The sequence below is a fragment of the Pseudomonas sp. MF6751 genome (genome assembly GCF_016613265.1).
Taxonomy (GTDB): domain Bacteria; phylum Pseudomonadota; class Gammaproteobacteria; order Pseudomonadales; family Pseudomonadaceae; genus Aquipseudomonas; species Aquipseudomonas fluorescens_BV.
The window spans coordinates 1-57515 of record NZ_JAENSV010000017.1 but is presented as its reverse complement, the minus strand read 5'-3'; the positions used below and the strand labels follow the sequence as shown (position 1 = coordinate 57515).

The window sequence follows — 57515 nt, the reverse complement described above, 5'->3', positions numbered from 1 at the left end:
TGGAGCCGGAGGTGATGCTGTTCGATGAACCCACGTCGGCGCTGGACCCAGAGTTGGTGGGCGAAGTTTTGAAGGTGATCCAGGGCCTGGCCGAGGAAGGCCGTACCATGATTATGGTGACCCACGAGATGAGCTTTGCGCGCAAGGTTTCAAGCCAGGTGCTGTTCCTGCATCAGGGTCTGGTGGAGGAGCAGGGCTTGCCGGAGGATGTGCTGGGCAATCCGAAAAGCGAACGCCTGCAACAGTTTCTGAGTGGCAATTTGAAGTAAACCTTTATGACGCCTGGAGGGTCTGTGCAATAGAGCCTTCAGAGCGTCAGTTGCCGAATGGCAAAAACCCACGACTTCGCCAAGCAATGGTTTGCCACCCAAGGCTGGAAGCCATTCGCCTTTCAGAAAGAGGTATGGGCCGCGGTCAAGGCCGGCCAATCAGGGTTACTGCATGCCAGCACCGGGGCGGGTAAAACCTATGCCCTGTGGTTTGCCGCCCTCAATCGTTTCGCCATTACCCGCCCGCCCGTCACAGGCAAACGCAAACCGCCTGCCGAGCCGCTGACCGTCCTGTGGATCACGCCGATGCGCGCCCTGGCCGCCGACTCCGCACGTGCCCTGCAAGCCCCGTTGGAGGCCCTTCAGATTCCCTGGAGTGTAGGTCTGCGCACCGGTGACACCAGCAGCAGTGAACGCGCACGCCAGACCCGTCGCCAACCCACCGCTCTGGTCACCACTCCGGAAAGCCTGACCCTGATGCTGGCCCGTGCCGACAGTGAAACCAGCCTGGCGCACCTGCGCATGGTCATCGTGGATGAATGGCACGAATTGATCGGCAACAAGCGCGGCGTGCAATTGCAACTGGCACTGGCTCGCTTGCGGCGCTGGCATCCTGAGTTGATGGTGTGGGGTATTTCCGCGACGCTGGGTAATCAGGCCCACGCTTTGGAGGTACTGGTCCCACAGGGTGGCGGCATCAATGTACAGGGGCAAACGGACAAGGCACTGAAGGTCGACACCTTGCTGCCGCCCGTCACCGAGCGCTTTCCCTGGGCCGGGCATATCGGCTTGAAGATGTTGCCGCAAGTGGTCGCCGAGGTAGAGGCCAGCAGCAGTTGCCTGGTATTTACCAACACCCGCGCGCAATCCGAGATCTGGTACCAGGCGATTCTGGGCGCTCGTCCGGACTGGGCCGGCTTGATTGCCCTGCACCACGGTTCGTTATCGAGAGAGACCCGGGACTGGGTGGAGCGAGCGTTGAAAGATGGACAGCTCAAGGCAGTGGTGTGCACCTCCAGCCTGGACCTGGGCGTGGACTTCCTGCCGGTGGAACGGGTGCTGCAAATCGGCTCCGCCAAGGGTGTGGCGCGGTTGATGCAACGCGCCGGGCGTTCCGGCCACGCGCCAGGGCGGCCCTCACGGGTAACGCTGGTGCCAACCCACAGCCTGGAGCTGGTGGAAGCCGCAGCCGCCCAGGATGCGATCGCCCAACGGCGCATCGAAGCGCGGGAATCACCTTACAAGCCGCTGGATGTGCTGGTACAACACCTGGTCAGCATGGCCTTGGGCGGCGGGTTTACTCCGGCGGCACTGTTGGACGAAGTGCGCGGCGCCTGGGCCTATCGCGACCTCACCGAAGCGGATTGGGCCTGGGCCCTCGGATTTGTGCGCCATGGTGGCCTGTCACTCACCGCTTATCCGGATTACCGCCGGGTGGAGCCCGATGAGCACGGCATCTGGCGTGTTCCGGATGCCCGCCTGGCACGCCGCCATCGCATGAGCGTGGGCACCATCGTCAGTGATGCCAGTATCCAGCTCAAGTTCTGGAGCAAAGGCGGCGGCGGCAAGAACCTGGGCAGTGTCGAGGAAGGCTTTATTGCAAGGCTTAAGCCGGGGGATGGGTTTCTGTTCGCCGGGCGCTTGCTGGAACTGGTGCGTGTGGAAAACATGACCGCCTATGTGCGCCGCAGCAACGCGAAAAAAGCCGCCGTGCCACGCTGGAATGGCGGGCGCATGCCCCTTTCCAACGAACTGGCCCAGGCGGTGGTCGAGCGTTTTGATGCCGCCGCGCATGGGCACTTCGACGGGCCTGAGATGCAGGCGGTGCAACCGTTGCTGCACACCCAATTGCGCTGGTCCGGGCTGCCGACCCGCGAGCATTTGCTGGCTGAAACCCTGCGGTCGCGGGAGGGCTGGCACTTGTTTCTGTATCCGTTCGCTGGCCGCCAGGTACACCTGGGCTTGGCCAGTTTGCTGGCGTGGCGGGTCAGCCAGCAGCAGCCGCTAACCTTTTCGATTGCGGTGAATGATTATGGCCTGGAGCTGTTGAGCGCCACGGAGGTGCAGTGGCCCCAGTTGTTGAACACTAGAGTGCTGAGCCCCCAAGGCCTGCTGGCGGACGTGGTCGCCAGCCTCAATGCCGGTGAACTGGCCCTGCGCCGCTTTCGCGAGATTGCGCGAATCGCCGGGCTGGTATTTGCCGGGTATCCCGGCGCGCCAAAAAGCACGCGACAAGTGCAGGCTTCCAGTGGTTTGTTCTTTGAAGTGTTCAAGCAATATGACCCACAAAATCTGCTGCTGGCCCAGGCTGGGGAAGAAGTTCTGCGGGACGAGCTGGATATTCGCCGGCTGGAACAGACGCTGAATCATCTGTCGACATTGAAGCTGGACCTGCACAGGATCCAGCGGCCCACGCCCCTGGCCTTTCCGCTGCTGGTAGAACGGATGCGCGAAAGCATGAGCTCGGAAAAACTCTCGGAGCGCATCGCGCGGATGGTCAAGGACCTGGAAAAAATCGCCGACAAAGGGCAAGGCTGATGCATTACCCACTGACGGTTGAAGGCGAAGAACTCTGGCTATTGCCGGACAAGGCCGTGTATTGGCCTGCACGCCGATGCCTGCTGATTGCCGATGCGCATTTTGGCAAGGCTTCGGCCTATCGCAGCCTGGGACAACCGGTGCCACAGGGCACGACTACGGCCAACCTGGAACGCCTGGACAGGCTCGTATCGGCCCTACCGTGCGCGCAGTTGATCTTTCTCGGTGATTTCCTCCACGGTCCCGGCTCTCACGCCAGCGGCACCCTGAACGCAATCAGGGCCTGGCGTGTGCGCAATCGCACATTGACCTTGACCTTGATTCGCGGCAATCACGACAAAAGCGCCGGCGACCCACCGTTGGATCTGGGCATCGAGGTGATCCCCGGGCCCCTGCTGATGGGCCCTTTCGCCTTGCAACATGAACCAGACGCCCACGCCAGCCATCATGTACTGGCGGGGCATGTGCATCCGGTGTACCACCTGCGCGGCAAAGGGCGCCAGCGGCTACGCCTGCCGTGCTTCCAGATCGGCACTCAGGTTAGCCTGCTGCCGGCCTTCGGCGCGTTCACAGGGGGTTATGCCGTGGAGCAGGCGCAGGACCAGCGAATCTTTGTGATTGGCGATCACCAGGTCTGGCCGATTCAATGAATCGAGACAAGCCTGCTCAGGTATCAGGCAACGGGCGCGGGTGGCGGCTCGTCCGGTAAGGTCGGCTCACCCGGCTCGGTAGGCTGCGGGTAATCAGGTTCGGGTTGACCAGGGATGCCCCCCGCGTGCGCGGGGTTGGCCATCAAGGACCAGGCCAGAACACCAATCTGGTTGGGTTCAAGCCGGGCGAGTTCTGCGCTGATTCGCGGGTCGATCTTCATAAGGTACTCCTCAAGTATGGCCCGACGCGTTTCACACGCGCCGAAGCAGTACACCTAGATAGAGTCACTTTCTGCAGACAAATTCCCTTTACCCGTAGGCGCTTTCGATCAAGCGCGTGGGAGAGTGACGCCACGCTGGCCCTGATACTTGCCCGCGCGGTCTTTGTAGGACACTTCACAGGCCTCATCGGACTGCAGGAACAGCATCTGTGCCACGCCCTCGTTGGCGTAGATCTTTGCCGGCAAGGTGGTGGTGTTGGAGAATTCCAGAGTGACGTGGCCTTCCCACTCAGGCTCAAGCGGCGTGACATTGACGATAATGCCGCAGCGGGCATAGGTGCTTTTACCCAGGCAAATGGTCAACACGTCACGAGGAATACGGAAGAATTCCACGGTGCGCGCCAGGGCGAAAGAGTTGGGCGGGATGATGCACACGTCGCTCTTGACGTCGACGAAGCTCTTTTCGTCGAAGTTTTTCGGATCGACGATCGCCGAATTGATGTTGGTGAACACTTTGAATTCATCGGCGCAACGCACGTCGTAGCCATAGCTGGAAACGCCGTACGAAATCACGCGCTCGTCGCCTTCGCCACGAATCTGGCGTTCGACGAACGGCTCGATCATGCCGTGTTCCTGCGCCATGCGGCGAATCCACTTGTCCGATTTGATGCTCATGGCGGTGTCCTGAATAGCGAGGCGAAAAAAATCTGTGGGCCATCTTACCGGGGCCGGCGTTGGGGTTCAAAGGCCGCACCGGTTTTCTTGATCAATGCACTGCCAGCTATAAGCCGCAGCCAGCGTGGCCGGGCCCCGGACGGCAGGCGCCAATGACTGTAAATACCACCGCCAGTCACGAAATTAGAGAAACCTTCGGAAATACCATTGGCACGTTCCGGAAAAAGGGTTAAGGTGGCGCCACTGTGCTGCTTGTGTCACTGAGAATCTCTACACGATATGTTGAATTTCGATCCAACCATCTCCAAGAATTTTTCCTGCTCTTTGCACTCAGTCTCGGCCAGGGCTTTTCCTGAGTCGCAGTTAACTTTGTCCAAGGAGATACACCATGTCTAATCGCCAAACTGGTACCGTTAAGTGGTTCAACGATGAAAAAGGCTTCGGCTTCATCACTCCACAATCCGGTGACGACCTGTTCGTTCACTTCAAAGCTATCCAATCCGACGGCTTCAAAAGCCTGAAAGAAGGCCAACAGGTTTCTTTCATCGCTACCCGCGGTCAGAAAGGCATGCAAGCTGAAGAAGTTCAAGTTATCTAACTTGTACTGACTTAGTCGAAAAAACCCCGCCCTTAAAAGCGGGGTTTTTTTATGCCTGGATTTTGGTGCGCTACACCGATGTAATGACGGACAAAAATGTGGGAGCGCAGCTGTATGTGGGAGCTGGCTTGCCTGCGATGCTATCGACTCGGTGCACTAGCTATACCGAGTTGATGCTATCGCAGGCAAGCCAGCTCCCACACAAGCCGGCTCCCACATTTTTGTCTTGTGTCGTTTATTGGAACAACGATTCACTCGACAAGCCATTCTTCTCCAGGATCTCGCGCAAGCGCTTGAGGCCCTCCACCTGGATCTGCCGCACCCGCTCACGGGTCAGGCCAATCTCCAGGCCTACATCCTCCAGGGTGCTGCTCTCATGGCCGCGCAGGCCGAAGCGGCGAATCACCACTTCACGCTGCTTGTCCGTGAGCTCTGACAGCCACTGGTCAATACTTTGGGAAAGATCATCGTCTTGCAGCAGCTCGCAAGGGTCTGTCGGACGATCATCGGTCAGGGTGTCCAGCAGGGTCTTATCCGAATCCGGCCCCAGCGAGACATCGACCGAAGAGACACGCTCGTTAAGGCCCAGCATGCGCTTGACCTCCCCTACCGGTTTTTCCAGGAGGTTGGCGATCTCTTCAGGCGAAGGTTCATGATCGAGTTTTTGCGTCAGCTCACGCGCCGCCCGCAGGTAGACGTTGAGCTCCTTGACCACATGGATCGGCAACCGGATCGTGCGGGTTTGATTCATGATCGCCCGTTCGATGGTCTGGCGAATCCACCAGGTGGCATAGGTGGAGAAACGGAAGCCCCGCTCAGGGTCGAACTTCTCCACAGCCCGGATCAAGCCCAGGTTGCCCTCCTCGATCAGGTCCAACAGGGAAAGCCCACGATTGACGTAGCGTCGGGCGATCTTCACCACCAGGCGCAGGTTGCTTTCAATCATGCGCTTACGCCCAGCCGGATCGCCCTTCTGCGACAGACGCGCAAAATGGACTTCTTCTTCGGGGGTCAACAGAGGGGAAAAGCCGATTTCATTGAGGTACAGCTGGGTCGCATCGAGCGCCCGCGTGTAATCAACGTACTTGTGCTGCTTCAACGCGGCAGCATTTTTGGATTTGGTGCGAACTGAAGGTGGTGATACCCCTTCATTATCTGACATCGTTTCCAAATCGATGCCGGTCTCCATAAGGAGAACCTCATCGTCGATGTCAAACTCCGGCACTTCTTTACTGAGAGCCATTGTTATAGTCCTTTGGTGAGTTCGACCTCAAGCTCAAGCGACGCCTCTATCCTTGGCAACGCTGGAGCCTGTTCCTTCTACGTGAGGGAACAGGCTGTGCGACACATCAACGACGGGGCAGGAATTGCAGCGGATCTACAGGCTTCCCTTGGCGGCGAATCTCAAAGTGCAGTTTCACCCGGTCTGTGCCCGTTGACCCCATTTCGGCAATCGTCTGTCCGACCTTGACCTGCTGCCCCTCCCGAACCAACAACCTGCGGTTATGACCGTAGGCACTGACGTAGGTATCGCTGTGTTTGATGATGACCAGCTCGCCGTAGCCCCGCAAACCACTCCCGGCGTACACCACTGTCCCATCAGACGCAGCTAAAACAGGCTGTCCCAAATCCCCGGCGATATCAATGCCTTTATTCAAACTACCGTTTGAAGAGAATTTTCCAATCAACACGCCGTTTGAAGGCCATCCCCATCCGGTCGGCGCAGGCCCGGCAGGTGGCAACGGCGCGGGTGCCGGCTTGCTCGCAACCGTAGGCGCGGCGCTGCCTGCAGGCCGGGTAATGATGGTGGTCTTGCTCGACGACGATGGCGAAGATCCCGACTTTGTCACAACTGCCGTAGGTGCAGAACCTGAGCGACCGTCGAAACGAATGGTCTGCCCGGGATGGATCGTATACGGCACAGGAATGTTGTTACGGGCGGCTAGCGCCTTGTAGTCCCAGCCATAACGGAAGGCAATCGAGAACAGTGTGTCGCCTTTGCGCACCACGTATTGGCCCGTGGTGACCGTAGGTCTCTGGGGGGTTGCGTTGGTACGGTCAACGACCCGCGCACCGCCGGATGGCGTGCTCGAGCAGGCTGCCAATAAGGAACTCAAGACAAGGCCAAGCACCAGTCGCTGAAAGCTTGTTTTACTCATTCGCTGCGCAGGACCTGTGAGACTCACCCGCCGCTCCCTTTGTGGTGGCTGAACGTTAACGCCTGTATCAGGCTTGAAATATGACGCAAGTATAACTGGGCATTGGCTTTTTACTGGCACCTGACTGAAAGGAAAAATTCATCATGTTTAATCGTGGCTGCCAGGCATGTTGATTCAATGGACCCCGCCGTAAGACACATCCGCGCTTACAGAATTCACTGCCCGCGAATAAATGATCAGGCCAGCGGGCCGTTGAGCAAGGGTACGAACCGCACGGCACCGAGTACATGCCGGGAAAAACCTTCGTCCTCACGGATAATAAGCATCAACTGTTGCACTTCGCCGGACCCCACCGGGATGACCAGCCGCCCGCCAGGCGCCAATTGATCCAGCAAGGCTTGCGGCACATCGGTGGCCACTGCGGTGACGATGATACCGTTGTAGGGCGCCAGCGCCGGCCAGCCCTCCCAACCATCGCCCCAGCGGAATACCACGTTGCGCAGGTTCAGCTCCACCAGACGCTCTTTGGCCCGGTCCTGTAGCACCTTGATGCGTTCGACCGAAAACACCCGCTCTACCAGTTGCGACAGCACGGCCGTCTGGTAGCCGGAGCCGGTACCAATCTCCAGCACCTTGTCCAACGGCCCCGCCGCCAGCAATAGCTCGCTCATACGCGCAACCATATAGGGCTGTGAGATGGTCTGGTTGTGGCCGATGGGCAACGCTGTGTCTTCATAGGCGCGATGCGCCAGCGCCTCATCAACAAACAGGTGCCGCGGCGTGCGCCGGATCACTTCCAGCACCTGCGCGTTGGACAAGCCTTCTTCATACAGACGCTGGATCAACCGCTCCCGGGTGCGCTGGGAGGTCATCCCGATGCCACGGCGCAACAGGTCGTCTTGTTCACGAGCCATCAACGCAGTCCCTCCAGCCAGCCATCAAGGCCACTGAAGGCATCACTGAAGGTGCGATCAAACAGCAGAGGGGTAACGGAGACATAGCCTTGCATCACCGCATGAAAGTCCGTGCCTTCGCCGCCATCTTCGGCGTCGCCGGCGGCGGCGATCCAATACCCTTCCTTGCCGCGAGGGTCGACCACCTTCAAGGGCGCCGCCGCACGGGCGCGATGACCCAGGCGCGTGAGTTGGATACCGCGAATATGGTCGAGGGGCAAGTTGGGGATATTGACGTTGAGCACCGTACGCGGCGGCAGGTCCAGGGAAGCATGGGCCTCCACCAACTTGCGCGCGTAGTAGGCCGCCGTCGCCAGGTTATCCAGTTGCCGCGAAGCAAAGGAAAAGGCGAAGCCGGTGCGGCCCAGGAAGCGCCCTTCAAGGGCGGCCGCCACGGTGCCGGAATACAGCACGTCATCACCCAGGTTGGCGCCCAGGTTGATCCCCGAGACCACCAGGTCTGGCTGGTGCTCCAGCAGACTGTTGATCGCCAGGTGCACGCAGTCGGTGGGGGTGCCGTTAACGCTGATAAAGCCATTGGCCAGGACCCGCGGATGCAGCGGACGGTCGAGCGTCAGCGAACTGCTGGCGCCGCTCTTGTCCTGGTCGGGGGCAACCACCACGCACTCGGCGTAATCCTGCAGCGCAGCATGAAGCGCGGCAAGACCGGGTGCGGTGGCACCGTCATCGTTTGATATCAGAATACGCATGGGCTGTCCGTCTGCCCCACCGGCACTAGATCAACAAGCTCGCGCACCAAGACAGTGGCGAAGCATCCGGCCGGCAGGACGAATTCCAATTGCAGAATGTCAGGCCCGGGATAATGCCACGTCAACCCGCCAATGGGCAGTCGCAGAATGCGACGTTCCTGGCTCATTCCCGCCTTCACCAACCAATCACGTAGGTCTGCTTCGCCAGCGGCGACAGATTGTTCCAGCTCGTACGTAAGACCTTTCGCCGGCGAGTCGCCTTCGCCCCACTGCGGGCCGGTGGGATGCAGGTCCAGGATCGCCAGGCGCGGGTCACTGCATTCAGCTTCCCCGGCCGGAAAAAAACTGCGACTGTCGGTAAACGCCAGCAGATCGCCAACTTGGGCACGCTGCCATGAACCGTCGGCGACGCGAGCCGCCAACACTTGGTTGAACAGGTAACTGCGAGCCGTGGACAGCAAGCGCGAGCGCACGTTGCGCTGCTCGGGCAGGGCCTTGCGGGCAGCCCACTCGCGAGCATCCACCACATTGCCGCCGTTGTGGCCAAAACGCTGGCTGCCGAAATAATTGGGGATGCCGTGCCGGGCAATCAACTGCAGACGTGCGTCGATGGCAGCGGTATCGCCGGCCAGTTGGGTCAGGCGCAAGGTGAAACCATTGGCCGAATGGGCCCCACGCTGCAACTTGCGCTTGTGACGGGCGGTTTTAAGGATCTTGAGGGTGTCGTTTTCTGCGCCGCTCATGTCCGGGTCGGCCTTGCCGGGCAATTGCACGCTGAACCACTGGCGGGTCAGGGCCTGACGATCCTTGAGCCCGGCATAGCTGACGGTGCGCAATGGCACCCCAGCAGCCTTGGCGATACGCCGTGCGGCTTCCTCAGTGTTCAAGCCGCGCTTTTCCACCCACAGCCACAGGTGCTCGCCATCGCCGGTCAGCGGGATGTCCAGCACCTCATCAACCTGGAAGTCTTCGGCCGTGGCCTTCAGTACCGCGCTGCCCAGGGCCTCGCCATAGGCCCGCGGGCCCAGCAGTTGCAGATCGTTCATGCGCGCAGCAACAAGGCGACGGAGTGCACCGCAATGCCCTCTTCACGACCGGTAAACCCGAGCTTTTCGGTGGTGGTGGCTTTCACGTTGACTTGATCCAATTCAATTTGCAGGTCTTCGGCGATCGCTGTGCGCATCGCTTCAATATGGGGGGCCATTTTCGGCGCCTGGGCGACGATGGTGTTATCGACGTTGCCGACCTTCCAGCCCTTGGCATGGATCAGGCCGACCACATGGCGCAGCAACACACGGCTGTCCGCGCCCTTGAAGGTGGGGTCGGTGTCCGGAAAATGCTTGCCGATATCGCCTAATGCAGCCGCGCCGAGCAAGGCATCGCTCAAGGCGTGCAGGACCACGTCGCCGTCGGAATGAGCCAGCAACCCATGGTGGTGTGCAATGCGCACGCCGCCCAGGGTGATGAAATCGCCTTCAGCGAAACGGTGCACATCGTAGCCGTGGCCAATACGCATAAAAAAACGCCCCGATTTAATTCAGGGCGTGATTCTACCTACTTTTGCCTCAGATTAACCGAGCAAAGCACGCCCATGATGGCGCAAATGGTCTTCGATGAAGCTGGCGATGAAAAAGTAGCTGTGGTCGTAGCCAGGCTGCAGGCGCAGTTCCAGCGGATGGTTGGCTGCCTTGGCCGCCTGCAGCAGGGCTTCGGGCTTTAGCTGAACGGCGAGAAAATCGTCGCGATCGCCCTGGTCCACCAACAGCGGCAGCTTTTCCGAGGCTTCGCTGATCAGCACGCAGGCATCCCATTCACGCCACTTAGAGCGCTCTTCACCCAAATAACGGGAAAAGGCTTTCTGACCCCATGGGCAGTCCATCGGGTTGTTGATCGGCGAAAACGCCGACACCGACAGGTAACGTCCTGGGTTGCGCAGCGCGCAGACCAGCGCACCGTGACCGCCCATGGAGTGGCCGCTGATGCCGCGTTTATCCGACGCAGGGAAATGCGCCTCCACCAGTGCCGGCAATTCGTGCACCACGTAGTCATGCATCCGATAGTGCTTGGCCCAGGGTTCCTGGGTGGCATTGAGATAGAAACCGGCGCCGAGGCCAAAATCCCAGGCGTTGTCCGGATCATCCGGCACACCGGGGCCACGGGGGCTGGTGTCCGGTGCAACGATGATCAAGCCCAACTCGGCGGCCATGCGCTGGGCGCCGGCTTTTTGCATGAAGTTCTCATCGGTGCAGGTCAGACCGGACAGCCAATACAGCACCGGTAATTTACCGCCCTGCTCTGCTTGCGGCGGCAGATAGACCGCGAAGGTCATGTCGCAACCGAGCACATCCGAATGATGCTTGTAGCGTTTATGCCAGCCGCCGAAGCTCTTCTGGCATGACAGGTTTTCCAGACTCATGGCCGACCTCAGAAGTGAATGACGGTACGAATGCTCTTGCCTTCATGCATCAGGTCAAACGCTTTGTTGATATCTTCCAGACCCATGGTGTGGGTGATGAAGGTATCCAGCGGGATTTCACCGGTCTGGGCCATTTCCACGTAGCTTGGCAATTCGGTACGACCGCGCACACCACCAAACGCCGACCCACGCCAGACGCGCCCGGTGACCAGTTGGAATGGGCGAGTGGCAATTTCCTGGCCAGCACCGGCCACACCGATGATCACCGATTCGCCCCAGCCTTTGTGGCAGCACTCAAGGGCCGCACGCATCAGTTGTACGTTGCCGATGCACTCGAAGGAGAAATCCACGCCGCCGTCAGTCAGGTCGACAATCACGTCCTGGATCGGGCGGTCGTAGTCCTTCGGGTTGATGCAATCGGTAGCGCCCAGTTGCTTGGCGATTTCGAACTTGGCCGGGTTGATATCGATGGCGATGATGCGCCCGGCCTTGGCCTTGACTGCACCGATAATCGCCGACAGACCAATGCCGCCCAGACCGAAGACGGCCACGGTGTCGCCCGGTTTGACCTTGGCAGTGTTGATCACCGCACCGATACCGGTAGTGACACCGCAACCGAGCAGGCAGACTTTTTCCAACGGCGCTTCTTTAGGAATCTTGGCCACGGAGATTTCCGGCAGCACGGTGTACTCGGAGAACGTCGAGGTGCCCATGTAGTGGAAAATCGGCTGGCCCTTGTAGGAGAAACGCGTGGTGCCATCCGGCATCAAGCCCTTGCCCTGCGTGGCGCGAATGGCCTGGCACAGGTTGGTCTTGCCACTCAGGCAGAATTTGCACTTGCCGCATTCCGGGGTGTACAGCGGGATCACGTGATCGCCCACAGCCACCGAAGTCACACCCTCGCCAATGGCTTCCACTACGGCACCGCCTTCATGGCCGAGGATCGACGGGAAGATGCCTTCCGGGTCGGCGCCCGACAAGGTGTAGGCGTCGGTGTGGCACACGCCGGACGCAACTACCCGCAGCAGCACCTCGCCAGCCTTGGGCATGGCGACATCCACTTCAACAATCTCAAGGGGCTTCTTGGCTTCGAAGGCTACGGCGGCACGGGACTTGATCATCCGGGTTTCTCCATCGGGTTAAAAACTGAGGCAGTGAGTGTAAAACATCGCCCATTGATGAATAATCCGAACCAAAGCAAAACATTATTGCCGTACAGGGACAATCAGCATGCTGGAGAACCGCTGGGAAGGCATTGACGAGTTTGTCGCGGTGGCCGAATGCAGCCAGTTCACGGCGGCGGCCGAACGGTTGGGCGTATCGTCCTCCCACGTCAGCCGGCAAGTGGCACGCCTGGAAGAACGCCTGCAAACACGGTTGCTGTACCGCAGTACGCGCAAGGTGACCTTGACCGAAGCCGGCCAGACCTTCCTGCAGCACTGCCAGCGCCTGCAGGACGGTCGCGAGGAAGCGTTGCGGGCGGTGGGCGACCTGACCAGCGAACCCAAGGGCATGTTGCGCATGACCTGCGCCGTGGCCTATGGCGAACGTTTTATCGTGCCGCTGGTGACGCGGTTCATGGCGCACTATCCGCAACTGCGCGTGGACATCGAGTTGACCAACCGCTCGCTGGACCTGGTCCATGAAGGCCTCGACCTGGCCATCCGCCTGGGACGCCTGCAAGACTCGCGCATGGTCGCCAGCCGCCTGGCGCCTCGGCGCATGTACCTGTGCGCCTCACCCTCCTACCTCGAACGGTACGGTCGGCCACACAGTTTGTCGGAGTTGAGCCGGCATAACTGTCTGATTGGCAGCTCGGATATCTGGCAAATGGCTCAGGATGGGCGGGAATTTTCCCAGCGTGTGCAAGGCAATTGGCGCTGCAACAGTGGGCAAGCGGTGCTGGATGCGGCGCTGCAAGGCATGGGCTTGTGCCAGTTGCCGGATTACTACGTGCTGGAGCATCTGCACAGCGGGGCGTTGGTGTCGCTGCTGCAGGCTCATCAACCGCCGAATACCGCCGTGTGGGCGCTGTATCCGCAGCAGCGGCATTTGTCGCCGAAGGTGAGGAAGCTGGTGGATTTCTTGAAGGTGGGGTTGGCGCAGAGGCCGGAGTACAAGCATTGAATTGAGGTGGTCTGCACCGGCCTCATCGCGGGCAAGCCCGGCTCCCACAGTTGGACGTGTTGTTTGATGTGGCAGCGATCAAATGTGGGAGCTGGCTTGCCTGCGATGAACATAGGTATCTACACAACTTCGGTACGACGCTAAACCTGTGGCGAGGGAGCTTGCTCCCGCGACGGCCTGGCAGCCGACGCTGATCTAACTGACGCACCGCGATCCAACTGTGGGAGCTGGCTTGCCTGCGAAGACGGCTTGACAGTCAACACAGTCGGACCGTGTACATATCCATTCCTGCGGTAACGGCCACTTAGGGTTCCGCCCTGACGGCGGCTCACTTTGCAAAAGCGGCAAAGTAAGCAAAACGCTCTTGCCCCACCACTCGGCACCTCGCTTAGGCTCGGTGTGCCCGTAATCCGCCAGTGATTTGGGGGGTCGCCGCCACGCGCCATCCATGGCGCGGGGCGGCTAAACCGGCATCCCTGCCGGTTTACCCCCCAAATCCCTGTCGAATTCCGGCCAGCGTGGTTTAACGGGGCGCCTAAGATCAAAAGCAGATCAAGATCAAGAGCGTCTCGCTTCGCATCGTGGTTACCGTCGGCTGCTACAGCCTACAAAGTTGTATAGATACCTATGCTGCGATGAAGCAGACCCGGTCTGACAGGTTACCGCCGGTTAACCCAGCGCAATTTCAACCACTCCAAGTCTTCCGGCCGAGTCACCTTGATATTGTCCGAACGCCCTTCGATCAGGCGCGGTGCCTGCCCAGACCATTCCATGGCCGACGCTTCATCGGTGATCACCGCATCGGCCACCAGGCTGTCGGCCAAGGCGCGATGCAAGGCGCCCAGGCGGAACATCTGCGGCGTGTAAGCCTGCCAGATCAGGCGGCGATCAATGGTGTCCACCACACGGCCATGCTTGTCGACACGCTTGAGGGTGTCGCGTGCCGGTACCGCCAGCAGGCCGCCTACCGGATCGTCAGCCAGTTCCGCCAACAATTTGTCGAGGTCATCACGGCTCAGGTTAGGCCGCGCAGCGTCATGCACCAACACCCAGTCGTCATCACTTGCGCCCAGGGCGTTGAGTTGCAGCAGCGCATTGAGTACCGAGCCGGAACGTTCCGAGCCCCCGTCGGCACGCTGGATACGCGGGTCATTGGCGCATGCCAAGGTGGACCAATAAGGATCGTCAATTGCAAGACTGACCACCAGGCCCTTGAGGCATGGATGGTCGAGAAAACAGCCGAGGCTGTGTTCGAGAATAGTACGCCCGCCCAATTGCAGGTACTGCTTGGGACGGTCCGCAGCCATACGGGCACCGACGCCCGCGGCAGGAATCACGGCCCAGAAGGCCGGTAAATCGTGGCTCATTGGGCCAACTGGTAGAGGGTCTCGCCCTCCTTGACCATGCCCAACTCATGACGAGCCCGCTCTTCAACGGTCTCCGTGCCTTTTTTCAGCTCAAGCACTTCAGCGTCGAGGACACGGTTGCGCTCCAGCAGGCGTTCGTTTTCGGCACGCTGGTCGGCAATTTGCTGGGTCAACTCTTCCACCTGCGCAAAGCTGCCATTACCGACCCATAGGCGGTACTGCAGGCCAGCCAGCAACAAGAGCAAGACGAGGAACAACCAATTGGGACTGCGCATCGAAATCCGGGTATCCATTGAATAAAGACAGTCATGCAAACCTTTTGCAGCAACTGATAGCACAAAGCCTGGAAAACCCAGGCTTGCGCTTGTCAGTCAGCAGATTAGCGCCGAAATTCACATTTCCGTGAGATTTCCGACGCAATCCGCCGACTTTTTACCATTTACTGCTTAGCCGCGAAACTCGCCGCGACCGTTGTACTTGGCCTTACCTGCCAATTGCTCTTCGATGCGCAGCAATTGGTTGTACTTGGAGACGCGATCGGAACGGCACAGGGAACCGGTCTTGATCTGGCCCGCCGAAGTACCCACGGCCAGGTCGGCAATGGTGGAATCTTCGGTTTCGCCGGAGCGATGGGAGATCACGGCGGTGTAGCCCGCGGCCTTGGCCATCTGGATGGCTTCCAGGGTTTCGGTCAGGGTGCCGATCTGGTTGAACTTGATCAGGATCGAGTTGGCGATCTTCTTGTCGATGCCTTCTTTCAGGATCTTGGTGTTGGTCACGAACAGGTCGTCACCCACCAGCTGGATTTTTTCGCCGATCTTGTCGGTGAGGATTTTCCAGCCATCCCAGTCGGACTCGTCCAGGCCGTCTTCGATCGAGATGATCGGGTAGCGCTGGGTCAGGCCCTTGAGGTATTCAGCGAAGCCTTCGGAGTCGAACACCTGGCCTTCGCCGGACAGGTTGTACTTGCCGTCTTCATAGAATTCGCTGGCGGCGCAGTCCAGGGCCAGGGTCACGTCGGTGCCCAGCGTGTAGCCAGCGTTGGCCACTGCTTCGGAGATGACTTTCAGTGCATCTTCGTTGGAGGCCAGGTTCGGCGCGAAACCACCTTCGTCACCCACGGCAGTGCTCAGGCCACGGGCCTTCAGTACAGCCTTGAGGTGATGGAAAATCTCGGTGCCCATGCGCAGGCCTTCGGAGAAGGACTTGGCGCCCACTGGCTGCACCATGAATTCCTGGATGTCGACGTTGTTATCCGCGTGCTCGCCACCGTTGATGATGTTCATCATCGGCACCGGCATCGAGTAGACGCCCGGAGTGCCATTCAGGTTGGCAATGTGTGCGTACAACGGCAGGTCCTGATCCTGGGCTGCTGCCTTGGCGGCGGCCAGGGATACCGCGAGGATGGCGTTGGCGCCGAGGCTGCCTTTGTTTTCAGTGCCGTCGAGCTTGATCATCGCGTGGTCCAGGGCTTTCTGGTCCAGCGGGTCCTTGCCCAGCAACAGGTCACGAATCGGACCGTTGATGTTGGCTACAGCCTTGAGTACACCCTTGCCCAGGTAACGGCTCTTGTCGCCATCACGCAGTTCCAGCGCTTCGCGCGAACCGGTGGAGGCACCGGACGGCGCGCAGGCGCTGCCGATGATGCCGTTATCGAGAAGCACGTCGGCTTCGACGGTGGGGTTGCCACGGGAGTCGAGAACTTCACGACCTTTGATGTCGACGATTTTTGCCATTGTTGTAAACACTCCAAAGTTGACGAAAACGACGCAGCTGAAGGAAATCTTTTGACCGACCGCAAGGGTGGAACAACGGGGCAGGCTTGCAGACGACAAGGCTCAGGCCCGGGGGCCTGAGCGTAAAGCGTGGGAAATTCTACCGGAGAAATGCCAGTTACGCGGTCTCTACCGTCGGAAAACTCTTGACCAGCTCGTCCAACTGCTTGAGTTGGGCCAGGAATGGCTCCAGCTTGTCCAGGCGCAGGGCGCATGGGCCATCACATTTGGCGTTGTCCGGGTCCGGGTGAGCTTCAAGGAACAGGCCCGCCAGGGACTGGCTCATGCCCGCCTTGGCCAGGTCCGTCACCTGGGCACGTCGCCCGCCAGCGGAGTCCGAGCGACCACCGGGCATTTGCAGCGCGTGGGTCACGTCGAAGAACACTGGGTATTCGAACTGTTTCATGATGCCGAAACCGAGCATGTCCACCACGAGGTTGTTGTAGCCGAAGCTCGAACCCCGCTCGCAGAGGATCAACTGGTCGTTACCCGCTTCCACGCATTTGCTCAGGATGTGTTTCATCTCCTGAGGAGCGAGGAACTGGGCTTTCTTGATGTTGATCACCGCGCCGGTCTTGGCCATGGCGACCACGAGGTCGGTCTGGCGCGACAGGAAAGCCGGCAACTGGATGATGTCGCACACCTCGGCGACCACGGCAGCCTGCTCAGGCTCGTGGACGTCGGTGATGATCGGCACGCCGAAGGCTTGCTTGATGTCCTGGAAGATCCGCATGCCTTCTTCAAGGCCCGGGCCGCGATAGGAGGTCACGGACGAACGGTTGGCCTTGTCGAAGCTGGCCTTGAAGACGTAAGGAATACCCAGCTTCTGGGTGACCCGCACGTACTCTTCACACACCTGCATCGCCATGTCGCGGCTTTCCAGCACGTTCATGCCGCCGAACAGCACCATGGGCTTGTCGTTGGCAATCTCGATGTCGCCTACGCGAATGATCTTCTGGGCCATCAGGTTTACGCCTTCTTCTGATGTTGCGTCAGTGCTGCTTTGACGAAACCACTGAACAACGGGTGACCGTCACGCGGTGTCGAGGTGAACTCCGGGTGGAACTGGCAAGCCACGAACCAAGGATGATCCGGTGCCTCGACCACTTCAACCAGCTTGCCATCACCGGAGCGGCCGGAGATTTTCAGGCCAGCTTCTTTGATCTGCGGCAGCAGGTTGTTGTTCACTTCGTAACGGTGGCGGTGACGCTCGACGATCACGTCCTTGCCGTAGCAGTCGTGTACCAGCGAGCCGGCTTCCAGCAGGCAATCCTGTGCACCCAGGCGCATGGTGCCGCCCAGGTCGGAAGTTTCGGTGCGGGTTTCAACGGCGCCGGTGGCATCTTCCCACTCGGTGATCAGGCCCACGACCGGATGGCCGCTGGTGTGATCGAACTCGGTGGAGTTGGCGTCTTTCCAGCCCAGCACGTTACGGGCGAACTCGATAACAGCCACTTGCATGCCCAGGCAGATACCCAGGTACGGCACCTTGTTTTCACGGGCGTACTGCACGGCAGTGATCTTGCCTTCCACGCCACGCAGGCCGAAACCGCCGGGAACGAGGATAGCGTCAACACCTTCGAGCAGCGCGGTGCCTTGGTTCTCGATGTCTTCGGAGTCGATGTAGCGCAGGTTGACCTTGGTACGGTTGCTGATACCGGCGTGGCTCATCGCTTCGATCAGCGACTTGTACGCGTCCAGCAGTTCCATGTACTTGCCGACCATGGCGATGGTGACTTCATGCTCAGGGTTGAGCTTGGCGTCGACAACCGCTTCCCACTCGGACAGGTCGGCGCCGCCGCACTGCAGGCCGAAACGCTCGACCACAAAATCATCCAGCCCCTGGGAATGCAGGATGCCCGGGATCTTGTAGATGGTGTCGGCGTCTTCCAGGGCAATCACCGCACGTTCTTCAACGTTGGTGAACTGCGCGATCTTGCGGCGCGAGGAAATGTCGATCGGGTGATCGGAGCGGCATACCAGCACATCCGGCTGCAGGCCGATGGAACGCAGTTCCTTGACCGAATGCTGGGTAGGCTTGGTTTTGGTTTCGCCGGCAGTGGCGATGTACGGCACCAGTGTCAGGTGCATCAGCATCGCGCGCTTGGCGCCGACTTCGAAACGCAACTGGCGGATGGCTTCGAGGAACGGTTGGGACTCGATGTCACCCACGGTGCCACCGATCTCGACCATCGCCACGTCGGCATCGCCTGCACCCTTGATGATGCGGCGCTTGATTTCGTCGGTGATGTGCGGGATCACCTGGATGGTTGCACCCAGGTAGTCACCACGGCGCTCTTTGCGCAGCACGTGCTCGTAGACACGGCCGGTGGTGAAGTTGTTGTTCTGGGTCATGGTCGTGCGGATGAACCGCTCGTAGTGGCCCAGGTCCAGGTCGGTCTCGGCGCCGTCGTGGGTGACGAACACTTCACCGTGCTGGAACGGGCTCATGGTGCCCGGGTCAACGTTGATGTACGGGTCCAGCTTGAGCATGGTGACCTTAAGTCCCCGCGCCTCCAGGATGGCCGCCAATGAAGCGGAGGCAATGCCTTTCCCCAATGAAGAAACAACACCGCCCGTGACGAATATGTAGCGCGTCATGAAAAACCCTAGAAGTCTGCGTTAAAGCGGTCCGAGCCGCCGGGGAAAGCGAAGGAAGGCCGAAGCCCCCGATCACCTGCATTAATCACAGTGCACCTTTCAAAAAAACCGCCGCGTTGTGACAGACCAGCAATGAAGCACCGGTACGTTGATCGCTACACATTTTTTGGAATCGCCCAGCAAAGACTGCTTGGTAATCGGCAACGACTGCGATTCAGGCGAATCCACAGAAGTTGTATCAAGAAGGGAGCGTAGTCTACCGGAAAGGCGCTATCAGCTCAAACCTTGATCGCAGGTCTGTGGCAACCAATCCAATTGCACCTCACCCACCGACCTGGACCATGCCCCCGCAACGCTTGGCACAGCCAGCAATTGCTCGCCCCGATAAACCAGCGGCAATCTGCCACGGGCGAAGCCCGGCATGCCGCTTTCATTCAGCAGACGCTTGAGATCCCGCCGGCCTCGGCCTGCTACGTCGATGATTTCGCCACCCTGGCGATAACGCACCTCCAACGGGCCTTCGGGGGCCTTGCCGATAAACCTCAGTTGACCATTGCCCGTTAACTTTAGTGGATCTTGCGGATCGGGCCAGCTCACCGATGCGTCGGAAAACTCCGACCATGTTGAGGGTAACCACCAGATGCGTTCACCGCTACGCTGCATTTGGCCGTCGGCCAGGCGCCACAGAGGCTGAGCGTCGCTCTTGGCATCGCGCAGGGCATACCAACCGGCCCAGTGGTCGCTGTCGGGTAAACGGGTCAGTGGCGTGAGCCAATGCCGCAGGGCGTTACGCTGGCGGGCACCGGATAGCTCGCGCAATGGTTCAAGCGCCAGGGACAGCAGAGGCAACCAGGGGAACGCAGAAGGCTGATCGGCGCGCTGCAGATCTATCAGCGCCAATTCGTCGAGCAGCCCTTGAGCCTCAGCCATGTGTTCAGCCGTGCGAGCCAGGTGGGTGATCGCCTGGGGCCAGCGCTCCGTCACGGTAGGGAGTACACGATGACGCAGGTAATTGCGGGAAAACCGTGGATCAACGTTGGAGGGGTCTTCGATCCACTGCAACTGATGCTGATGGGCATAGGCTTCCAGGTCGCTGCGGGAAAATGCCAGTAAGGGCCGCACCAAGTACCCCTGCGCCAAGGGGCGATGCTCAGGCATAGCCGCCAGCCCTCGTACACCGGCGCCACGCAGCAGGCGAAACAGCAGGGTTTCGGCTTGATCGTCGCGATGCTGGCCAGTGAAAAGCACCTCCCCCACCCCTAGGACCTGCATGAACGCTTGGTAGCGCGCCTCGCGGGCCGCACGTTCAAGGCTCGCACCCTGACTGACCTGCACGCGCATGACGCGCAAAGGTACGCCCAGGCTGTCGCAGACCGATTGGCAATGAGAGGGCCAAGCATCGGCAGCAGCTTGCAGGCCATGGTGGACATGGACGGCGCTGACAGGAGGCAGATTTTCGATTTTGGCCAATGAGGCCAGGAGGTGCAGCAGAACGGTGGAGTCGAGACCGCCGGAGAATGCGATATGCCAGGCCGGCGCGTTGCGCCAGTCGGCCAGGGTGTGCAGGAGTGTGGCCGGCAGGGTTGGTTTCATCACACGTCACCGCCGCAAAGCTTGAATACGTTCGTCAGCATACACAAAGCAAATGTGGGAGCCGGGCTTGCCTGCGATGCAGGCACCTCGGGGTATCAGTGATACCAAGGTGATGCTATCGCCGGCAAGCCAGCTCCCACACAAGCCGGCTCCCGCAATGGGTACAGCGTCGGCTTAGAGGCCGTAGCTCATCAGGCGCTCATAACGACGAGCCAGCAGCGCTTCGTTATCCAGCTTCTTGAGCATCGCCAGTTGCGACCCCAACTCGGCACGGATGGTCGCAGCGGCGGCAGCCGGGTCACGGTGAGCGCCGCCCAGTGGCTCGGCGATGACCTTGTCCACGATACCCAGGCCTTTGAGGCGATCGGCGGTAATGCCCATGGCTTCGGCAGCGTCCGGCGCCTTTTCGGCGGTTTTCCACAGGATCGAGGCACAACCTTCCGGCGAGATCACCGCGTAGGTCGAGTACTGCAACATGTTCAGTTGGTCGCAGACACCAATGGCCAGGGCACCGCCGGAACCACCTTCACCGATCACAGTGGCGATGATCGGGGTTTTCAGGCGCGCCATGACGCGCAGGTTCCAGGCAATCGCTTCGCTCTGGTTGCGCTCTTCGGCGTCGATACCCGGGTAGGCACCCGGCGTGTCGATGAAGGTCAGGATCGGCATCTTGAAGCGCTCGGCCATTTCCATCAGGCGGCACGCCTTGCGATAGCCTTCCGGGCGCGGCATACCGAAGTTGCGGCGTACTTTCTCGCGCACTTCACGGCCTTTCTGGTGACCGATCACCATCACCGGCTGGTCGTCCAGGCGAGCGATGCCGCCCACGATGGCTGCGTCGTCCGAGAAGTGACGGTCGCCGTGCAACTCGTCGAACTCGGTGAAGATGTGTTCGATGTAGTCCAGGGTGTAGGGACGGCGCGGGTGGCGAGCCAGGCGCGCGATCTGCCAGCTGGTCAGCTTGCCGAAGATGTCTTCGGTGAGCGTGCTGCTCTTGTCTTGCAGGCGAGCGATTTCATCACCGATGTTCAGCGAATTGTCATTGCCGACCAGGCGCAGCTCTTCGATCTTGGCTTGCAGGTCAGCGATCGGCTGTTCGAAATCAAGAAAATTCGGGTTCATAAGCGTCCGTCTTGGGTCGACGGCCAAGGGGTGCCTGGCCAGCCGGTTGTCTATTCGCGCCCTACCTTAAGGGAGAGGCGCGTTTAGGTCGAGATTAAATGTTTAGTCGAGATCAGATCTATCTGACCGTCAACGGTATTGGAGGAAGACGTTGTCTCGCCCGAACTGGTCACGCAAAGCTTGAATCAAGCCATCAGCGGGATCAATTCGCCACGTCTCACCAAACTGCAACATGGCCTTGGCATCGCTGCCGGTGTACTCCATGGTCACCGGGCATGCACCACGATGGCGTTTTAGCAGGTCACCCAACCAGCGTAGCTGATCGCCCTTAAGCGCTTCGGTCTTGACCTTCAGGCGCAGGCTTTCGGCCAGGTTGGTGCGGGCGTCTTCCATGCTCATCACGCGCTTGATGCGCAGGCGCAGGCCACCGGAGAAGTCATCATTGCTGACCTCCCCTTCCACCACCACCATGGCGTCGGTCTGCAACAGCGACTGAGCGGAATGAAACGCGTCGGCAAACAATGACGCTTCGATGCGGCCCGAGCGGTCATCGAGGGTGATGAAGCCCATCTTGTCGCCCTTCTTATTTTTCATCACCCGCAGGGCGATGATCATACCGGCGACGGTCTGGGTATCCCGCGCCGGTTTGAGGTCGATGATGCGCTGGCGGGCAAAACGGCGGATTTCGCCTTCGTACTCGTCAATCGGGTGGCCGGTGAGGTACAGGCCCAAGGTGTCTTTTTCACCCTTGAGGCGTTCCTTCAGAGTCAGCTCCTTGGCCTTGCGGTGGTTGGCGTAGACATCCGCATCTGCTTCGACGAACAGCCCGCCAAACAGGTCGGCGTGGCCGCTGTCATGGGTACGGGCGGTCTGTTCGGCGGCCTTGATCGCCTCTTCCATGGCGGTCAGCAGCACCGCCCGGTTACGATCGATATTGGCCTGGTAAGCCTTCGGCTCATCATGAAAATACGGGCCAAGACGGTCGAGTGCGCCGCTGCGGATCAGACCATCGAGGGTACGCTTGTTGATGCGTTTGAGGTCAACGCGTGCGCAAAAGTCGAACAGGTCCTTGAACGGCCCGTCCTGACGCGCTTCGGTAATGGCCTCGACCGGGCCTTCGCCCACGCCTTTGATCGCGCCGAGGCCATAGATGATGCGGCCTTCGTCGTTCACCGTGAACTTGAACTCCGAAGCGTTCACGTCCGGCGCGTCGAGGCGCAGCTTCATGGTGCGCACTTCCTCGATCAAGGTCACGACCTTGTCGGTGTTGTGCATATCCGCCGAGAGTACCGCCGCCATGAACGGTGCCGGGTAGTGGGCTTTCAGCCAGGCGGTCTGGTACGACACCAGGCCATAGGCGGCGGAGTGGGATTTGTTGAAGCCATAACCGGCGAACTTTTCTACCAGGTCGAAGATGTTACCGGCCAGGTCGGCATCGATGTTGTTGGTGGCGCAACCTTCAATGAAACCGCCGCGCTGCTTGGCCATTTCCTCGGGCTTTTTCTTACCCATGGCGCGACGCAGCATGTCCGCACCGCCGAGGGTGTAACCGGCCATCACTTGAGCGATCTGCATCACCTGTTCCTGGTACAGGATGATGCCGTAGGTCGGCGCCAGTACGGGCTTGAGGCCTTCATACTGATAGTCGGAATGCGGGTAAGCCAGCTCGGCCCGGCCGTGTTTACGGTTGATGAAGTCATCCACCATGCCCGATTGCAGCGGGCCCGGACGGAACAGGGCCACCAGTGCGATCAAGTCTTCCAGGCAGTCGGGCTTGAGCTTTTTGATCAGCTCCTTCATACCCCGGGATTCAAGCTGGAACACTGCGGTGGTTTCGGCTTTTTGCAGCAGGCTATAGGTCGGTTTGTCGTCCAGCGGGATAAACGCGATATCCAGCGGTTCTTCGCCGACCTTCGCACGGTCGCGGTTGATAGTCTTGAGTGCCCAGTCGATGATCGTCAGGGTCCGCAGGCCGAGGAAGTCGAACTTCACCAGGCCGGCGGCCTCCACGTCGTCCTTGTCGAACTGGGTGACCAGGCCGTCGCCTTCTTCATCGCAATAGATCGGCGAAAAGTCGGTGAGCTTGGTCGGCGCAATAACCACACCACCGGCGTGTTTACCGACGTTACGCACCACGCCTTCGAGCTTGCGCGCCATGTCCCAGATTTCGGCGGCTTCTTCATCGACCTTGATGAAGTCGCGCAGGATTTCTTCCTGCTCGTAGGCTTTTTCCAGGGTCATGCCGACTTCGAACGGGATCATCTTCGACAGGCGATCCGCCAAACCGTAGGACTTACCCTGCACCCGCGCCACGTCGCGGATTACCGCTTTGGCGGCCATGGAACCGAAGGTGATGATCTGACTTACTGCGTTGCGGCCGTATTTCTCGGCCACGTATTCAATGACGCGGTCACGACCATCCATGCAGAAGTCGACGTCGAAGTCGGGCATGGATACCCGTTCCGGGTTCAGGAAACGTTCGAACAGCAGGTCATATTCCAGCGGGTCGAGGTCGGTAATCTTCTGTACGTAAGCCACCAGCGAGCCAGCACCTGACCCCCGGCCCGGACCTACCGGCACGCCGTTGTTTTTGGCCCACTGGATAAAGTCCATTACGATCAGGAAGTAACCGGGAAACCCCATCTGGATGATGATATCCAGCTCGAAATTCAACCGATCGACATACACCTGGCGCTTGGCTTCGTAGTCCTCGGTGGTGTCCTTGGGCAGCAGGACGCTGAGGCGTTCCTCCAGGCCATCGAACGACACTTTGCGAAAGTATTCGTCGATGGTCATGCCATCGGGAATCGGGAAGTTGGGCAAAAAGTGCTTGCCCAGCTTCACTTCAATATTGCAGCGCTTGGCGATCTCGACGGAGTTTTCCAGGGCCTCGGGCAAGTCGCTGAACAGCTCCGCCATTTCCTCGGCGCTTTTGAGGTACTGCTCTTCGCTGTAGTTCTTCGAGCGGCGCGGGTCGTCCAGGGCCCGGCCTTCGCCGATGCACACGCGGGTCTCGTGGGCTTCGAAATCTTCTTTCTTGATAAAGCGCACATCATTGGTCGCCACCAGCGGCGCACCCAGCTTATCGGCCAGGGCTACGGCAGCGTGCAGATGCTCTTCATCGTTGGGGCGGTTGGTGCGCTGGACTTCCAGGTAGAACCGGCCTGGGAACACCTGCATCCACTCACGCGCCAGCACTTCGGCTTCCTGAGGGTTGCCGCCCAGCAGCGCGATACCGATTTCGCCCTCTTTGGCCGCCGAGAGCATGATCAGGCCTTCGCTGGCTTCGGCCACCCACTCGCGCTCGATGATGATCGAGCCGTTGCGCTGACCATCGATAAAGCCACGGGAGATCAGTTCGGTGAGGTTGCGATAACCCACGCCGTTCATCGCCAGCAGGCTGATGCGGCTCAGGGGGTTATCCGGGTCTTTGTTGGACAGCCACAGATCGGCGCCGCAGATCGGCTTGATGCCGGCGCCCATGGCGTTCTTGTAGAACTTGACCAGGGAACACATGTTGTTCTGGTCGGTAACCGCAACCGCAGGCATGTTCATGCCCACCAGGGTTTTGACCAGCGGTTTGATCCGTACCAGGCCGTCGACCAGGGAGTACTCAGTGTGCAGGCGTAGATGAACGAATGAAGCCGGCATAATGATCCTGTCTTGATACATGAAAACAACAAGGCCCGGATTGTACCGGGCCTGGGTAAAAACATCAGCCTTGCTGCTATACCTCGATCAGATTTTCACGGGCCTCATAAGCCTGGCGCACCGGGGCAAACGAGCGGCGATGGATCGGGGTGGGGCCGAGCCGAGCCAGAGCTTCCAGATGAACGGGCGTCGGGTAGCCTTTATGGCCACCAATGCCGTAACCGGGATAGATCAATTCGAACGCGGCCATTTCACGGTCGCGGCTGACCTTGGCCAGGATCGAGGCGGCGGCAATGGCGGGAACCTTGCTATCGCCCTTGACCACCGCTTCGGACGGCATTGTCAGTTTGGGGCAGCGGTTACCGTCGATCATCGCCATTTTCGGGGTGATGTGCAGCCCTTCCACAGCGCGCTGCATCGCCAGCATGGTGGCGTGCAGGATATTCAGCTCGTCGATTTCTTCGACTTCAGCCCGGGCGATATGCCAGCTCAAGGCTTTCTCACAGATCTCGTCATAGAGCTTTTCGCGACGGGCTTCGGTGAGCTTCTTCGAATCGTTGAGCCCCAGGATCGGGCGGTTCGGATCAAGGATCACCGCCGCCGTGACCACTGCGCCACACAGCGGGCCGCGCCCGACTTCGTCAACACCCGCTACCAGTTCGTGGGCTTGGGCAACGAGGCTGAAATCCAGGCCCATTTGCATGGTCATAAGGCTTCCTGTTTATGGCCGATCAGGGTCAACACGGCGTCGGCCGCCTGGTTCGAGGCATCACGGCGTAACGTGCGGTGAATATCGTCGAAACCACGGGTCTGCTCTTCGCCGCCGTCAATCAAGGGTAGTAGGGTTTGCGCAAGCGCTTCGGGCGTTGCATCGTCCTGCAACAACTCCGGCACCAGCAGGCGCTGGGCCAGCAGGTTGGGCAAGGAAATGTAAGGGCTCTTGACCATGCGCTTGAGGATCCAGAAGGTCAGTGGCGCCAGGCGATAGGCCACGACCATCGGCCGCTTGTACAGCAAGGCCTCAAGCGTGGCAGTGCCCGAGGCGATCAACACCGCATCGCAGGCTGCCAGGGCCAGGTGGGACTGGCCATCGAGCAGGGTCAACGGCAGGTTGCGGCCTTCCAGCAGGGTTTCGATCTGTGCACGACGTTGTGGACTGGCGCAAGGCAGCACAAAGCGGATTCCCGGCTTTTGCGCCTGAAGACGTTCGGCAGCATCAAAAAACAACGCACCCAAGCGCCCCACCTCACCGCCACGACTGCCCGGCATCAACGCCACCAACGGGCCATCGGGCAAGCCCAGCTCGGCGCGCGCAGCCGCACGATCAGCCTGCAAGGGAATGGCGTCAGCCAGGGTGTGACCGACAAACCGCACCGGCACGCCCTTCTCCTCGTAGAACCGGGCTTCGAATGGAAGCAAGGTCAACATCAGGTCGCAGCCTTCGCGGATTTTCAATACACGCTTCTGGCGCCACGCCCACACGGATGGGCTGACGTAGTGCACGGTCTTGATCCCGGCCTGGCGCAACTTGAGTTCGATATTGAGCGTGAAGTCCGGCGCATCGATGCCGATAAAGACGTCAGGTTTTTCTTCGATCAGCGTCTTGATCAGCAGCTTGCGGCGAGCCAGCAGCTCACGCAGGCGCCCCAAGACTTCCACCAGCCCCATGACCGACAGGCGTTCCATCGGAAAGTAGGAGGTCAGGCCTTCGGCCTGCATCAACGGGCCACCGACCCCGATAAACTCCACTGCCGGATGCTGGGCCTTGAGCGCCCGCATCAAACCAGCACCCAGGATATCGCCGGAAGCTTCACCGGCCACGAGCGCAATACGCAGAGTGGCCATGATCAGCGGGTGATGCCGCGAGTCGAGGTCTGGATAGAATCACGGAATACAGCGACTTCCGGGAACTGCGTGGCAGGCTCGGCCAACTCGGCCAGGGCCTGCTCCACGGTCAACCCTTGGCGGTAAACCGTCTTGTAGGCACGGCGCAGGGCGTGGATGGCTTCTTCGCTGAAACCACGACGACGCATGCCTTCAAAATTCATGCTGCGGGCTTCGGCAGGATTGCCGAACACCGTCACGAATGCCGGGACATCCTTGCCGATGGCGGTGCCCATACCGGAAAAGCTGTGGGCGCCGATATGGCAGTATTGATGTACCAGGGTGAAGCCGGAAAGGATCGCCCAGTCATCAACGTGCACATGGCCTGCCAACGCAGTGTTGTTGACCAGGATGCAATGATTGCCGATCACGCTGTCATGGCCGATGTGCGCATAGGCCATGACCAGGTTGTGATCACCCAAGGTGGTTTCGGCGCGATCCTGCACGGTGCCACGGTGAATGGTGACGCCTTCACGGATAATATTGTGGTCACCGATTACCAGGCGTGTTTCTTCACCCTTGTACTTCATGTCCGGGGTGTCTTCGCCTACCGAGGAAAACTGGTAGATGCGATTGTGTTTGCCAATACGGGTCGGACCCTTGAGGATCACGTGCGGCCCGATGACAGTCCCCTCGCCGATTTCCACACCTGCGCCGACGATCGACCAAGGGCCGACCTCAACGTCGGCGGCCAGTACGGCCGACGGATCGATGATTGCGCGAGGGTCAATCAAACTCATAGTTTGCGTTCCGCACAGATGATCTCGGCAGAGCACACCGGCTTGCCATCTACCGAAGCCTGGCATTCGAACTTCCAGATCTGGCGTTTGCAACTGATGAACTTGGCTTCCAGGATCAACTGGTCACCCGGGGTGACCGGGTTGCGAAAACGCAGCTTGTCCGAACCCACGAAATAGTAAAGCGTGCCGTCAGCAGGCTTGAGGTCGAGCATTTTGAAACCAAGGATACCGGCAGCCTGGGCCATGGCTTCGATGATCAACACACCTGGCATGATTGGATGCGCAGGAAAGTGACCATTGAAGAATGGTTCGTTGATGCTGACATTCTTGTAGGCACGAATGCGCTTTTCCTCGACATTGAGGTCCACTACGCGGTCCACCAGCAGGAACGGGTAACGGTGAGGCAGGTATTCGCGAATCTCGTTGATGTCCATCATTTCGGGGGGAAGCCTGTAATAAAGATTGGGGGCGGGCGCACCAGGCGCACGCCCCGCTAGCAAATCAAGGAGGCCGTCTAGCGGCTGCGCACACTTGATATGGAAATGGTATCAGCCTTCTGATGAAGCATTACCGCCAGGGGTCACGTCCCCGACACGCTTTTCAAGCTGTTTGATACGTCGTGCCATGTCGTCGATCTTCCTCAAACGCGCGGCACTCTTGCGCCATTCGGCCGCAGGTTGCATCGCGGTACCGGACGAGTAGGCCCCTGGCTCTGTGATCGAGTGGGTCACCATGGTCATGCCGGTGATGAAGACGTTGTCGCAAATATCGATATGCCCCACCAGCCCTACGCCACCGGCGAGCATGCAATGCTTGCCGATCTTGGTGCTGCCGGAAATACCCACGCAGGCCGCCATGGCGGTGTGATCACCAATCTGCACGTTGTGGGCGATCTGGATCTGATTATCGAGCTTCACACCGTTGCCGATCACGGTATCAGCCAAGGCCCCGCGATCCACGGCGGTGTTCACGCCGATCTCCACATCATCGCCGATCAATACGCCACCGACCTGGGCGATCTTGTGCCAGATGCCCTTGGCATTGGCAAAGCCGAAGCCTTCACCGCCGATCACGGCGCCCGACTGGATGACCACACGCTGACCAATACGCACATCGTGGTAGAGGGTCACGCGGGGGGCCAGCCAACCATCGGCACCAATTTCACAGCGTGCACCGATAAAGCAGTGGGCACCCACGGTGACACCAGCACCAATACGCGCCCCGCTTTCGATCACGGCGAATGCACCGATGCTGGCGGCAGGATCAACCTGGGCATCATCGGCGATCACGGCAGACGGGTGAATACCGCCGGCCGCCTTCGGCTTGGGATCGAACAGGTGCGACGCCTTGGCGTACGACAGGTACGGGTCGGCCACCACCAGCGCATCCCCGGTAAACCCTTCGGCGTCGGCGGCCTTCAGCAACACGGCTGCGGCCTGGCAGTCGACCAGGTATTTACGGTATTGAGGATTTGCGAGGAAGCTCAACTGAGCTGGGCCAGCCTCCTGCAAGGTGGCTAGCCCAGTGATTTCTTTCTCCTTGGAGCCACGCAAGGTGGCCCCAAGGAACTCGGCCAACTCGCCGAGCTTGATAGTCGCTGTCATGGTTTACTTCAGCTGGTTCATGCGCTCGATCACCTGGCGGGTGATGTCGTATTGAGGCTTGACGTCGATCACGGCGCCACGCTCGAACACCAGGTCAAAGGCACCCTTCTTGATGACTTCTTCCACAGCGCTGTCCAATTTCGGCTTGAGCTGCTTGAGCATTTCGCGGTCGGCCACAGCCTTGGCTTCGTTCAGCTCCTTGGATTGGAACTGGTAGTCACGGGCCTTTTGCTTGAATTCAAGCTCCAGACGCTCGCGCTCGCCTTGCTGCATCTTGTCGCCACCGGCTACAAGGCGGTCCTGGATACCCTTGGCGCTGCTTTCCAGCGTCTTGAGCTTGGTCAGTTGCGGACCGAATTTCTTCTCGGCATCCACGGCGTATCGCTTGGCCGCATCGGACTCCAGCAGGGCCATCTGATAGTTCAGGACCGCGATTTTCATTTCGGCGAAGGCCGGGGTGGTGACCAGCACAGTGGCCAGCAAGACCAATTGAGTCAACTTACGCACGATGTACTCCTACAGAATCCGTTGTCGTTATCTTAGGTCAGACGCTTAGAACGTCTGGCCGAGGGAGAATTGGAAAATCTGGGTTTCAGCGTTATCCGGTTTCTTGATCGGCATGGCCAGAGCAAAGCTCAACGGGCCCAGCGCAGTCACCCAGGTCACACCCACGCCAACAGAGCTCGCCAGGTTGCTGAGGCTCACGTCGTTGCATTGAGTATTGGACTTCAAACCACTTGGGTTTTTGATCTGTTCGCACTTGGAGTCGAACACGTTACCCACGTCCCAGAAGACCGAAGTACGCAGGGAACGCTGGTCCTTGACGAACGGCAGCGGGAACAGAATCTCCGCACCACCCTGGATCAGCACGTTACCACCGAATGGCAGCGGGTCGTTGTCCGAGTCAGCGACAGTGCCCTGGTTACCGGTCTGAGCAAAACCGCGGCTCGGCGTACCACGCGGCCCCAGAGTGCTGTCCTTGAAGCCACGTACCGAGTTGAAACCACCTGCATAGTAGTTTTCATAGAACGGCAAGCCATTGGTCGAACCATAGCCGTCGCCATAGCCCAACTCTGTGTGCAGGCGCATGGTGTAGTTATCGCTCAACGGCTGGAACAACTGGCCGCGGTAGTCGAGCTTGAAGAACGACAGGTCGCTGCCCGGCGTAGTGACTTCCGCGGTCAGGCTCTGGGAGTGGCCGCGGGTTGCCAGTACACCTTTGTTCAGGGTCGACTCGGACCAACCGGCAGACGCCTTGAAGTTCAGGAACTTGTCGCCTTCACGACGGGTGAAGTCGAAGATTTCGTCCACGGTGTACACACCGGTCTTGATCTCATCCTGCTGGGCTGTGAGGCCGAAGGTCAGGCGCGAGGTCTCGCTGATCGGGTAACCCACGTTGACACCGGCGCCCAGGCTGTCGATCGCATAGCTTGCAACGTCAACATCGAGGTCTTTGTAGTCGGTGGTGCGATAGAAGGCGTTGTAGCCCAGGCTCACACCGTCTGCAGTCCAGTAGGGGTCGGTGTAGCCGAAGTTGTATCGGCTCTGGTATTCGCTGCGGGTCAGACCGATGGACACACGGTTACCGGTACCCAGGAAGTTGTTCTGCGTGATGGAACCACCCAGGATCAAACCGGCACTCTGGGCGAAACCGACGCTGGCGGTGATCGAACCCGAAGCTTGTTCTTCAACGGCGTAGTTCACGTCAACCTGGTCATCCACACCCGGTACGGCCGGGGTTTCGACGTTGACTTCCTTGAAGAAACCCAGGCGTTCAAGACGGGTCTTGGACTGGTCGATCAGGTAAGTCGAAGCCCAGCCACCTTCCATCTGACGCATTTCACGACGCAGCACTTCGTCCGCAGACTTGGTGTTGCCACGGAAGTTGATACGATTGACGTAGGCACGCTTGCCAGGATCGACGACGAAGGTGATGTCCACGGTGTGGTCTTCATCATTCGGGGTCGGCACGCCGTTGACGTTGGCGAAGGTATAGCCTTCGTTACCCAGGCGGCGGGTGATCAGTTCGGAGGTGGTGGTCATCAGCTTGCGCGAGAACACCTGGTCCTTCTGCACGAGCAACAGGGACTTGACCTGGTCTTCAGGCACTTTCAGGTCGCCGCTGAGCTTGACGTCACGAACCTTGTACTTCTCGCCTTCGTTGACGTTGACGGTGATGTAGACGTGCTTCTTGTCCGGGGTGATGGACACCTGGGTCGAAGCGATGTCCATGTTGATGTAGCCACGGTCCAGATAGTAGGAGCGCAGGCGTTCCAGGTCACCGGAGAGCTTTTCACGGGCGTACTTGTCATCGTTCTTGAAGAATGACAACCAGTTGGTGGTCTTGAGTTCGAACAGGTCAATCAGGTCGTCATCGGCGAACTTGGTGTTGCCCACCACGTTGATGTGCTGGATGGCGGCCACGGTGCCTTCGTTGATGTTGACCTTCAGGCCCACACGGTTACGAGGCTGGGGGATCACTTCGGTTTCCACGGTCGCGGAGTAGCGGCCCTGGGCAACGTACTGGCGTTGCAGTTCGTTACGCACACCCTCAAGGGTCGCGCGCTGGAAGATCTCGCCCTCGGCCAGGCCCGATTGCTTAAGGCCCTTCATCAGGTCCTCAGTGGAGATGGCCTTGTTACCTTCGATCGCGATACTGGCGACGGAAGGTCGCTCGACGACCGTGATGACCAGGACGTTGCCTTCGCGACCCAGTTGGATATCTTGAAAGAACCCGGTTTTGAACAGCGCACGAGTGGATTCCACCAGGCGACGATCATCCGCCTGTTCCCCGACGTTCAACGGCAAGGCACCAAAGACGCTACCCGCGGAGACCCGCTGGAGGCCATTGACGCGAATATCGGAGATGGTGAAGGACTCGGCGTGAACTTCGGCGATCATCAATACGGTGAGAACCGCAGTTAGCAGCAGACGTTTCATGAAGTCCTTTCTTATTCCAACTGGCAATAAACAAACTGCCGCAAAATGCGGCAGATTCGCAATTCAGCGAAGCGTTACAGACGTCCCAGATCGTTGACCAGGGCTAACAACATCACCCCGACCACCAAACTGATACCAATCTGTATCCCCCAACCCTGCACCCGATCCGACAAGGGGCGACCACGCACCCACTCGACCAGATAAAACAGCAGATGCCCCCCATCCAATACTGGAATGGGCAGCAAATTCAGAACCCCAAGGCTAATACTCAGATAAGCCAGGAAATTCAGGAAATCCGCGACACCCGACTGGGCAGAAGCGCCCGCCACTTTAGCAATGGTTATCGGTCCACTCAAGTTTTTTACCGAGAGCTCACCGAACAACATTTTCTTGAGGGATTCGAGGGTCAGCACGCTCATGGTCCAGGTGCGTTTCGCGCCCTCTGCAATCGCTGCCAAAGGCCCGTAGCTGACCTCTCGCACCATCGATGGCGGCCATTCGACACCTTTGACCCCGGCCCCCAGGTAACCCCCGGCCGCCTTGGCTTCGCCTCGCACCGACAGGGTCACGGGGACGTCGATTTGAGCACCCTCGCGCTCAACTTTCAGCACAATTTTGGTATCAGGGCGCACACGCACCAGATCGACCACCTGCTGCCAGTCACCCAGCGCCTGGCCGTCAAGGGCCAACAGGCGATCACCGGTTTTCAGGCCAGCAGCCTGGGCCGGCCCCTTTGGATCCAGCTCGGCCAGCACCGGCGGCAAGGCCGGACGCCAAGGGCGGATCCCCAGGGATTTGATTGGATCGGGCTCATCGGCGCCCTTGAGCCAATGGTCCAGCGCCAATGCCCGCGGGGTTTCGGCGCTGGAGTCCTGGTCACGCACTACCACATTGACGGTGCCGCTTTCACCCAGGCGACGCACCAACTGCAAATTGACCGCGCCCCACCCTGTGGTGGGTTCGCCATCAATGGATACAATTTCCTGCCCAGCCGTCAGGCCGGCCTTGGCTGCAATGCTGTCGGCTTCGACCGCACCAATGACCGGGCGCACCTGCTGGCTGCCCAGCATGGCCAAGACCCAGAAGAACACCATCGCCAACAGGAAGTTGGCAATCGGCCCCGCCGCAACAATCGCAATACGCTGACGAACGGTCTTGCGATTGAAGGATTGGTCCAGTTGGTCTGCAGGCACTTCGCCTTCGCGCTCATCGAGCATCTTGACGTAGCCGCCCAACGGGATAGCAGCAATGACAAACTCAGTGCCGCGGCGATCATGCCAGCGCAACAACGGCATGCCGAAACCGACGGAAAAGCGCAATACCTTGACGCCGCAACGACGCGCCACCCAGAAGTGGCCGAATTCGTGGAAGGTCACCAACACACCCAGAGCAACCAGGGTGCCGACAATCATGTAGAGCGCACTCATCTAATTTCTCCGCATTTCAATCCAATGCCTGAAGACTCAAACCTGCCCGCGGCCTAACCCGCATTGCGATCCAACCATTGCCCGGCCAGGGCTCGGGCCTTGGTGTCGGCCTCGAACACCGCCTCCAGGTCATTCACTGCCACTACCGGCTCAAGCGCCAGGACGTCCTCGATGATACTCGCGATCTGCGGAAAGCGGATGCGCCGCTCAAGAAACGCCGCCACGGCCACTTCGTTGGCCGCGTTAAGCATCGCCGGGGCACTGTTACCCGCCTCGGCCGCTTGCCGCGCCAGGCGCAAACAAGGGAAACGCTGCTCGTCCGGAGCTTCGAAGTCCAGGCGCGCGATTGCAAACAAGTCCAACGGTGCTACGCCGGAATCAATCCGCTCAGGCCACGCCAAGGCGTTGGCGATCGGTGTGCGCATGTCCGGGTTACCCAATTGCGCCAACACCGAACCATCCACGTAATCGACCAGGGAATGGATCACACTTTGTGGGTGAATGACCACCTCAACCTGGTCAGGCCGCGCATCGAACAGCCAGCATGCCTCGATCAACTCCAGGCCCTTGTTCATCATGCTCGCCGAATCCACGGAGATTTTGCGCCCCATGGACCAGTTCGGGTGAGCGCATGCCTGATCGGGAGACACATGGTCCAGCTCGGCCGACGGAGTCTGGCGGAATGGGCCACCCGATGCCGTCAGCAGAATCCGGCGCACGCCGACCTGGCTCAAGCCGCGGGCAAAATCACCGGGCATGCACTGGAAGATGGCGTTGTGCTCGCTGTCCAGAGGCAGCAGCACCGCGCCGCTCTTACGCACCGCTTGCATAAAGAGTGCGCCGGACATGACCAAGGCTTCTTTGTTGGCCAGCAAGATTTTCTTGCCAGCATCGACTGCCGCCAAGGTCGGGCGCAAACCTGCCGCACCGACAATCGCCGCCACTACGGTATCCACGTCCGCATCGGCCGAGACCTGGCACAACCCTGCCTCGCCGACCAATACCTGAGTGGCCAGCCCGGCAGCCCGCAGATCATCCTGCAGACTGCGAGCCGCAGCAGCTTCCGGCACCACGGCAAAGCGCGGCGAGTGACGCACGCACAAGGCCAGCAACTCGCGCAAACGCGTGAAGCCGGTCAGGGCGAAAACCTGATAGCGATCGGGGTGACGCGCAATGACATCAAGGGTACTGAGCCCGACCGAGCCGGTCGCGCCCAGCACCGTAACCTGCTGCAGGCGGCTCACGAAGCGATCATCCACAACAGCACGGCAAAAATAGGCAGCGCAGCGGTGAGGCTGTCGATACGGTCAAGCACACCGCCATGGCCTGGCAGCAGGTTACTGCTGTCCTTGATGCCCGCCTGACGTTTGAACATGCTCTCGGTAAGGTCGCCCACCACCGAGATGAAGACGACGATAGCCGTCCCCAGCAAGGCCAGGAGCACTTCCTTTACCGACCAGTCACGCACCACACCGACCACCAGGGTGATCAGCAGCGTCAAGGCCAGGCCGCCGTATACGCCTTCCCAGCTCTTGCCGGGGCTTACGGCCGGGGCCAGCTTGCGCTTGCCAAAGGTTCTACCCGAGAAGTAGGCACCAATGTCGGCGCCCCATACCAACACCATCACAGCCAGGATCAATTCGTTGCCCAGCGGGTAACGCTTGATCTCCACCAGCCCTTGCCAGGCCGGCAAGAGGATCGCCAGGCCAATCACCAGCTTGCAGGCCACGCTGGACCATTGGCCACTGGTGCGCGGATAGGTGAGCACCAGGTAAGTCGCCAACGCCCACCACAACACTGCAGCTCCCAGCACCCAGGGCGCGATGTCCGGCAGGATGTACATGAAGAACAACAACAGCGCGACCAAGGCGGCATAGGCCACACGCGGCAACTGGTTGACGAAGCCTGCCAGGCGCGCCCACTCCCACGCACCAAGGGTCACAACCAGGCCGATGAACAGCGCAAAGCCGGAACCGTCGAGCAGGAAAAAACCGCACAAGGCAATCGGCAGCAGGATCAGCGCCGTGATGATTCGTTGTTTAAGCATTTAAACCCGGGCTCCAGCTTCGATCTGCTCGCTCGTTTTACCGAAGCGACGCTGACGGGAAGCGAAATCAGCCAGTGCATTACGCATGGCATCGTGTTTGAAGTCCGGCCAGAACAGGTCGGAGAAGTACAGCTCGGTGTAGGCCAGCTGCCACAGCAGGAAATTGCTGATGCGATGCTCGCCACCGGTACGAATGCACAAGTCCGGCAACGGCAGGTCGCCGGTCACCAGGCAGGTTTGCAACAGTTGGGGCGTGATGTCGTCCGGGCGCAGATGACCGGCCTGCACTTCGCGGGCCAGCCGCTGCGCAGCCTGGGCAATATCCCACTGGCCACCGTAGTTGGCTGCGATCTGCAACACAAAACGGTTACTACCGGCAGTGATGGCCTCAGCTTCGCGCATGGCAGCTTGCAGCTCCGGATGGAACCGCGAGCGATCACCGATGATACGCAGACTGATGTTGTTGTCGTTGAGGCGCTTGGCCTCACGACGCAGAGCCTTGAAGAAAAGGTCCATCAAGGCACTGACTTCATCGGCAGGTCGCTGCCAGTTCTCACTTGAGAACGCGAACAAGGTCAATACTTCGACCTTGGCCTCGGCGCACACCTCAATCACCGCCCTTACCGCGTCAACACCCGCTTTATGCCCGGCAACACCCGGCATAAAGCGTTTTTTCGCCCAGCGATTATTCCCATCCATGATGATCGCGACATGGCGCGGCACCACGGAGGGCACAGTCTGCTTGGTCTTTTCCATGAAGGCGTCCTGACCCCTTATACGGCCATCAGGTCCTTTTCTTTTTCTTCGGTCGCCTTGGTGATCTGGGCTTCGGCGTCCTTGGTCAGCTTGTCGATATCAGCGACGGCGCGGCGTTCTTCGTCTTCGCTGATTTCCTTGTCCTTGACCAGCTTCTTCAGGTCGCCCAGCGCATCGCGGCGGATGTTACGCACGGCAACGCGCGCATCCTCAGCAGCACTGCGCGCCTGCTTGGTGAAGCCCTTGCGGGTTTCTTCGGTCAGGGCTGGCATGGAGATCAGCAGCAACTCGCCCAGGTTGGTCGGGTTGAGGTTCAGGCCGGCACTCTGGATAGCCTTGTCGACGGCGGCGAGCATGTTGCGCTCGAAGGCAACAACTTGCAGGGTACGCGAATCCTTCACGGTCACGTTGGCCACACCGCTCAGCGGGGTGTCGGAACCGTAGTAAGGCACCATCACGCTGCCCAGGATGCTTGGGTGCGCCTTGCCAGTACGGATCTGGCCAAAGGCGTGGCTCAAGGATTCCAGGGATTTCTGCATACGCGACTGGGCGTCTTTCTTGATTTCGTTGATCATTGTTGGCCTTCCTCGATCAGAGTCCCTTCTGCGCCGCCGTGTACGATATTCAGCAGGGCGCCGGGCTTGTTCATGTTAAATACGCGCAGCGGCATCTTGTGGTCGCGGCACAGGCAGATAGCGGTCAGGTCCATGACGCCCAGCTTGCGATCCAGTACTTCATCGTAGGTCAGATGATCGAACTTCTCGGCATGCGGGTCTTTGAATGGGTCTGCAGTGTATACGCCATCCACCTTGGTCGCCTTCAACACCACGTCGGCATCGATTTCGATAGCACGCAGGCATGCGGCCGAGTCGGTAGTGAAGAACGGGTTACCTGTGCCAGCAGCAAAGATCACCACTTCCTTGGAGTTCAGGTGGCGCATGGCTTTGCGGCGATCATAGTGATCGGTCACGCCAACCATGGAAATTGCCGACATCACGATGGCCGAGATGTTGGCGCGCTCCAGGGCGTCGCGCATGGCGAGGGCGTTCATCACAGTGGCCAGCATGCCCATGTGGTCGCCCGTAACCCGGTCCATACCGGCCGCACTCAGTGCCGCACCGCGGAACAGGTTGCCACCACCAATCACCAGGCCGACCTGCACGCCGATACCGACCAACTGGCCAACTTCCAGCGCCATGCGGTCAAGCACCTTGGGGTCGATCCCGAACTCTTCCGAGCCCATCAGGGCCTCGCCGCTGAGCTTGAGTAGAATGCGTTTATAGCGAGCCTGATAACCACTGCCCTGCTGAGCCATTGCGAATCTCTCCTGCGGCGTATTTTTTAAAAATTCTTGGCGAGCCGTTTACGGCTTGCGTTCACTCTAGCTGGACGCTGTCACAGCGCCATCGGAACACGGCTTTGTAAGCCAGTTCCGAGAGGAAACCAAATAAAATTGGCCTTCCCATTTGAAAAGAGGCTGCGCGCGTGAGCGGGCAGCCTCTTTCGGCGACAGGTTGGAACTGTCTTATTGCTTGGCGGCAGCCAGCTGGGCAGCAACTTCTTCAGCGAAGTTGTCGACCGGCTTCTCGATGCCTTCGCCTACTTTGAAGTAAGTGAAGGAAACGATTTCAGCACCGGCTTTCTTGGCCAGTTCGCCAACCTTGATTTCAGGGTTCTTGACGAACGCCTGCTCAACCAGGCTTGCTTCGGCCAGGAACTTGCTGATACGGCCTTTGACCATGTTCTCAACAATGTTTTCTGGCTTGCCTTTGATTTTTTCTTCGTTCAGCTGCAGGAACACAGCTTTTTCACGCTCGATCGCTTCGGCCGAAACTTCCGAAGGCAGCAGGAACTCAGGGTTGCTTGCAGCAACGTGCATCGCGATGTCTTTGGCCAGCTCAACGTCGCCGCCTTTCAGAACAACTGCAACACCGATTTTGTTGCCGTGCAGGTAGCCACCAACCACATCACCTTCAACGCGAACCAGGCGGCGGATGTTGACGTTTTCGCCAACCTTGCCGACCAGTACCAGACGAGCTGCTTCTTGAGCTTCGATCAGAGGCTCAACAGTGGTCAGCTTGTCAGCGAAAGCTTTTTCGACGCTGGAAGCAACGAATGCCTTGAAGTCATCCTGCAGAGCCAGGAAGTCGGTCTGGGAGTTCACTTCCAGCAGAACGGCAGATTTGCCGTCTTCTTTCAGAGCGATAGCGCCTTCAGCAGCCACGTTGCCTGCTTTCTTGGCAGCCTTGATGGCGCCGGAAGCACGCATGTCATCAATGGCTTTTTCGATGTCGCCGCCGGCCTTGGTCAAGGCCTTTTTGCAATCCATCATGCCTTCGCCGGTACGCTCACGCAGTTCTTTAACCAACGCTGCAGTAATCTCTGCCATTTCAAAATCCTCTTGGATAGGTTTTCAACCATTCCACCCGATCAAACGGGCGATCAATTCTTCCCGAATCTCCGTTGTAGGCCGCTGCACGTTACAAATAATGTAGCTGCGCTGCCGACAAATGGTTTTCGAGGTGGCAAAAAGGGGGCCAAGCCCCCTTTTTGCTTACTGAGTCAACGCCAGGGCGTCAATTACTCAGCGGCAGCTACCGGAGCTTCTTCAACGAACTGCTCGGTACCACCAGCAACGTGGTTGCGACCACGGATTACAGCGTCAGCCATCGAACCCATGTACAGCTGGATAGCGCGGATTGCGTCATCGTTGCCTGGGATGATGTAGTCAACGCCTTCCGGACTGCTGTTGGTATCGACTACGCCGATAACCGGGATGCCCAGCTTGTTGGCTTCGGTGATCGCGATGCGCTCGTGATCAACGTCGATAACGAACAGCGCGTCAGGCAGACCGCCCATGTCCTTGATACCACCCAGGGAACGATCGAGCTTTTCCAGGTCACGGGAGCGCATCAGCGCTTCTTTCTTGGTCAGCTTGGCGAAAGTACCGTCTTCGGCTTGCACTTCAAGGTCACGCAGACGCTTGATGGAAGCACGGATGGTTTTGAAGTTGGTCAGCATGCCGCCCAACCAGCGGTGATCGACGTACGGCGAACCGCAACGTGCTGCTTCTTCAGCAACGATCTTGCCAGCGGAACGCTTGGTGCCGACGAACAGGATCTTGTTTTTGCCCTGGGCCAGACGCTCTACGAAAGTCAGCGCTTCGTTGAACATTGGCAGGGTTTTTTCAAGGTTGATAATGTGAATCTTGTTACGCGCGCCGAAAATGTACTTACCCATTTTCGGGTTCCAGTAACGGGTCTGGTGACCGAAGTGCACACCGGCCTTCAGCATATCGCGCATGTTGACTTGGGACATGATAGTTCCTTAATAAGTCGGGTTTGGCCTCCACGTATCCCAATGACCAACCAGCGGCATCAAGGCCTCCGGCACCCAGGTCATCGTGTCGACACGTGTGTGGATTTAAGCTTTGCGGGGTATCCCCGGAAAGCGGCGCATTTTATACCACAGCATCGGCAAAAACGAAACCCGCAATCACACTTGCCGGTCGTCGTCTTTGCGTAAGCCCTTGAATACAGCCAACATGCCTCTACCTCATAGAGAGAAGCGATCACCAGACGCGCATGATTTGCCAGCATCGTCTGTTAGAATCGCGTTTTTTGGGACTTGCGCGAATGCTGTACCCCTTTGTCGCGCTCCCCGTGAACCGTATTGATTTCAGCGCGTCGCGCTAGAGAGAGCCTGTATGACCGTTACCTTGAAAACCGCCGAAGACATCGCAGGCATGCGCGTTGCCGGCAAACTGGCTGCCGACGTGCTGGAAATGATCGCCGAACACGTCAAGCCCGGCGTCACCACCGAAGCGCTGGACCGCATTTGCCACGACTATATAGTCGACGTGCAAAAAGCCATCCCTGCCCCGCTGAATTACAAAGGTTTCCCCAAGTCGATCTGCACCTCGATCAACCACGTGGTCTGCCACGGCATTCCCGGTGACAAACCACTGAAAGACGGCGACACCCTGAACATCGACGTCACGGTGATCAAGGATGGTTACCACGGCGACACCAGCCGCATGTTCCACGTCGGTAATGTGCCGGTGTGGGCCGAGCGTCTGTCCCAGGTCACCCAGGAATGCATGTACAAGGCCATCGAGATCGTCAAGCCCGGCTGCCGCCTGGGTGACATCGGTGAAGTGATCCAGAAGCACGCGGAAAAGAACGGCTTCTCGGTGGTGCGCGAGTTCTGCGGCCACGGTATCGGCAAGGTGTTCCACGAAGAGCCGCAGATTCTGCATTACGGCCGCGCCGGCACCGGCATGGAACTCAAGGCTGGCATGACCTTCACCATTGAACCGATGATTAACCAGGGCAAGGCCGACACCAAGGTGCTGGGCGACGGCTGGACCGCCATCACCAAGGACCGCAAACTCTCTGCCCAGTGGGAGCACACCCTGCTGGTCACCGACACTGGCTATGAGATCTTCACCCTGCGCGCTGACGACACCATCCCACGCGTTTCGGCCTGAAGGTCGCCCAGGTTTTCCCGCAGCGTGTTGTGACTGACTGATAGATAGAAAGGAAAGCCGAACGATGCCCCAGGTGGATCCCGAACTCTTCGACCGTGGCCAATTCCAGGCCGAGCTGGCACTGAAGGCAAGCCCCATCGCCGCCTTCAAGAAGGCCATCCGCCAAGCCCGCGAGGTGCTCGATGCGCGCTTTCGCAGCGGCCGGGATATTCGCCGCCTGATCGAAGACCGCGCATGGTTCGTCGATAACATCCTGCAAAAGGCCTGGGAGCAGTTCAATTGGAGTTTCGACGCCGATATCGCCCTGGTGGCGGTCGGCGGCTACGGTCGCGGCGAACTGCATCCCTACTCCGACATCGACCTGCTGATCCTGCTGGACCAGGCCGATCATGAGATCTTTCGCGATTCCATCGAGCGCTTTCTGACGTTGCTGTGGGACATCGGCCTGGAAGTCGGCCAGAGCGTACGCTCGGTGGACGAATGCGCCGAAGAGGCCCGTGCCGACCTGACGGTGGTCACCAACCTGATGGAAAGCCGCACCATCTGCGGCCCCGAGCGCCTGCGCCAGCGCATGCTCGAAGTCACCAGCACCGCACACATGTGGCCAAGCAAAGACTTTTTCCTGGCCAAGCGCGCCGAGCAAAAAGCCCGGCACCACAAGTACAACGACACCGAATACAACCTGGAACCCAACGTCAAAGGCTCACCCGGTGGGCTGCGGGATATCCAGACAATCTTGTGGGTGGCGCGCCGTCAATACGGCACGCTTAACCTGCGTGCCCTGGCCGGCGAAGGCTTCCTGGTGGAGAGCGAAAACACTCTGCTGGCCTCGTCCCAGGAGTTCCTGTGGAAGGTGCGCTACGCCCTGCACATGCTGGCCGGTCGTTCCGAAGACCGCCTGCTCTTCGATCACCAGCGCTCTATCGCCACCTTGTTGGGCTTTGAAGGCGAAGATGCGAAGACCAGCATTGAAAGCTTCATGCAGCAGTACTACCGGGTGGTCATGAGCATTGCCCAGCTCAGCGACTTGATCATCCAGCACTTCGAAGAAGTGATCCTGGCCCCCGAGGACGAAGCGCCGCCGCAGCCGATCAATGCGCGTTTCCAGTTGCACGACGGCTATATCGAAGCACGCAACGACAACGTGTTCCGCCGCACGCCGCTTGCCATGCTGGAAATCTTTGTGTTGATGGCCCAGCAGCCGGAGATCAAAGGCGTGCGCGCCGATACCATCCGCTTGCTGCGGGAAAACCGTCACCTGATCGACGACGATTTTCGCAACGACATTCGCAATACCAGCCTGTTTATCGAACTGTTCAAGTGCCGCATCGGCATCCATCGCAACCTGCGGCGCATGAACCGCTACGGCATTCTGGGGCGCTACCTGCCGGAGTTCGGTTTTATCGTCGGGCAGATGCAGCACGACCTGTTCCATATCTATACCGTCGATGCCCACACCCTGAACCTGATCAAGCACCTGCGTAAGTTGCAGTACACCCAGGTGTCAGAGAAATTCCCGCTGGCCAGTAAGCTGATGGCCAAGCTGCCCAAGCCCGAGCTGATTTACCTGGCCGGCTTGTACCACGACATCGGCAAAGGCCGGCATGGCGACCACTCGGAGATCGGCGCGGTGGATGCCGAAGCCTTCTGCCAGCGCCACCAGTTGCCGTTGTGGGACAGCCGCCTGATTGTCTGGCTGGTGCAGAACCACCTGGTGATGTCGACCACGGCCCAGCGCAAGGACTTGTCCGACCCGCAGGTGATCCACGACTTTGCCGGCATCGTCGGCGATGAAACCCGCCTGGATTACCTGTATGTGCTGACCGTCTCCGACATCAACGCCACTAACCCCACGCTGTGGAACTCCTGGCGCGCCAGCCTGTTGCGCCAGCTGTACACCGAGACCAAGCGCGCCCTGCGCCGTGGCCTGGAGAACCCGGTGGACCGCGAAGAGCAGATCCGCCGCACCCAAAGCGCAGCCCTGGATATCCTGGTGCGCGGCGGTAACGACCCGGACGACGTCGAGCAACTCTGGTCGCAACTGGGTGATGATTACTTCCTGCGCCACACCGCCGGCGACGTGGCCTGGCACAGCGACGCGATCCTGCAGCAACCCGCCGATGGCGGCCCGTTGGTCTTGATCAAGGAAACCACCCAGCGCGAATTCGAAGGCGGCACGCAGATCTTCATCTACGCGCCCGACCAGCACGACTTCTTCGCCGTGACCGTGGCGGCCATGGACCAGCTCAACCTGAACATCCATGACGCCCGGGTCATCACCTCCAGCAGCCAGTTCACCCTCGACACCTACATCGTGCTCGACGCCGACGGCGACTCGATTGGCGACAACCCGGCGCGCGTGAAAAAGATCCGCGAGGGCCTGACCGAAGCCCTGCGCAACCCCGACGACTACCCCACCATCATCCAGCGCCGGGTGCCGCGCCAGCTCAAGCATTTTGCCTTTGCGCCCCAGGTGACCATTTCCAACGACGCACAGCGACCGGTGACGGTGCTGGAGCTCAGCGCACCGGATCGCCCAGGCCTGCTGGCGCGTATCGGCGGGATTTTCCTGGAGTTCGACCTGTCATTGCAAAATGCCAAGATTGCGACCCTGGGCGAGCGGGTGGAAGACGTGTTCTTTATCACCGATGCCGACAACCAGCCACTGTCCGACCCGGAGCTGTGCCTGCGTTTACAGGCGGCAATCGTGGAGCAGTTGAGCGTGACCCAGGAACCCGGTGTCGAGCTGACCAGACTGACTATTTGAATTCTTAACTTTGTGAACACGAGTCATGTGGGAGCTGGCTTGCCTGCGATGCAGACACTTCGGCCCGTCCGATCGACCGCAGATCGCAGGCAGGCCAGCTCCCACAGATCCGCGCTCACCGTGATAGAGGCTTATATGAACAACGCCCTTAACCAGTTGCAGCCCTACCCCTTCGAGAAGCTGCGCGCCCTGCTCGGCAGCGTGACGCCGAACCCGGACAAACGCCCGATCGCACTGTCCATCGGCGAGCCCAAGCACACGTCACCGGCCTTCGTTGCCGAGGCCTTGAGCAATAACCTCGATCAAATGGCGGTGTACCCCACCACATTGGGTATCCCGGCACTGCGTGAAGCCATCGGCGTCTGGTGCGAACGCCGCTTCAACGTGCCCAAGGGCTGGCTGGACCCAGCGCGCAACATCCTGCCGGTCAACGGTACGCGCGAGGCGCTGTTTGCCTTCACCCAGACCGTGGTCAACCGTGGCGACGATGCGCTGGTAGTGAGCCCCAACCCGTTCTACCAGATCTACGAAGGCGCCGCGTTCCTGGCCGGGGCCAAGCCGCATTACCTGCCGTGCCTGGATAGCAACGGCTTCAATCCAGACTTCGATGCTGTCTCTGCGGATATCTGGAAACGTTGCCAGATCCTGTTCCTGTGCTCCCCCGGTAACCCGACCGGTGCGCTGATTCCAGTCGCCACGCTGAAAAAACTCATCGCCCTGGCCGATAAATACGATTTCGTCATCGCCGCCGACGAATGCTACAGCGAGCTGTACTTCGACGAGCAAACCCCACCCCCGGGACTGCTCAGCGCCTGCGTCGAACTGGGCCGTCAGGACTTCAAGCGTTGTGTGGTATTCCACAGCCTGTCCAAGCGCTCCAACCTGCCAGGCCTGCGTTCAGGCTTCGTGGCCGGCGACGCCGAGATCCTCAAGGCCTTTTTGCTGTACCGCACCTACCATGGCTGCGCGATGCCGGTGCAAACTCAGTTGGCCAGCATCGCCGCCTGGCAGGACGAGGCCCATGTACTGGCCAACCGTGACCTGTACCGCGAGAAGTTCGACGCAGTGCTGGCGATCCTCAAGCCGGTGCTGGACGTGCAAAGCCCGGACGGCGGCTTTTACCTGTGGCCGAATGTACAAGGCGATGACGCCGTCTTCTGCCGCGATTTGTTCGTGGAAGAACATGTGACGGTGGTGCCGGGCTCTTACCTGTCGCGGGAAGTGGACGGCTTTAACCCAGGTGCGGGGCGTGTGCGCCTGGCATTGGTTGCGCCGTTGGCCGAATGCGTGGAAGCGGCTGAGCGGATTCGCGACTTTATCCAGCGTCGCCGTTAAGGGCTTACGGGTCACTTCATGTGACCCAAATTCGCCTCGCTCATATCCAGTTCCGCCAGCACCTCCCTCAATACGTCATCACCAATCTGGTGGTGACGGCTCAAGCTGTACAACTCCAACCGTTGCGCGCGCAGAGCCTTGAGCCGCAGCTTGCGCTCAAGCAGGTCCATTTGCTGCGCCAGCGCCTGAGCTTCAGCCGAATCGTTGAAGACTTCCAATTGATGGCGATATTCCGACATCAGCCGTGCCTTCAGTTCGGTAGCCAATGCCGCCTGGGCGGCGTCCGGCGTTTCGGCCTCGGCTGGCTCGTCGGCCTCCAGTGCATGAATCGCGGCCACGGCGGTCTTTTTCCAGGCTTCGCGCACTTCTTTGTGGCGTTTTTCATCCGGGCTATTCTCGACGCCGCGTAACAGCAGCGGCAGCGCGATACAGGCAGCGACCAGTGATAACAGGATCACACCGGCAGCGATAAAGATCAGCAGGTCACGCTCAGGGAAATCCTGGCCAGGCGCCAACAGCAAGGGCACCGACATGACGCCCGCCAGGGTCACCGCACCGCGTACACCGCCGACGGTCAACAACCAGCAGGAACGGGCCGTCGGCACCAGGGTCAGCGCGTTTTTGCCACGTAGCCTGCGCAGCAACCCCGACAGCCGCCAGATGCTTTGCACCCAGATAAAGCGCAATACCACCAGCACCAGGAAGATCGCCACCACATCCAGGCAGCGATACATCAAGGTGGGCCACAGCGTGGTTTCATGGCTGACCACGGCCTTGATGATGTCAGGCAGTTGCAGACCGAGCAGCAGGAAGATCAGGCCGTTAAAGGCAAACTCCAGCAACGACCACACGCTGCGGTTGAGCAGGCGCGTGCTGGTCTGGCGCGGCAGCAGGTCGAGCCAGCTTTGCATCATGCCCGCTGCCACCGCCGAGAGGATGCCGGACGCGCCCAGGCGTTCAGCCAGTACGTACGCAGCAAAGGGCAGCAACAACATGAACACCACATGGGTCGCCGGGTCATCCCAACCGCGCGCGATCATCCAGGCGCGCAGGCGGCCGACCAACCAGCTCAACGCCACGCCGATCGCCAGCCCGCCCACCGCCACCAACACAAACGTCAGGCTGGCATCCGCCAGGGAAAAGACTCCGGTCAACGCCGCAGCCAGGGCGAACTTGAAAGTTACCAGGCCCGACGCGTCATTCATCAAGGCCTCACCCTGGAGCATGTGCATCAGCGGCTTGGGCAAACGGTTCTGGGAAATGGCCGACACCGCCACGGCGTCCGTCGGCGAGAGCACCGCTGCCAGGGCAAAGGCCACCGGCAAGGGGATCGAGGGCAGCAACCAATGAATGAAGTAACCGGCGCCCACCACGGTGAACAGCACCAGCCCCACCGCCAATGTCAGGATCGGGCCACGCAGGTGCCACAACTCACGCTTGGGCATGCGCCAACCATCGGAAAACAACAGTGGCGGCAGGAACAGAAACAGGAACAGCTCAGGGTCCAGCGCCACATGCAGCCCCAACGTGGGCCAGGCCAGCAAGGCGCCGGCGGCGATCTGCACCAGGGGCAAGGGCAGTGGGATGATGCGCCCGATCAGGCGCGAAAAGCTGACCAGCATCAGCAGGATAAGAACGGTGTAGGCGGTTTGCATAACGCGGGTTTCCCGGACAATCGGCTTGCAAAGACACATAAGGCAACAACTGGCCGTTGAAGTGCCATATTACCCGGCTATGTTACCTGGCTATGTTACTGGCCTATGCTGCGCAATGCGCTTTTGCACAAAAGTCGCACGCTGTTGACGAGCGGCGCCGAAACCCGCTGGTCGTGGCATAATCGGCGATCTTTCATTTTCATACGTCCAAAGGGGGGCAATTCCTTGAGTGCTTCAAGCAAAACCTTGCACCTTTTCGGCATCAAAGCCTGCGACACCATGAAAAAGGCGCGCACCTGGCTCGATGAGCACGGGGTGAGCTATGAGTTCCATGACTACAAAACGGCCGGTATCGACCGCGAACACTTGACCCAATGGTGCAATGAGCACGGTTGGCAGGTGGTTTTGAACCGTGCGGGCACCACCTTTCGCAAACTCGAAGACGAACGCAAAGCCGATCTCGATCAGTCGAAAGCCATTGAATTGATGCTCGCACAACCCTCGATGATCAAGCGCCCGGTGCTCGATCTCGGTGACAGAACCCTGATTGGCTTCAAGCCAGATAGTTATTCGGCGGCCCTCAAGTAGGCCAGCCTTCCATTTTTGTAGAGGTAACAGCATGTCCAATTCCCTGTTCAGCCTGGGCTTCGGCGTCGGCACTCAGAACCGCCAAGGTGCTTGGCTGGAAGTGTTTTACGCACAACCCTTGCTCAACCCGTCGGCTGAAATCGTTGCCGCCATCGCACCGATCCTCGGTTACACCGAAGGCAACCAGGCGATCACCTTCACCGTGAGCCAGGCCCTGCAACTGGCCGACGCGCTCAAAGGCGTCGATGCTGCCCAGGCCGCCCTGCTCAGCCGTCTGGCTGAAAGCCACACGCCGCTGGTCGCGACCTTGCTGGCCGAAGACGCCGCACTGACCTCCACGCCTGAGGCCTACCTCAAGCTGCACCTGCTGTCCCATCGCCTGGTCAAGCCCCACGGCCTGAGCCTGGCCGGTGTGTTCCCGCAGTTGCCGAACGTGGCCTGGACCAGCCAGGGCGCTATCGACATCAATGAACTGGCCGAGCGCCAACTGGAAGCGCGCCTGCGTGGCGACCTGCTGGAAGTGTTCTCGGTGGACAAGTTCCCGAAAATGACCGACTACGTCGTACCGGCTGGCGTGCGTATCGCTGACGCTGCACGTATCCGCCTGGGCGCGTACGTGGGCGAAGGCACCACCGTGATGCACGAAGGCTTCGTCAACTTCAACGCGGGCACCGAAGGCCCGGGCATGATCGAAGGCCGCGTATCGGCGGGCGTATTCGTCGGCAAGGGCTCGGACCTGGGCGGCGGTTGCTCCACCATGGGCACCCTGTCGGGCGGCGGCAATATCGTGATCAAGGTGGGCGAAGGCTGCCTGATCGGCGCCAACGCCGGTACCGGTATCCCATTGGGCGACCGCAACACCGTGGAGTCGGGCCTCTACATAACCGCCGGCACCAAGGTTGCCCTGCTGGACGAGCAGAACCAACTGGTCAAGGTGGTCAAGGCACGCGAGTTGGCTGGCCAGCCGGACCTGCTGTTCCGTCGTAACTCCGAGACCGGTGCCGTGGAGTGCAAAACCCACAAATCGGCCATCGAACTGAACGAAGCGCTGCACGCTCACAACTAAGCAGCCACTCGATGCCACTAGCGGGCCGCACCCTTGGGGGCGGCGCGCTTATACGAGTCTTGATCACCATGCTTGTGCCCTCCCCCTGGCGCGCCGACTTCCCGGCCATCGCCACCCTGCAACGGCAAGACCAGACCTATCTGGACAGCGCCGCCACCACGCAAAAACCCCAAGCCCTGCTGGATGCCATCAGTCATTACTACGCCAATGGCGCAGCGAATGTGCACCGTGCCCAGCATTTGCCCGGGGCCCATGCTACCCAGGCCTTTGAAGACAGCCGCAGCAAGGTCGCGCAGTGGTTGAACGCAGGTGACAGCGGGCAGGTTGTGTTTACCCACGGCGCAACGTCTGCGCTGAACCTACTGGCCTATGGCCTGGAACACTTATTCAATGCGGGCGATGAGATTGCCATCAGCGCCCTGGAACACCACGCCAACCTGTTGCCCTGGCAGCAATTGGCCAAACGCCGCGCGCTCACGCTGGTGGTATTACCCCTGGACGATGAAGGCGTAATCGACCTGGACGCCGCAGCCCGCTTGATTGGCCCGCGCACGCGCCTACTGGCGGTGAGCCAGTTGTCCAACGTGCTCGGCGCCTGGCAGCCGCTGCAAGCCTTGCTGGCGCTGGCCCAGGCACATGGCGCCCTCACGGTGGTGGACGGCGCCCAAGGCATCGTCCATGGCCGCCACGACGTACAGGCCCTGGGCTGCGACTTCTACGTGTTCTCCAGCCACAAACTCTATGGCCCGGACGGCGTCGGCGTGCTGTATGGCCGTAATGAGGCCCTGCACCACCTGCGCCACTGGCAGTTCGGCGGCGAGATGGTGCAACAGGCCGACTACCACAGCGCCAGCTTTCGCCCCGCGCCGCTGGGCTTTGAAGCCGGCACCCCACCGATCGCCAGCGTGATCGGCCTGGGCGCGAGCCTGGATTACCTGAGCTCGCTGGATGCCTCGGCGGTGATCGCCCACGAAGCCGCCCTGCATGACTACCTGCTGCGTGGGCTTAAGGCACGTAATGGCGTGCGCGTGCTGGGATCGCCGCAGGTGGCGCTGGTGAGTTTTGTGGTGGAGGGCGTGCACAACGCCGACCTCGCCCACCTGCTGACCGAGCAAGGCATTGCTGTGCGTGCCGGTCATCACTGCGCGATGCCATTGTTGAAGGCAATGCATCTGTCAGGCGCAATCCGCGTTTCCCTGGCGCTCTACAACGATTCCGACGACCTGGAACGCTTTTTTGAAGCGCTGGACCAGGCGCTGGACATGCTGCGATGAGCTTGCCGCTGGAGGCACAAGCCGCGCTGGAAGCCTTCCAGGCCGTGGGCAGCTGGGAGCAGCGCGCACGGATGCTGATGCAATGGGGTGAACGCTTGCCCGCCCTGGCTAATGACGAAAAGGTCGACGCTAACCTGGTGCAAGGTTGCGAAAGCCTGGTGTGGCTGGTGGGGCGCTTGCAGGACGGCCATTGGCAGTTTGCGGCGAGCAGCGAGGCACGGATGATTCGCGGGTTGGTGGCGTTGCTGCTGGCACGGGTCAATGGGTTGCCGGCTGATCAATTGCAAGCGGTCGACCTGCCTGGCTGGTTCAATCAACTGGGCCTGTCGCGCCAACTATCGCCGTCGCGCAGCAATGGCTTGAATGCCGTACTGCAACGCATGCGAGACCTGACGCGTACACAGAAATAATGTGGGAGCTGGCTTGCCTGCGATAGCCATAGGTATCTACATAACTCTGTTAGCTCAACGGTAACCACGATGCGAAGCGAGCCGCTCTTGATCTGCTTTTGATCTTAGGCGCCCCGTTAAACCACGCTGGCCGGAATTCGACAGGGATTTGGGGGGTAAACCGGCAGGGATGCCGGTTTAGCCGCCCCGCGCCATGGATGGCGCGTGGCGGCGGCCCCCCAAATCACTGGCGGATTACGGGCACACCGAGCCTAAGCGAGGTGCCGAGTGGTGGGGCAAGAGCGTTTTGCTTACTTTGCCGCTTTTGCAAAGTGAGCCGCCGTCAGGGCGGAACCCTAAGTGGCCGTTACCGCAGGAATGGATATGTACACGGTCCAACTGTGTTGACTGTCAGGCCGTCTTCGCAGGCAAGCCAGCTCCCACATTGGATCGCGGGGCATCAGTTATATCTGTGTCGGCTGCCAGGCCGTCACGGGAGCAAGCTCCCTCGCCACAGATTTAGCGTCGTGCCGAAGTTGTGTAGATACCTATGCTGCGATAGCGGCGAATCAGTCAGTATTTTCAGTGGCTGACACACCGCTATCGCAGGCAAGCCAGCTCCCACAATTTGGATCTATGTTCGACAATGAGATTTAGCTGGGTTTGATGCGCTCTGAAGGCCTGCGCACTCCCGCCACAATCTTGTCCACCGCCTTGGTCGCCGCCACCATACCGAACGTGGCCGTGACCATCATCACTGCGCCAAACCCTCCCGCGCAGTCCAGCTTCACGCCATCACCGACAAAACTCTTCTGCAGACAGATGCTGCCATCGGGTTTGGGATAGCGCAGTTGTTCGGTGGAAAACACGCACGGCACGCTGTAATGACGGGTCACCGTGCGCGAGAAGCCATAATCGCGGCGCAAGGTAGAGCGTACTTTCGACGCCAGCGGATCATTGAAGGTGCGGTTCAGGTCGCACACCTGGATCAGCGTGGGGTCAATCTGCCCGCCGGCACCGCCAGTAGTGATGATCTGGATCTTGCGACGCTTGCACCAGGCAATCAGCGCCGCCTTGGCGTTGACCGCGTCGATGCAGTCGATCACGCAGTCGATAGTCGGAGTGATGTACTCGGCCATGGTGTCGCGGGTGACAAAGTCTGCCACCGCGTGCACGGTGCACTCAGGATTAATACCGCGCAAACGCTCGGCCATCACTTCGACCTTGGGCTTGCCCACGGTGCTGTCCAAGGCATGCAACTGGCGGTTGCTGTTGCTGACGCAGACATCGTCCAGGTCAAACAGCGAAATCTCGCCCACCCCGCAGCGGGCAATCGCTTCCGCCGCCCAGGAACCCACGCCGCCGACGCCGACAATCGCCACATGGGCCGCTTTCAAGCGCTCCAGGCCCTCAAGCCCGTACAAGCGGGCGACGCCTGCAAACCGCGGATCTTCTGTACTCATCATCATTACCCCAAAAACCGGCGCGCATTATAGGGCTACGGAGCGGCAAGTTTTAAGCTACAAGTTACAAGTGAAGAACTTAGATGGAGTTTCGCAGACTAACGTCCGGCTTTTCTCTGTCTGCTGTACGCTCAGGGAAGCGCCAGTGTAGGATGCGCGCCGTTCGGCGCAGGCCGACACCTCTTTCGTTCCGCACCCTTTGGAACCCGACATAACCATGGCATCGCGTAAATTTGGACTCAACCTGGTGGTGGTGCTGGCAATTGCCGCGCTGTTCACCGGTTTCTGGGCGCTGATCAACCGCCCGGTCACCGCTCCCAACTGGCCCGATCAGATCTCCGGTTTTTCCTACTCGCCGTTCCAGCAAGGCCAGTACCCGCAGAAAGGCCAGTACCCTACCGACGAACAGATGCGTCAGGACCTTGCGATCATGAGCAAGCTGACGGACAACATCCGTACCTACTCGGTGGACGGCCCCCTGGGGGATATACCCAAGCTGGCCGAAGAGTTTGGCCTGCGCGTGACCCTGGGGATCTGGATCAGCCCGGACCTTGAGCGTAACGAGCGGGAGATCCAGCGCGCTATCGAGATCGCCAACACCTCGCGCAGTGTCGTGCGCGTAGTGGTGGGCAACGAAGCGTTGTTCCGTGAAGAAATCACCCCCGAAGCCCTGATCGTGCTGCTCGACCGCGTGCGCGCCGCCGTGAAAGTCCCGGTGACCACCTCCGAGCAATGGCACATCTGGGAAAAGAACCCGCAACTGGCCAAGCACGTCGACCTGATCGCCGCGCACATCCTGCCGTTCTGGGAGTACATCCCGATGGACAAGGCCGGCCAGTACGTTCTCGACCGCGCCAAGGACCTGAAGAAAGCCTTCCCGAAAAAGCAGCTGCTGCTATCGGAAGTGGGCTGGCCGAGCAACGGCCGTATGCGCGGTGGCAATGAGACGTCGCCGGCCGACCAGGCGATTTACCTGCGTACGCTGGTCAACAAGCTCAACCGCCAGGGTTACAACTACTTTGTGATCGAGGCCTTCGACCAGCCGTGGAAGGTCAGCGACGAAGGTTCGGCGGGTGCGTATTGGGGTGTATTCAATGCCGCGCGCCAGCAGAAATTCAATTTTGACGGCCCGGTGGTGGCGATTCCGCAATGGCGGGTACTGGCCATCGGTTCGGTAGTGCTTGCGCTGCTGTCCCTGACCCTGTTGATGATCGACGGCTCAGCCCTGCGCCAGCGGGGCCGTACCTTCCTGACCTTCATTGCGTTCCTGTGCGGGTCGGTGCTGGTCTGGATCGGCTACGACTACAGCCAGCAATACAGCACCTGGTTCAGCGTGACGGTCGGTGTGTTGCTGGCACTCGGCGCCCTGGGCGTGTTCATTGTGTTGCTGACCGAAGCCCACGAACTGGCGGAAGCGGTGTGGACCCACAAGCGCCGGCGTGAATTCCTGCCCGTGGAAGGCGACTCGGACTACCGCCCTAAAGTATCGATCCACGTGCCGTGCTACAACGAGCCACCGGAAATGGTCAAGCAGACCCTCGATGCCCTGGCCGCCCTCGACTATCCGGACTACGAAGTCCTGATCATCGACAACAACACCAAGGACCCGGCGGTGTGGGAGCCGGTACGCGACTACTGCGAAACCCTCGGCCCGCGCTTCAAGTTCTTCCACGTCGCGCCCCTGGCCGGTTTCAAGGGCGGCGCGCTGAACTACCTGATCCCGCACACCGCCAAGGATGCCGAAGTGATAGCAGTGATCGACTCGGACTACTGCGTATCGCCGAACTGGCTCAAGCACATGGTGCCGCACTTCGCCGACCCGAAAATCGCGGTAGTGCAGTCGCCCCAGGATTACCGCGACCAGAACGAAAGCACCTTCAAGAAGCTCTGCTACGCCGAATACAAAGGCTTCTTCCATATCGGCATGGTCACCCGTAACGACCGTGACGCGATCATCCAGCACGGCACCATGACCATGACCCGCCGCTCGGTGCTTGAAGAGCTGGGCTGGGCCGACTGGTGCATCTGTGAAGACGCCGAACTGGGCCTGCGCGTGTTCGAAAAAGGCCTGTCTGCGGCGTACTACCACGACAGCTACGGCAAGGGTTTGATGCCGGATACCTTTATCGACTTCAAGAAACAGCGTTTCCGCTGGGCCTATGGCGCGATCCAGATCATCAAGCGCCACACCGCCAGCCTATTGCGCGGTAAAGACACCGAACTGACCCGTGGCCAGCGCTACCACTTCCTTGCGGGCTGGTTGCCGTGGGTGGCCGATGGCATGAACATCTTCTTTACCGTCGGCGCCCTGTTGTGGTCTGCGGCGATGATCATCGTGCCGACTCGGGTCGACCCGCCATTGCTGATTTTCGCGATCCCGCCGTTGGCGTTGTTTGTGTTCAAAGTCGGCAAGATCATCTTCCTCTATCGTCGTGCGGTAGGTGTGAACTTGAAAGATGCGTTCTGCGCGGCACTGGCCGGGTTGGCGCTGTCTCATACCATCGCCAAAGCGGTGTTGTACGGCTTCTTCACCAGCAGCATTCCGTTCTTTCGTACACCGAAAAACGCGGATAACCACGGCTTCTGGGTGGCGATTTCCGAAGCCCGCGAAGAAATGTTCATCATGCTGCTGCTGTGGGGCGCGGCGCTGGGGATCTACCTGGTGCAAGGCCTGCCGAGCAATGACATTCGCTTCTGGGTGGTGATGTTGCTGGTGCAGTCGCTGCCGTATGTGGCGGCGCTGATCATGGCGTTCCTGTCGTCGCTGCCCAAACCTTCGGCGGCGCCTGAGCCCGCGCCGGCGGCGTAAAAAGTCACGCGATGCACTAAACGGCGGCCCTTGGCCGCCGTTTTGCTATAAGATAACGGCCGTTTGTGAGACTTGGCCTGGCCCAATTCTATGTGGGAGCTGGCTTGCCTGCGATGCAGACGCCGCGGTCTGACAGGCACACCGCAGCGATGCTATCGCCGGCAAGCCAGCTCCCACATTGGAATTGCGTCGCTCCAGGCTCGGTATTTCCACATTCGTCCTGCGCCCACCACACGCTTTCCGGAGTTCCCCCCATGACGGCCCATGCCGACCTTTCGCCGACCCTTCAACTGGCCATCGACCTGATCCGTCGCCCGTCGGTCACACCGATCGATGCCGATTGCCAGAAGCTGATGATGCAGCGCCTGGGCGACGCCGGTTTTGCGCTTGAACCGATGCGCATTGAAGACGTGGACAACTTCTGGGCCACCCACGGCAAGCACGAAGGCCCGGTGCTGTGTTTTGCCGGTCACACCGACGTGGTGCCGACCGGCCCGGTACAGGCCTGGCAGAACGACCCGTTCGACGCGTTGATCGATGACAACGGCATGCTCTGCGGCCGTGGCGCGGCGGACATGAAAGGCAGCCTGGCGGCGATGCTGGTAGCGGCGGAGCGTTTCGTCAGCGACTACCCGGACCACAAGGGTTCGGTCGCCTTCCTGATCACCAGCGACGAAGAAGGCCCGGCGCACCACGGCACCAAGGCCGTGATCGAACGCTTGGCCGCACGCAAGGAGCGCCTGGACTGGTGCATCGTCGGCGAACCGTCGAGCACCAGCCTGGTGGGCGACGTGGTCAAGAACGGCCGCCGTGGCTCCCTTGGTGCCACCTTGACCGTGCGCGGTGTACAGGGCCACGTGGCTTATCCGCACCTGGCGAAGAACCCGATCCACCTGGCAGCACCGGCCCTGGCCGAACTCGCCGCCGAACATTGGGATGACGGCAACGCGTTCTTCCCACCGACCAGCTTCCAGATTTCCAACCTCAACTCCGGTACCGGTGCCACCAACGTGATCCCAGGTGACCTGACGGCGGTGTTCAACTTCCGTTTTTCCACCGAGTCCACCGTCGAGGGCCTGCAACAACGCGTCGCGGCCATTCTCGACAAACATGGCCTGGACTGGCACGTGGAGTGGGCGCTGTCGGGCCTGCCGTTCCTCACCGAGCCAGGCGCTCTGCTGGATGCAGTTTCGGCCAGCATCCTGGCGATCACCGGGCGCGAGACCCAGGCGTCCACCAGTGGCGGTACTTCCGATGGGCGCTTCATTGCAACGTTGGGCACCCAGGTGGTCGAACTGGGCCCGGTGAACGCGACGATCCACCAGGTCAATGAACGCATCCTGGCCAGCGACCTCGACGTGCTGACCGAAATCTACTACCAGACCCTGATCAAGTTGCTCGCCTGATGCTTGCCTGCCCCATTTGCAGTGCACCGCTCAATACCGTGGACAATGGCGTGGCGTGCCCGGCCGGGCACCGCTTCGACCGCGCGCGCCAGGGTTATTTGAACCTGTTGCCGGTGCAGCACAAGAACAGCCGCGACCCAGGCGACAACCTGGCCATGGTCGAGGCGCGCCGCGACTTCCTCAACGCTGGCCACTATGCGCCAGTGGCCAAGCGCCTGGCCGAACTGGCCGCCGAGCGTGCACCGCAGCGCTGGGTGGATATTGGCTGTGGTGAGGGTTACTACACCGCACAAATCGCCCAGGCCCTGCCCGATGCCGATGGCTACGCGCTGGATATCTCCAAGGAGGCGGTCAAGCGCGCGTGCAAACGCAACCCGGCGCTGACCTGGTTGATCGCCAGCATGGCCCGCGTGCCATTGGCCGATGCCAGTTGCCAGTTCCTCGCCAGCGTGTTCAGCCCGTTGGACTGGCAAGAGGCCAAGCGCCTGCTCAGTCCCGGCGGCGGTTTGATGAAGGTCGGCCCCACCCGCGGCCATTTGATGGAACTGCGCGAGCGTCTTTACGACGAGGTACGCGAGTACACCGACGACAAGCACCTGGCCCTGGTGCCGGACGGCATGAGCCTTGCTCACAGTGAAACCCTGGAATTCACCCTGAGCCTGGCCGAAGCCCAGGACCGCGCCAACCTGCTGGCGATGACGCCCCACGGCTGGCGGGCCAGTGCCGAGCGCCGCCACGAGGTGATCGAGGCGGCTGAGCCGCTGCAGGTCACGGTGTCGATGCGTTACGATTATTTCGTGCTTCAATGACTGACGTTCACCCATCCGCGAATGGATTTTCGAATCCCGCAACGAGGAACATCCATGCGCCAACCCGATATTGAGATTTACCTGAAGGACGCCGACGTCGATCACAAGGCCATCGCTGCCTGGCTGGGCGCCGCACTCGGCCCGTGTACCGACTGGGTCCAGAAAGGCCAGACCTACAAGTGCAAGGCCGGCAGCGTGCCGGTGACCTGGCTGCCCAAGGCGGTGGGCAAATGGAACAGTCTGTACCTGGAAAGCGACCAGACCCCATGGGACGACGACATCGCCTGCGCCCGCGCCGCGTTTGCCGCGCTGAACGTCGAAGTGCGTTGCGCACCGGGCACCTGGGTTGAGGAAGAAGGTGAGGAAAGTGCCGACACCTGGATTCGCATCAGCGAAGACGGTGAAGAGCAGATCACTTGGAAAACCGCCTGACAGCGGATTGCTAACCCAATCAATGTAGGAGCTGGCTTGCCTGCGATGCAGACACCTTGGTCTATCAGTCAGACCACAGTGATGCTATCGCAGGCAAGCCAGCTTGTATGGTTAGACTTGTAGGGGTGGTGGGACTAAAAGCCAGCATCTGACTCTAGCCAGTACAGACCGTGGGAGACTTCGCCCCACCCCTTCACCAAAGCGCCGATA

51 protein-coding genes (1 of these 51 running past the window's edge) are annotated in these 57515 nt (G+C 60.0%); 16 read left to right on the top strand and 35 right to left on the bottom strand.

Annotated elements, in window-relative coordinates; all coding sequences use genetic code 11:
• The 3 genes in view from JJD66_RS15800 to pdeM are tightly spaced (at most 57 nt apart) and all read left to right on the top strand, a layout consistent with a single transcriptional unit that may run on beyond the window.
• Positions 1 to 269: the final stretch of an ABC transporter ATP-binding protein gene (locus JJD66_RS15800; protein ID WP_034126849.1), read on the top strand. Its footprint begins 496 nt before the window's first position; 269 of the gene's 765 nt are visible here — the last part of the coding sequence; its start codon lies off the left edge, out of view; the stop codon is at positions 267 to 269.
• 57 nt (positions 270 to 326) lie between these two features.
• On the top strand, positions 327 to 2807 hold the full coding sequence (locus JJD66_RS15795; RefSeq protein WP_200648545.1) for a ligase-associated DNA damage response DEXH box helicase: 2481 nt from the start codon (positions 327 to 329) through the stop codon (positions 2805 to 2807).
• Positions 2807 to 3457, top strand: coding sequence for a ligase-associated DNA damage response endonuclease PdeM (gene pdeM / locus JJD66_RS15790; RefSeq protein WP_200648544.1), 651 nt, complete (start codon positions 2807 to 2809; stop codon positions 3455 to 3457). The genes JJD66_RS15795 and pdeM overlap by 1 nt, the downstream gene beginning before the upstream one ends.
• 23 nt (positions 3458 to 3480) lie before the next feature.
• On the opposite strand, the gene JJD66_RS15785 is transcribed toward pdeM, so the two are convergent.
• Entirely contained in the window at positions 3481 to 3678 is a 198-nt protein-coding gene (locus JJD66_RS15785) for a hypothetical protein (RefSeq protein ID WP_005785769.1), read from the bottom strand.
• Between the two features lie 108 nt (positions 3679 to 3786).
• On the bottom strand, positions 3787 to 4353 hold the full coding sequence (gene dcd, locus JJD66_RS15780; protein ID WP_003189215.1) for a dCTP deaminase: 567 nt from the start codon (positions 4351 to 4353) through the stop codon (positions 3787 to 3789).
• Between the two features lie 388 nt (positions 4354 to 4741).
• On the opposite strand from dcd, the gene JJD66_RS15775 reads away from it, so the two are divergent.
• Complete coding sequence (locus JJD66_RS15775; RefSeq protein WP_002554837.1) at positions 4742 to 4951, top strand: cold-shock protein; 210 nt, start codon at positions 4742 to 4744, stop codon at positions 4949 to 4951.
• Between the two features lie 235 nt (positions 4952 to 5186).
• Here the strand turns inward: JJD66_RS15775 and rpoS are convergent, their stop codons facing one another.
• The 8 genes from rpoS to JJD66_RS15735 form a co-directional block, all read right to left on the bottom strand.
• Positions 5187 to 6194 carry an RNA polymerase sigma factor RpoS gene (gene rpoS / locus JJD66_RS15770; protein WP_034126846.1) on the bottom strand — a complete coding sequence of 336 codons (1008 nt, stop codon included), beginning with the start codon at positions 6192 to 6194 and terminating at the stop codon, positions 5187 to 5189.
• Positions 6195 to 6300: 106 nt separating this feature from the next.
• Positions 6301 to 7137 (bottom strand): peptidoglycan DD-metalloendopeptidase family protein, encoded by an 837-nt coding sequence (locus JJD66_RS15765; RefSeq protein ID WP_032893170.1) that lies wholly within the window; start codon positions 7135 to 7137, stop codon positions 6301 to 6303.
• Between the two features lie 209 nt (positions 7138 to 7346).
• Entirely contained in the window at positions 7347 to 7982 is a 636-nt protein-coding gene (locus JJD66_RS15760) for a protein-L-isoaspartate(D-aspartate) O-methyltransferase (protein ID WP_169850588.1), read from the bottom strand.
• Between the two features lie 41 nt (positions 7983 to 8023).
• Positions 8024 to 8773, bottom strand: coding sequence for a 5'/3'-nucleotidase SurE (gene surE, locus JJD66_RS15755; protein WP_003189210.1), 750 nt, complete (start codon positions 8771 to 8773; stop codon positions 8024 to 8026).
• Positions 8761 to 9819, bottom strand: a complete 1059-nt coding sequence (gene truD / locus JJD66_RS15750; RefSeq protein ID WP_198714770.1) for a tRNA pseudouridine(13) synthase TruD — start codon at positions 9817 to 9819, stop codon at positions 8761 to 8763. The genes surE and truD overlap by 13 nt, the downstream gene beginning before the upstream one ends.
• The gene (gene ispF / locus JJD66_RS15745) at positions 9816 to 10289 is read right to left on the bottom strand and encodes a 2-C-methyl-D-erythritol 2,4-cyclodiphosphate synthase (protein ID WP_105226030.1); all 474 of its coding nucleotides are present in this window, start codon (positions 10287 to 10289) and stop codon (positions 9816 to 9818) included. The genes truD and ispF overlap by 4 nt, the downstream gene beginning before the upstream one ends.
• Positions 10290 to 10343: 54 nt before the next feature.
• Entirely contained in the window at positions 10344 to 11189 is an 846-nt protein-coding gene (fghA, locus tag JJD66_RS15740; RefSeq protein ID WP_105226029.1) for an S-formylglutathione hydrolase, read from the bottom strand.
• 8 nt (positions 11190 to 11197) lie between these two features.
• Positions 11198 to 12310 carry an S-(hydroxymethyl)glutathione dehydrogenase/class III alcohol dehydrogenase gene (locus JJD66_RS15735; protein WP_003189203.1) on the bottom strand — a complete coding sequence of 371 codons (1113 nt, stop codon included), beginning with the start codon at positions 12308 to 12310 and terminating at the stop codon, positions 11198 to 11200.
• Positions 12311 to 12419: 109 nt separating this feature from the next.
• Here JJD66_RS15735 and JJD66_RS15730 point away from each other — a divergent pair, with 109 nt between their 5' ends.
• The gene (locus JJD66_RS15730; RefSeq protein WP_034126841.1) at positions 12420 to 13316 is read left to right on the top strand and encodes a LysR substrate-binding domain-containing protein; all 897 of its coding nucleotides are present in this window, start codon (positions 12420 to 12422) and stop codon (positions 13314 to 13316) included.
• Positions 13317 to 13975: 659 nt separating this feature from the next.
• Here JJD66_RS15730 and ispD read toward each other — a convergent pair.
• From ispD to rpsB, 23 genes are all read right to left on the bottom strand, one after another.
• Complete coding sequence (gene ispD / locus JJD66_RS15725; RefSeq protein ID WP_200648543.1) at positions 13976 to 14683, bottom strand: 2-C-methyl-D-erythritol 4-phosphate cytidylyltransferase; 708 nt, start codon at positions 14681 to 14683, stop codon at positions 13976 to 13978.
• Entirely contained in the window at positions 14680 to 14958 is a 279-nt protein-coding gene (gene ftsB, locus JJD66_RS15720) for a cell division protein FtsB (protein WP_003189195.1), read from the bottom strand. Before ftsB ends, ispD begins: the two co-directional genes overlap by 4 nt.
• A 171-nt stretch (positions 14959 to 15129) precedes the next feature.
• Complete coding sequence (gene eno, locus JJD66_RS15715) at positions 15130 to 16419, bottom strand: phosphopyruvate hydratase (RefSeq protein WP_054897992.1); 1290 nt, start codon at positions 16417 to 16419, stop codon at positions 15130 to 15132.
• Positions 16420 to 16576: 157 nt separating this feature from the next.
• A complete protein-coding gene (kdsA, locus tag JJD66_RS15710; protein WP_003189190.1) occupies positions 16577 to 17422 on the bottom strand; it encodes a 3-deoxy-8-phosphooctulonate synthase in 846 nt (281 codons plus the stop codon).
• Between the two features lie 5 nt (positions 17423 to 17427).
• Positions 17428 to 19059, bottom strand: coding sequence for a CTP synthase (locus tag JJD66_RS15705; RefSeq protein WP_034126838.1), 1632 nt, complete (start codon positions 19057 to 19059; stop codon positions 17428 to 17430).
• Between the two features lie 273 nt (positions 19060 to 19332).
• A complete protein-coding gene (tilS, locus tag JJD66_RS15700) occupies positions 19333 to 20652 on the bottom strand; it encodes a tRNA lysidine(34) synthetase TilS (RefSeq protein ID WP_200648542.1) in 1320 nt (439 codons plus the stop codon).
• 174 nt (positions 20653 to 20826) lie between these two features.
• Positions 20827 to 21774 carry an acetyl-CoA carboxylase carboxyltransferase subunit alpha gene (locus JJD66_RS15695; RefSeq protein ID WP_003189182.1) on the bottom strand — a complete coding sequence of 316 codons (948 nt, stop codon included), beginning with the start codon at positions 21772 to 21774 and terminating at the stop codon, positions 20827 to 20829.
• Positions 21775 to 21903: 129 nt separating this feature from the next.
• Positions 21904 to 25425 carry a DNA polymerase III subunit alpha gene (gene dnaE, locus JJD66_RS15690; RefSeq protein WP_200648541.1) on the bottom strand — a complete coding sequence of 1174 codons (3522 nt, stop codon included), beginning with the start codon at positions 25423 to 25425 and terminating at the stop codon, positions 21904 to 21906.
• A gap of 76 nt (positions 25426 to 25501) precedes the next feature.
• Positions 25502 to 26128 carry a ribonuclease HII gene (rnhB, locus tag JJD66_RS15685; RefSeq protein WP_198714779.1) on the bottom strand — a complete coding sequence of 209 codons (627 nt, stop codon included), beginning with the start codon at positions 26126 to 26128 and terminating at the stop codon, positions 25502 to 25504.
• Positions 26129 to 26130: 2 nt separating this feature from the next.
• Positions 26131 to 27270, bottom strand: a complete 1140-nt coding sequence (gene lpxB / locus JJD66_RS15680) for a lipid-A-disaccharide synthase (protein WP_034126836.1) — start codon at positions 27268 to 27270, stop codon at positions 26131 to 26133.
• A gap of 2 nt (positions 27271 to 27272) precedes the next feature.
• Positions 27273 to 28049, bottom strand: coding sequence for an acyl-ACP--UDP-N-acetylglucosamine O-acyltransferase (gene lpxA / locus JJD66_RS15675; protein ID WP_032893181.1), 777 nt, complete (start codon positions 28047 to 28049; stop codon positions 27273 to 27275).
• Positions 28046 to 28486 (bottom strand): 3-hydroxyacyl-ACP dehydratase FabZ, encoded by a 441-nt coding sequence (gene fabZ, locus JJD66_RS15670; RefSeq protein WP_003172281.1) that lies wholly within the window; start codon positions 28484 to 28486, stop codon positions 28046 to 28048. Before fabZ ends, lpxA begins: the two co-directional genes overlap by 4 nt.
• A 111-nt stretch (positions 28487 to 28597) precedes the next feature.
• On the bottom strand, positions 28598 to 29653 hold the full coding sequence (gene lpxD / locus JJD66_RS15665) for a UDP-3-O-(3-hydroxymyristoyl)glucosamine N-acyltransferase (RefSeq protein WP_073522652.1): 1056 nt from the start codon (positions 29651 to 29653) through the stop codon (positions 28598 to 28600).
• Between the two features lie 3 nt (positions 29654 to 29656).
• Positions 29657 to 30160, bottom strand: coding sequence for an OmpH family outer membrane protein (locus tag JJD66_RS15660; protein WP_003189173.1), 504 nt, complete (start codon positions 30158 to 30160; stop codon positions 29657 to 29659).
• A gap of 45 nt (positions 30161 to 30205) precedes the next feature.
• Positions 30206 to 32593, bottom strand: coding sequence for an outer membrane protein assembly factor BamA (bamA, locus tag JJD66_RS15655; protein ID WP_198714771.1), 2388 nt, complete (start codon positions 32591 to 32593; stop codon positions 30206 to 30208).
• A 74-nt stretch (positions 32594 to 32667) separates the two neighbouring features.
• Complete coding sequence (rseP, locus tag JJD66_RS15650) at positions 32668 to 34020, bottom strand: sigma E protease regulator RseP (protein WP_105226020.1); 1353 nt, start codon at positions 34018 to 34020, stop codon at positions 32668 to 32670.
• 53 nt (positions 34021 to 34073) lie between these two features.
• The gene (ispC, locus tag JJD66_RS15645) at positions 34074 to 35264 is read right to left on the bottom strand and encodes a 1-deoxy-D-xylulose-5-phosphate reductoisomerase (protein ID WP_198714773.1); all 1191 of its coding nucleotides are present in this window, start codon (positions 35262 to 35264) and stop codon (positions 34074 to 34076) included.
• Positions 35261 to 36067, bottom strand: coding sequence for a phosphatidate cytidylyltransferase (locus JJD66_RS15640; protein ID WP_198714774.1), 807 nt, complete (start codon positions 36065 to 36067; stop codon positions 35261 to 35263). Before JJD66_RS15640 ends, ispC begins: the two co-directional genes overlap by 4 nt.
• Entirely contained in the window at positions 36068 to 36823 is a 756-nt protein-coding gene (gene uppS / locus JJD66_RS15635) for a polyprenyl diphosphate synthase (protein ID WP_105226017.1), read from the bottom strand.
• 17 nt (positions 36824 to 36840) lie between these two features.
• Positions 36841 to 37398 (bottom strand): ribosome recycling factor, encoded by a 558-nt coding sequence (gene frr, locus JJD66_RS15630; RefSeq protein WP_200648540.1) that lies wholly within the window; start codon positions 37396 to 37398, stop codon positions 36841 to 36843.
• The gene (gene pyrH / locus JJD66_RS15625) at positions 37395 to 38138 is read right to left on the bottom strand and encodes a UMP kinase (RefSeq protein ID WP_003189161.1); all 744 of its coding nucleotides are present in this window, start codon (positions 38136 to 38138) and stop codon (positions 37395 to 37397) included. Before pyrH ends, frr begins: the two co-directional genes overlap by 4 nt.
• Before the next feature lie 210 nt (positions 38139 to 38348).
• Positions 38349 to 39212: a translation elongation factor Ts gene (tsf, locus tag JJD66_RS15620; protein WP_054899096.1), complete on the bottom strand. Its 864-nt coding sequence runs from the start codon at positions 39210 to 39212 to the stop codon at positions 38349 to 38351.
• A 191-nt stretch (positions 39213 to 39403) separates the two neighbouring features.
• Entirely contained in the window at positions 39404 to 40141 is a 738-nt protein-coding gene (gene rpsB, locus JJD66_RS15615) for a 30S ribosomal protein S2 (protein ID WP_003189158.1), read from the bottom strand.
• A gap of 388 nt (positions 40142 to 40529) precedes the next feature.
• Between rpsB and map the strand changes: the two genes are divergently transcribed.
• From map to dapC, 3 genes are all read left to right on the top strand, one after another.
• Positions 40530 to 41312, top strand: a complete 783-nt coding sequence (gene map / locus JJD66_RS15610) for a type I methionyl aminopeptidase (protein ID WP_003189156.1) — start codon at positions 40530 to 40532, stop codon at positions 41310 to 41312.
• 64 nt (positions 41313 to 41376) lie between these two features.
• Positions 41377 to 44079, top strand: coding sequence for a [protein-PII] uridylyltransferase (locus JJD66_RS15605; protein ID WP_200648539.1), 2703 nt, complete (start codon positions 41377 to 41379; stop codon positions 44077 to 44079).
• 135 nt (positions 44080 to 44214) lie between these two features.
• Positions 44215 to 45414 carry a succinyldiaminopimelate transaminase gene (gene dapC, locus JJD66_RS15600; protein ID WP_200648538.1) on the top strand — a complete coding sequence of 400 codons (1200 nt, stop codon included), beginning with the start codon at positions 44215 to 44217 and terminating at the stop codon, positions 45412 to 45414.
• Positions 45415 to 45425: 11 nt separating this feature from the next.
• On the opposite strand, the gene JJD66_RS15595 is transcribed toward dapC, so the two are convergent.
• On the bottom strand, positions 45426 to 47069 hold the full coding sequence (locus JJD66_RS15595; protein WP_200648537.1) for a Na+/H+ antiporter: 1644 nt from the start codon (positions 47067 to 47069) through the stop codon (positions 45426 to 45428).
• 279 nt (positions 47070 to 47348) lie between these two features.
• On the opposite strand from JJD66_RS15595, the gene JJD66_RS15590 reads away from it, so the two are divergent.
• From JJD66_RS15590 to JJD66_RS15575, 4 genes are all read left to right on the top strand, one after another.
• Complete coding sequence (locus tag JJD66_RS15590) at positions 47349 to 47657, top strand: arsenate reductase (RefSeq protein WP_229999207.1); 309 nt, start codon at positions 47349 to 47351, stop codon at positions 47655 to 47657.
• Positions 47658 to 47688: 31 nt separating this feature from the next.
• On the top strand, positions 47689 to 48723 hold the full coding sequence (dapD, locus tag JJD66_RS15585; protein ID WP_034126827.1) for a 2,3,4,5-tetrahydropyridine-2,6-dicarboxylate N-succinyltransferase: 1035 nt from the start codon (positions 47689 to 47691) through the stop codon (positions 48721 to 48723).
• A gap of 68 nt (positions 48724 to 48791) precedes the next feature.
• On the top strand, positions 48792 to 49997 hold the full coding sequence (locus JJD66_RS15580; RefSeq protein ID WP_200648536.1) for an aminotransferase class V-fold PLP-dependent enzyme: 1206 nt from the start codon (positions 48792 to 48794) through the stop codon (positions 49995 to 49997).
• Entirely contained in the window at positions 49994 to 50407 is a 414-nt protein-coding gene (locus tag JJD66_RS15575; protein WP_200648535.1) for a SufE family protein, read from the top strand. Before JJD66_RS15580 ends, JJD66_RS15575 begins: the two co-directional genes overlap by 4 nt.
• Positions 50408 to 51039: 632 nt before the next feature.
• On the opposite strand, the gene tcdA is transcribed toward JJD66_RS15575, so the two are convergent.
• A complete protein-coding gene (tcdA, locus tag JJD66_RS15570; protein WP_371262607.1) occupies positions 51040 to 51849 on the bottom strand; it encodes a tRNA cyclic N6-threonylcarbamoyladenosine(37) synthase TcdA in 810 nt (269 codons plus the stop codon).
• A gap of 217 nt (positions 51850 to 52066) precedes the next feature.
• Between tcdA and JJD66_RS15565 the strand changes: the two genes are divergently transcribed.
• From JJD66_RS15565 to JJD66_RS15550, 4 genes are all read left to right on the top strand, one after another.
• Positions 52067 to 54658 carry a glycosyltransferase gene (locus tag JJD66_RS15565; protein WP_105226008.1) on the top strand — a complete coding sequence of 864 codons (2592 nt, stop codon included), beginning with the start codon at positions 52067 to 52069 and terminating at the stop codon, positions 54656 to 54658.
• A gap of 254 nt (positions 54659 to 54912) precedes the next feature.
• Positions 54913 to 56064, top strand: coding sequence for a succinyl-diaminopimelate desuccinylase (gene dapE, locus JJD66_RS15560; RefSeq protein WP_054897128.1), 1152 nt, complete (start codon positions 54913 to 54915; stop codon positions 56062 to 56064).
• A complete protein-coding gene (locus JJD66_RS15555; RefSeq protein WP_200648534.1) occupies positions 56064 to 56873 on the top strand; it encodes a putative RNA methyltransferase in 810 nt (269 codons plus the stop codon). Before dapE ends, JJD66_RS15555 begins: the two co-directional genes overlap by 1 nt.
• 54 nt (positions 56874 to 56927) lie before the next feature.
• Complete coding sequence (locus tag JJD66_RS15550) at positions 56928 to 57305, top strand: hypothetical protein (RefSeq protein WP_034126820.1); 378 nt, start codon at positions 56928 to 56930, stop codon at positions 57303 to 57305.
• The last annotated feature ends 210 nt before the right edge of the window (positions 57306 to 57515 follow it).

What these genes read in the sequence shown, in the direction of transcription:
- JJD66_RS15590 (WP_229999207.1), top strand. Translation starts at nt 47,349, where the DNA reads ATGAAAAAGGCGCGCACCTGGCTCGATGAGCACGGGGTGAGCTATGAG.
- dapE (WP_054897128.1), top strand. Translation starts at nt 54,913, where the DNA reads ATGACGGCCCATGCCGACCTTTCGCCGACCCTTCAACTGGCCATCGAC.
- JJD66_RS15775 (WP_002554837.1), top strand. Translation starts at nt 4,742, where the DNA reads ATGTCTAATCGCCAAACTGGTACCGTTAAGTGGTTCAACGATGAAAAA.
- ispF (WP_105226030.1), bottom strand. Translation starts at nt 10,289, where the DNA reads ATGCGTATTGGCCACGGCTACGATGTGCACCGTTTCGCTGAAGGCGAT.
- dapC (WP_200648538.1), top strand. Translation starts at nt 44,215, where the DNA reads ATGAACAACGCCCTTAACCAGTTGCAGCCCTACCCCTTCGAGAAGCTG.
- truD (WP_198714770.1), bottom strand. Translation starts at nt 9,819, where the DNA reads ATGAACGATCTGCAACTGCTGGGCCCGCGGGCCTATGGCGAGGCCCTG.
- JJD66_RS15550 (WP_034126820.1), top strand. Translation starts at nt 56,928, where the DNA reads ATGCGCCAACCCGATATTGAGATTTACCTGAAGGACGCCGACGTCGAT.
- JJD66_RS15735 (WP_003189203.1), bottom strand. Translation starts at nt 12,310, where the DNA reads ATGATCAAGTCCCGTGCCGCCGTAGCCTTCGAAGCCAAGAAGCCCCTT.
- ftsB (WP_003189195.1), bottom strand. Translation starts at nt 14,958, where the DNA reads ATGCGCAGTCCCAATTGGTTGTTCCTCGTCTTGCTCTTGTTGCTGGCT.
- rpsB (WP_003189158.1), bottom strand. Translation starts at nt 40,141, where the DNA reads ATGTCCCAAGTCAACATGCGCGATATGCTGAAGGCCGGTGTGCACTTC.
- JJD66_RS15595 (WP_200648537.1), bottom strand. Translation starts at nt 47,069, where the DNA reads ATGCAAACCGCCTACACCGTTCTTATCCTGCTGATGCTGGTCAGCTTT.
- frr (WP_200648540.1), bottom strand. Translation starts at nt 37,398, where the DNA reads ATGATCAACGAAATCAAGAAAGACGCCCAGTCGCGTATGCAGAAATCC.
- JJD66_RS15640 (WP_198714774.1), bottom strand. Translation starts at nt 36,067, where the DNA reads ATGCTTAAACAACGAATCATCACGGCGCTGATCCTGCTGCCGATTGCC.
- ispD (WP_200648543.1), bottom strand. Translation starts at nt 14,683, where the DNA reads ATGAGCCACGATTTACCGGCCTTCTGGGCCGTGATTCCTGCCGCGGGC.
- JJD66_RS15555 (WP_200648534.1), top strand. Translation starts at nt 56,064, where the DNA reads ATGCTTGCCTGCCCCATTTGCAGTGCACCGCTCAATACCGTGGACAAT.
- lpxD (WP_073522652.1), bottom strand. Translation starts at nt 29,653, where the DNA reads ATGACAGCGACTATCAAGCTCGGCGAGTTGGCCGAGTTCCTTGGGGCC.
- lpxB (WP_034126836.1), bottom strand. Translation starts at nt 27,270, where the DNA reads ATGGCCACTCTGCGTATTGCGCTCGTGGCCGGTGAAGCTTCCGGCGAT.
- JJD66_RS15580 (WP_200648536.1), top strand. Translation starts at nt 48,792, where the DNA reads ATGCTTGTGCCCTCCCCCTGGCGCGCCGACTTCCCGGCCATCGCCACC.
- lpxA (WP_032893181.1), bottom strand. Translation starts at nt 28,049, where the DNA reads ATGAGTTTGATTGACCCTCGCGCAATCATCGATCCGTCGGCCGTACTG.
- rseP (WP_105226020.1), bottom strand. Translation starts at nt 34,020, where the DNA reads ATGAGTGCGCTCTACATGATTGTCGGCACCCTGGTTGCTCTGGGTGTG.
- dcd (WP_003189215.1), bottom strand. Translation starts at nt 4,353, where the DNA reads ATGAGCATCAAATCGGACAAGTGGATTCGCCGCATGGCGCAGGAACAC.
- map (WP_003189156.1), top strand. Translation starts at nt 40,530, where the DNA reads ATGACCGTTACCTTGAAAACCGCCGAAGACATCGCAGGCATGCGCGTT.
- rpoS (WP_034126846.1), bottom strand. Translation starts at nt 6,194, where the DNA reads ATGGCTCTCAGTAAAGAAGTGCCGGAGTTTGACATCGACGATGAGGTT.
- fghA (WP_105226029.1), bottom strand. Translation starts at nt 11,189, where the DNA reads ATGAGTCTGGAAAACCTGTCATGCCAGAAGAGCTTCGGCGGCTGGCAT.
- uppS (WP_105226017.1), bottom strand. Translation starts at nt 36,823, where the DNA reads ATGGAAAAGACCAAGCAGACTGTGCCCTCCGTGGTGCCGCGCCATGTC.
- rnhB (WP_198714779.1), bottom strand. Translation starts at nt 26,128, where the DNA reads ATGCAAATGGGCCTGGATTTCAGCCTCGTTGCCCAAGCCCACGAACTG.
- JJD66_RS15795 (WP_200648545.1), top strand. Translation starts at nt 327, where the DNA reads ATGGCAAAAACCCACGACTTCGCCAAGCAATGGTTTGCCACCCAAGGC.
- JJD66_RS15575 (WP_200648535.1), top strand. Translation starts at nt 49,994, where the DNA reads ATGAGCTTGCCGCTGGAGGCACAAGCCGCGCTGGAAGCCTTCCAGGCC.
- JJD66_RS15785 (WP_005785769.1), bottom strand. Translation starts at nt 3,678, where the DNA reads ATGAAGATCGACCCGCGAATCAGCGCAGAACTCGCCCGGCTTGAACCC.
- JJD66_RS15565 (WP_105226008.1), top strand. Translation starts at nt 52,067, where the DNA reads ATGGCATCGCGTAAATTTGGACTCAACCTGGTGGTGGTGCTGGCAATT.
- eno (WP_054897992.1), bottom strand. Translation starts at nt 16,419, where the DNA reads ATGGCAAAAATCGTCGACATCAAAGGTCGTGAAGTTCTCGACTCCCGT.
- bamA (WP_198714771.1), bottom strand. Translation starts at nt 32,593, where the DNA reads ATGAAACGTCTGCTGCTAACTGCGGTTCTCACCGTATTGATGATCGCC.
- kdsA (WP_003189190.1), bottom strand. Translation starts at nt 17,422, where the DNA reads ATGGCCCAGAAGATCATTCGCGTAGGCGACATCGAGATTGCCAACGAC.
- tilS (WP_200648542.1), bottom strand. Translation starts at nt 20,652, where the DNA reads ATGAAACCAACCCTGCCGGCCACACTCCTGCACACCCTGGCCGACTGG.
- pdeM (WP_200648544.1), top strand. Translation starts at nt 2,807, where the DNA reads ATGCATTACCCACTGACGGTTGAAGGCGAAGAACTCTGGCTATTGCCG.
- fabZ (WP_003172281.1), bottom strand. Translation starts at nt 28,486, where the DNA reads ATGATGGACATCAACGAGATTCGCGAATACCTGCCTCACCGTTACCCG.
- JJD66_RS15695 (WP_003189182.1), bottom strand. Translation starts at nt 21,774, where the DNA reads ATGAACCCGAATTTTCTTGATTTCGAACAGCCGATCGCTGACCTGCAA.
- tsf (WP_054899096.1), bottom strand. Translation starts at nt 39,212, where the DNA reads ATGGCAGAGATTACTGCAGCGTTGGTTAAAGAACTGCGTGAGCGTACC.
- JJD66_RS15730 (WP_034126841.1), top strand. Translation starts at nt 12,420, where the DNA reads ATGCTGGAGAACCGCTGGGAAGGCATTGACGAGTTTGTCGCGGTGGCC.
- JJD66_RS15605 (WP_200648539.1), top strand. Translation starts at nt 41,377, where the DNA reads ATGCCCCAGGTGGATCCCGAACTCTTCGACCGTGGCCAATTCCAGGCC.
- dnaE (WP_200648541.1), bottom strand. Translation starts at nt 25,425, where the DNA reads ATGCCGGCTTCATTCGTTCATCTACGCCTGCACACTGAGTACTCCCTG.
- surE (WP_003189210.1), bottom strand. Translation starts at nt 8,773, where the DNA reads ATGCGTATTCTGATATCAAACGATGACGGTGCCACCGCACCCGGTCTT.
- pyrH (WP_003189161.1), bottom strand. Translation starts at nt 38,138, where the DNA reads ATGGCTCAGCAGGGCAGTGGTTATCAGGCTCGCTATAAACGCATTCTA.
- dapD (WP_034126827.1), top strand. Translation starts at nt 47,689, where the DNA reads ATGTCCAATTCCCTGTTCAGCCTGGGCTTCGGCGTCGGCACTCAGAAC.
- JJD66_RS15705 (WP_034126838.1), bottom strand. Translation starts at nt 19,059, where the DNA reads ATGACGCGCTACATATTCGTCACGGGCGGTGTTGTTTCTTCATTGGGG.
- JJD66_RS15760 (WP_169850588.1), bottom strand. Translation starts at nt 7,982, where the DNA reads ATGACCTCCCAGCGCACCCGGGAGCGGTTGATCCAGCGTCTGTATGAA.
- tcdA (WP_371262607.1), bottom strand. Translation starts at nt 51,849, where the DNA reads ATGAGTACAGAAGATCCGCGGTTTGCAGGCGTCGCCCGCTTGTACGGG.